We start from the raw sequence: 57671 nt of genomic DNA, 5'->3' as shown, positions 1-57671 counted from the left end.
GGGCAGCAGCGGCAGCACACCGAGCGACGTGCCGTCGATCGTGAGCGTCACCTGGTGCAGTGCGAGCCACGTGCCGGCGATCGCAGCGTAGATGCCGGTGAGGTCGCTGTTGGCGACGACCATCGTCGTCACCACGATGGTGGCCACGACGGCGAGCGTCACCGCCGGAACGCGGGCGGCGGTGCCGAGCAGGATGCGAAACCGCTCCGGGTCCAGGCTGTCGTCGTCGGTTGGAACGTGCCGGGTGGACCGGCCGAGCGTCGAAGTCATCGGTTCGAGAGTGTCACCGACACGGCGATCGTGGTGTCAGGCGCGCCGATCACCGCTGGTCGTCCGGTGCGCGGAAGGCCTGCGTGGCGTCCTGGTCGCCGGTCGCAGTGGTCCCGGTCTCCTCGCGACGTTCCGTGCCCGTCGTGTCGTCATCGGACACTGTGCCGTCCGCCCGGGTGGCTGGGCCGTCCGCCCGGGTGTCGGTGTGGTCCGTCGAGTCCTGAGCGCCGTGCGGTTCCTGGACCGGGTACTGCTGGGTCGGCTGCGCACCCGTGTACTGCTGGCCGGCGCCGTACTGCTGGGCACCGGAATACTGTGCTCCCCCGCCGTACTGCTGAGCGCCCGGGAACTGCTGAGCGCCCGGGAACTGCTGAGCGCCCGGGAACTGCTGGGAACCGGGGAACTGCTGGGCTCCGCTGTACTGCTGCCCGCCGTACTGCTGGGCGTCCGGATACTGCTGGGAACCGCCGTACTGCTGCGACCCCGAATACTGCTGCGCGCCGGAGTACTCCCCCGACGTCTGCTGTCCGGGATACGCCTGGTGTCCGGGATGCGGCGCACCGAACTGGGACTGCCCGACGGCTCCCTGCTGCGAGCCGTAGGGCTGGCCGTATCCCTGCGGACCGTAAATCTGCGGCGAACCGGAGCCCTGGGGCTGACCTGTTCCCGCACCGGTCCCGAATCCCTGGTACTGCCCGGCGCTCTGCGGCGACCCGAAGGAACTCCGCTCACCCGACCGGCCGGACACGAGGATGCCGAGGCCGAACAGCAATGCGACGAGCGCCAGCGCGAACTGCAGGAAACCGAGGACGAGGATCGTCACGCCGCCCCACGCGATCCCGGTGTCCTCGGGCAGATGGAAGAGCTGGAACAGGGATGTCACGAAACCGACGCCCGACGCCGCGACGGCCACCGCACGCAGGTCCTGGCCGGGGAGCAGCGACAGCGCCGCGCTCACACCGCCGAAGAGCAGGAAGGCCAGCGGCACGACGGCGAAGCCGAAATCGAAGGACGTGAGCGCCACCTGCGAGCCGAAGGTGATGTTCACGAAGGGCGTGAGGCCGAGGAGGAAGTTCACGGCACCGAGCACGGCCACCGCGAGTGGCAGCAACAACGGCACCACCTTGCTCTGGGCGGATGCGCCTGCGGGGAATGTCATCGATTCTCCTGCCGTCGATCGGTGTGTGTCGGTCACTCGTCCTGCAGTCAACAGCCTAGGGACTACCCGAGAGAATGGGGTCCATGCCGCACACTCTCGCCCCGGGCCCCGACGTCGTGGTCGAGACGGAGGTGAAGCACTCGCGTTTCCTCGCCGCGGTTCGTCGTGTCGACACGGCCGACGCCGCGCTCGCCTTCGTCGACGAACAACGCCGACTGTATCCCGATGCCCGACATCACTGCTGGGCGTTCGTGGTGGGTGACGACCCGTCGGCGCGTGCCGAGCGGTCGAGCGACGACGGGGAGCCGGGCGGCACGGCCGGCATCCCGATGCTGCAGGTCCTGCACCACCGGGATCTGGTGAACGTCGCGGTGGTGGTAACCCGATGGTTCGGAGGGGTCAAGCTCGGCGCGGGCGGGCTGGTGCGCGCGTACTCGGGTGTGGTCGCGACGGCCTTGGACGAGGCGCCCCTCGTCGAGCGCAGGCAGCAGGAGAAGTTCACCCTCGCGATCGATCACGGCGAAGCGGGTCGCGTGGAGGCGGAACTGCGCGGCCGCGGGGTCGCAGTGCTCGACGTGGCCTATGCGGACCGGGTGGTCCTCACCGTCGCGGGGCGCGAGCGGAGCGAACTGGAGGGCTGGGTGGCGTCACTGACGTCCGGGGCGGGCGAACTCGAACCCGCGGGAGTCGACTGGATCGACTCCTGAAACGGCGCGTGCGCGCCTCCCGATGGCGGAACGCCACCGGAAGGCGCGCACGGAAGGCGACGCTGCTGTCAGAGCGACTGCAGGATCTCGCGAGCGAGCGCAGCGGTCTCGGACGGCGTCTTGCCAACCTTCACGCCGGCCGCCTCGAGAGCGTCCTTCTTGGCCTGAGCGGTGCCCGAGGAGCCCGAGACGATGGCGCCGGCGTGGCCCATGGTCTTGCCCTCGGGAGCGGTGAAGCCTGCGACGTAGCCGACGACGGGCTTGGTCACGTTGGCCTTGATGTAATCGGCCGCGCGCTCCTCGGCGTCGCCGCCGATCTCGCCGATCATGACGATGACCTTGGTCTCCGGGTCCTTCTCGAACGCCTCGATGGCATCGATGTGGGTGGTGCCGATGACCGGGTCGCCGCCGATGCCGATGGCGGTCGAGAAGCCGTACTCGCGCAGCTCGAACATCATCTGGTAGGTCAGGGTGCCCGACTTCGAGACGAGGCCGACCGGACCCTTGCCGGCGATGTTCGCCGGGGTGATGCCGACGAGCGCCTCACCCGGGGTGATGATGCCGGGGCAGTTGGGGCCGATGATGCGGGTCTTGTTGCCCTTCTGGACGTTGTACGCCCAAGCGTAGGCGGAGTCCTGCACCGGGATGCCCTCGGTGATGACCACGAGCAGCGGGATCTCCGCGTCGATGGCCTCGACGATGGCGTCCTTCGAGAAGGCCGGGGGAACGAATGCGATCGAGACATCGGCGCCGGTCTCCTTCATGGCCTCGGCGACGGAGCCGAAGACGGGGAGCTCGACCGGGTTGCCGTCCTTGTCGGTGTGCGAGACCGTCGTGCCGGCCTTGCGGGCGTTCACGCCGCCGACGACCTGGGTGCCGGCCTTGAGCATGAGCGCGGTGTGCTTGGTGCCCTCGCCGCCGGTGATGCCCTGGACGATGACCTTGGAATCCTTGGTAAGGAAGATTGCCATTGTTCTGTGTGTCCCTTTACTTCGCTGCGAAGGCGAGTTCGGCCGCCTTGTCGGCAGCCTCGTCCATGGTGGCGACGACCGTGACCAGCGGGTGGTTGGCCTCGGCGAGGATGCGGCGACCTTCGTCGACGTTGTTGCCGTCGAGGCGGACGACCAGCGGCTTGTTGGCCTCGTCGCCGAGGATCTCGAGGGCCTTGACGATGCCGTTCGCGACCGCGTCGCACGCGGTGATGCCACCGAAGACGTTGACGAACACGCTCTTGACCTGAGCGTCGTTCAGGATGACGTCGAGACCGGCAGCCATGACGGCCGCAGAGGCGCCGCCACCGATGTCGAGGAAGTTGGCGGGCTTGACGCCGCCGTGCTTCTCGCCTGCGTAGGCGACGACGTCGAGGGTCGACATGACCAGGCCGGCGCCGTTACCGATGATTCCGACCTCGCCGTCGAGCTTGACGTAGTTGAGGTCGTTCTCCTTGGCCTTGAGCTCGAGGGGATCCGTGGCGTCCTTGTCCTCGAACTCGGCGTGGCCGGGCTGACGGAAGTCGGCGTTGGCATCCAGGGTGACCTTGCCGTCGAGGGCGAGGATCTGGTCGTCCGGGGTACGGACGAGGGGGTTGACCTCCACGAGAAGAGCGTCTTCCTTGACGAAGACCTCCCACAGCTTCTGGATGGTCACGGCTGCGGCGTCGAGGACCTCGGCGGGCAGGTGGCCCTTCTCGGCGATCTCGCGCGCGAACGCGAGGTCGACACCCTTGACGGCGTCGACGGGGACCTTGGCGAGGCGCTCCGGCTTGGTGGCGGCGACCTCTTCGATCTCCATGCCGCCCTCGACCGAGCACATCGCCAGGTAGGTGCGGTTGGTGCGGTCGAGCAGGAAGGAGATGTAGTACTCCTCCGCGATGTCACTGGCCTCGGCGACCAGGAGCTTCTTGACGATGTGACCCTTGATGTCGAGCCCGAGGATGTTCTCGGCGTGGGTCTGCGCGTCGTCTGCGGTGGCGGCGTACTTCACGCCACCGGCCTTGCCGCGGCCGCCGACCTTGACCTGGGCCTTGACCATGACCGGCTTCCCGATTTCCTCCGCGATCTCGCGGGCACCGGCGACAGTGTCGGTAACACGGCCGGCCGACGTCGGCACGTCATGCTTGGCGAAGAGTTCCTTCGCCTGATATTCGAAGAGATCCATCTGCTCACCGTCTCGTCTGCGTTCACGCCCGCTCCGGGGTATCGAGCGGGTCGTTTCGGACTCTAGTTTCTCGGCCGGGCCGCGGATCACGCGCGGCAGTCCCATGTGGCACAGGTCACGCGCGCGTAGGTCCGGGAACGACTTCACAGTTCCCCTCCCGGGACGTGGCGGGCGCCACGTTCGAGCGGAGCACTCGGTTCAGAATGACAGGTACCCACTCGCTCCCCGACACCGGATCCCACGCTGCCGCGATGCAACAGACTCGTGACGTGTCGGAAAACAGTGTTTGGAACTCCGGCCGCTGGGGCATGTCCCAATTTGCCCCGGTTTGCACTGTGATGCCACTCACATAACGTCCGCCGGACGAACTACGGCTTGCCACCCCCGCGATCACTTCGTTACCGTCGCCTGGTCGAAGTAACGATGAGGTCACGAACGGAGGATGGCGATGCGCTCTGGTAACCCGAGTGCCGAGAGCCGAACCCGCCGTCCCGAATCGGCACCCGAAGACTGGAATGCCTGGGAAGCCGCCACGATGGACTTCCGTAACACCGGCCCCGGTTCCGAGCCCACCTACTACTCCGACTCCTTCGGCCACGCCGTCCGCGACGACCGCTTCGCGCAGGATCGTCGCGACGAGAGCACCGACGTCACCGCTCCCGCATCCCGCGGTGGAGCCCATCGACTTCCCACTCCCCCCACTGCCCTCAAGGGCCGCGCCGCAGTCTTCGCGGTCGCCGCAGGCGCCGTGGTCGCCGCGGGCCAGGCCGCAGCCAATGGTGGTCCGGGACAGAACACCGAGCACTCCGAGGTCGCTCTCGCCGCCGGCGAAGCCGATTCCTCGATCATCACGGCCACCGCAGTGCCGCAGGCCGCACAGTTCGCGCCGAGCGCCGACGCCGAGCCGTCGCAGGCCCCGCAGGTGCTCAACATCGCCGACCCGAACGACCTGTCGCAGTTCTCGAATCTCCTGGCCAAGGGCCAGCGATTCAGCGAGGAACGCGCTGCGCGCGAGGCCGCGGCCCGTCGCCCGCTGTTCGTCCTCCCCGCCGCGGGGTCGTTCACCTCGAACTTCGGCGCACGCTGGGGCACCCTCCACGCCGGCGTCGACATCGCAGGCCCCATCGGCACCCCGATCCTCGCGGTCGCCGACGGTGAGGTCATCGATTCCGGCCCGGCTTCCGGCTTCGGCATGTGGGTCCGCCTCCTCCACGCCGACGGCACCATCACCGTGTACGGGCACATCGACCAGTCCCTGGTGACCGTGGGTCAACACGTCATGGCCGGCGACCAGATCGCCACCATGGGCAACCGCGGCTTCTCCACCGGCCCGCACCTGCACTTCGAGGTGCACCTCAACGGCGTCGACAAGATCGATCCCGTCCCGTGGCTCGCCACCCGGGGTATCGCCCTCGGCATCCAGCGCGACTGACCGACCTCGCCGCCGTACGTTCGGCGTGCGTCCCGTTCCGCCCTCTTTCCCGCTTCGGTGCGGACCCGCTCTTTCGTGCGAATCCGCGCCTGACACAGGCTTTCAGGGCATCACAGTTTGATCATCGGCACACCGCCGACGAGCATCAACCGCACCTTGCCGGCACTGCCGAAGTCGATCACGACGGTGGCCGTGGGGCCCGAGCCCCGAGTTTCGAGAACCGTTCCGAGACCGTACTTGTCATGGCTGACGCGGTCGCCGACGTCGAGCACCAAGTGGTTGTTGCGTCCGCGCGCCGCACCGAAACTCGGTGTTCCCGAGGATCCGCGCCGCTCGCCCGCACCGAACCGTGAACCAGTGCCCGAGCCGATCGCCTGACCACGGGCGGGCGTGGGCTCGAGGCGTCGCCAGTCGATGAGGTGCTGCGGAATCTCTTGCAGGAAACGAGATTCCGGATTGGTGAGCGGCTGCCCCCAGGACGAACGCAACACGGCCCGCGTGAGATAGAGACGACGCCGGGCGCGCGTGATGCCGACATACGCGAGTCGCCGTTCCTCGGACAGCTCGGCCGGATCGCCGAGGGCACGCATGTGCGGGAACTGGCCGTCCTCCCAACCGGTGACGAACACAACCGGGAACTCGAGGCCCTTCGCGGTGTGCAACGTCATCAGCGTGACCACACCGGCCTCGTTCTCCGGGATCTGGTCGGCGTCGGCGACGAGCGAGACCTTCTCGAGGAACGCCGCGAGCGATCCTGGTTCGGGATCCCCCTCTTCACGTTCGTCGTCGACGATCCCGGCCGCGTTACGGACGTCGGCACTGAATTCCCTTGCCACGCTGACGAGTTCGTGGAGGTTGTCGAGACGGGCGCCGTCCTGCGGGTCGTCGCTCGCCGACAACTCGGCGCTGTATCCGGTGCGATCGAGGATCGCCTCGACGACGTCGCCGATGTCCACCATGTCGTTGCCGTCGGCGTCGCTCGCGACGAGCATCGCCCGCAGGCCGTCCATCATCTCGACGAAACCGGCGATCGCCTTCTGCGCCCGCGTGTTCAGCAGCGCGACCTTGCCGGCCGCGGCGTCGGCGAGGGCCTGCCCGAAGCTCACACCGAGCCGCTCGGCGTGCACCGCCACGCACGCCTCGGCACGATCGCCGATACCGCGGCGAGGGGTGTTGAGGATGCGGCGCAGGCTCACCGTGTCGTCGGGGTTGTCGAGCACCTTCAGGTACGCAACGACGTCGCGCACCTCCTTGCGCTCGTAGAACCGCACACCGCCGACGACCTTGTAGGGCACACCGTGCCGGATGAAGACGTCCTCGAACGCGCGGGAGGCATTGTTGGTGCGGTAGAACACCGCGATGTCGGAGTAGGTGGTGTCGCCGCCGTCGACGAGCCGGTCGATCTCGGCGGCGACGAACCGCGCCTCGTCGTGCTCGTTGTCGGCGACGTAGCCGGTGATGAGTTCGCCCTCACCCGAATCGGTCCACAGCCGCTTCTCGCGGCGACCCATGTTCTTGGAGATGACGGAATTGGCCGCCGACAAGATGTTCTGGGTGGAGCGGTAATTCTGTTCGAGCAGGATCGTGCGCGCCTGCGGATAGTCGCGCTCGAACTCCTCGATGTTGCGGATCGTGGCGCCGCGGAAGGCGTAGATCGACTGGTCGGCGTCGCCCACCACGCACAGTTCGCTCGGGGGCACGGCGGATTCCTCCTCCGGATCGCCCACGAGGGTGCGCACCAGCACGTACTGCGCGTGGTTGGTGTCCTGGTACTCGTCGACCAGGACGTGACGGAACCGGCGCCGGTAGTACTCGGCGACCTGCGGATGAGCCTGCAGCAGCGCCACCGTCTCGCCGATGAGGTCGTCGAAGTCGAAGGCGTTCGCCGTGCGCAGGCGCTGCTGGTAGTGCGCGTAGACCCGAGCGACGACGCGGGTGAGTTCGGTGGCCGCCGAATCGGTCTCCGCCTCGTGGGCGGCTTCTTCCGGCCCGATCAATTCGTTCTTCAGGTTCGAGATCTGTGTGGACAGCAGCCGGGCGGAGTACTTCTTGCTGTCGAGTTCGAGATCCTTCGCGATCATCGTGAGCAGACGACGGGAATCGTCGGCGTCGTAGATCGTGAAATTCGAATTCATGCCCTGCAGCAGACCCGCCTGCGCGCGCAGGATCCGGACGCAGCTCGAGTGGAAGGTCGAGACCCACATCGCATTCGCGCGCGGCCCCACCAGAGCCGCCACCCGCTCGCGCATCTCGGCGGCGGCCTTGTTGGTGAACGTGATGGCGAGCACCTGACCAGGGACGACGCCGCGCTCGGCCAGCAGATAGGCGATGCGACGCGTGAGCACCGCAGTCTTGCCGGAGCCCGCGCCCGCGACGATCAGCAGCGGGGCTCCTTCGTGCGTGACCGCTTCCCGCTGCTGCGGATTGAGCCCTTCGAGAAGAGCATCGGATCCGGGGCGGGAGTTTGCGAGCGCGACGGGAGTGTTCATCGTTTCACCAAACTACCGGACCGTTCGGACAACGGATCCGGACCACACAGTCGATCAAGCCGAGTGGCAGGGCCTACATGGTGAGTGGCAAACTGGAGACCATGTCTTCTGTCCTTTGCAGGCTCGGATCGAGTTCCGGTTGTCGCTGTCGATTCCCGACTGCCGGCCCGACCCGATACCGGTAACAGCCGCTCCCATACGGGCGATCCTTCAGAGCAGATGCGAGGAGACGACATGAGCACGCACATCGATTCTTCCCTTTCCGGCGAGCCGGACCAGGCGAACGCCGGAACACCGGCCGCGACCGACGACACCGCAGTGCCCACCGAGGCCGAGATCGAGGAGCTCCGCAAGGAGATCGATCGTCTCGACGCCGAGATCCTGGCCGCGGTCAAGCGCCGCACCGAGGTCTCCCGCATGATCGGGCGTACCCGCATGGCGTCCGGCGGTACCCGTCTCGTGCACAGCCGCGAGATGAAGGTCCTCGAGCGGTTCAGCGAGTTGGGCCAGGAAGGCCACACCCTGGCGATGCTGCTGCTCCGCCTCGGGCGTGGCCGCCTGGGCCACTAACGGCGAGGCCGTCCGCGTCACTGACGGCGAGGCCGTCCGCGTCACTGACGGCGTGGCCGTCCGCGTCACTGACGGCGAGGCCGTCCCGACCATCGCCGAGTTCCCTACTGCAGGGCGATGTACTTGGTTTCGAGGAATTCCTCGATGCCTTCGGTACCGCCCTCGCGTCCCAGCCCGGAATCCTTGATTCCGCCGAAGGGGGCCGCGACATCCGAGACGACACCGCGGTTCACACCGACGATGCCCGTTTCGAGCGCATGCGACACGCGCAGGGCCCGGTCGAGGTCGCGCGTGAAGATGTAGGCAGCGAGCCCGTAGCGGGTATCGTTCGCCGCTGCGAGGGCTTCCTCCTCGGTGTCGAAGCCGGTGACGGCCGCGACCGGCCCGAAGACCTCTTCCTGCAGGATGCGGGCCTGCTTCGGCACGTCGTCGAGCACGGTGGCCGGGTAGAACCATCCCGGTCCGTCCGCGGGTTCACCGCCCAGGCGCACCGAGGCACCCGCCGACACCGCGTCCTGCACGAGTTCGATCACGGTCTTCTTCTGGTTCTCGTTGACCAGGGGGCCCAGCGTCGCGTCGGGGTCCGTTCCCGGCCCGAGCTTGTACGACGCCATGCGTTCGGTGAGCTTGGCGACGAAGGCGTCGCGCACCGAGTTGTGGACGTGGAAGCGGTTCGCGGCCGTGCAGGCCTCTCCCCCGTTGCGCAGCTTGGCTGCCACCGCGCCCTCGACCGCGGCGTCGAGGTCGGCGTCCTCGAAGACGACGAACGGCGCGTTGCCTCCGAGCTCGAGCGAGGTGCGCAGCAGCGAACGACCGGCCTTCTCGGCGAGCATGCGCCCGACCTCGGTGGAGCCGGTGAAGGTGAGCTTGCGCAGCCGGGGATCCTCGAGGAGCGGCCCGGTGACCTCACCGGCATGTGAAGACGGGAGCACCGACAGGACACCCTTGGGTAGTCCTGCCTCGTCGAAGAGCTGCGCGAGCAGCTGGATCGTGAGGGGCGTCTCGGACGCGGGCTTGACGATGATCGTGCATCCCGCCGCGAGGGCGGGACCGATCTTGCGGGTTCCCATCGCGAGCGGGAAGTTCCACGGTGTGATGGCCAGGCAGGGACCGACGGGTTGTTTCGTCACGAGAACGCGACCGGTGCCGGCAGGGGCGGGCGTGTAGCGACCGGCGATGCGGACCGCCTCCTCGGAGAACCATCGCAGAAATTCGGCGCCGTAGGTCACCTCCGATCGGCTCTCCGGTAGTGCCTTACCCATCTCGAGTGTCATGAGCAGCGCGAAGTCGTCGGCGCGTTCGGTGATCTTCCGCCACACCGTCCGCAACAGTTCGGCGCGTTCTCGCGGCGGGGTCGCAGCCCATTCCGGACCGGCCGCGACGGCCGCGTCGAGGGCCCGCAAGGCATCACCGGGCGCGGCATCGGCGACACGGGTGAGTTCGTCACCGGTCGCGGGATCGTGGACTCCGAAGGTGGCTCCGTTCTCGGCCGCCACCCACTCACCGCCGAGGAACAGGTCGGTGGGGACGGACCGAATCAGTTCTGCAGCATCCATATGCCCCATCATGCGCGTCGCGGTCGCTCGCTGTGGGAAACCGAGGGATCCCTTCGTCACACACCGGGGCCCAGTTGCACACCGGGCGCACCGTGTCGGGGCGCACTACTGTCGACGACATGAGCGACGTAACCGCAACGGCACCGTGGAAAGCTCTTGAAGACCATCGCGACCGGCTCGAATCGGTGTCGCTGCGGCAGTTGTTCACCACCGAACCCGACAGGGTCTCGGCGTTGACGGTCCCTGCCGGGGATCTGGTGATCGATTTCAGCAAGCAACGCCTCGACACCCCGGTCGTGCAGGCCCTGCTCGAGCTCGCCGACACCGCGGGGATCGCCGCGGCTCGGGAGGCGATGCTCTCGGGTGCGCACATCAACGTCACCGAGGATCGGGCGGTGCTGCACACCGCCCTGCGCCTGCCCCGCGAGGCGGAACTGGTCGTCGACGGGGTCGATGTCGTCGCCGATGTCCATGCCGTGCTCGACCGGATGGGCGAGTTCACCGACCGCCTCCGCAGCGGCGACTGGCGCGGCGCCACCGGGCAGCCGATCGCCACGGTGGTCAACATCGGCATCGGCGGCTCCGATCTGGGTCCGGCGATGGTCACCCGCGCGTTGCGGCGTTTTCATGACGGGCCGGCGGCGCGGTTCGTCTCCAACGTCGACCCGGCGGATCTGACCGCGGCGCTGGCCGACCTGGACCCGGCGACGACCGTGTTCGTCGTCGCGTCGAAGACGTTTTCCACCCTCGAAACCCTCTCCAACGCCACCGCCGCCCGCCGCTGGCTCGTCGACGCCCTCGGGGAGGACGCCGTGGCGAAGCATTTCGTCGCGGTGTCGACGCACACCGAGCGGGTGGTCGAGTTCGGTATCGACCCGGCGAACATGTTCGAGTTCTGGGACTGGGTCGGCGGGCGTTATTCGGTGGGTTCGGCCATCGGCCTGGCGGTCATGTGCGCGATCGGCCGCGAGCGGTTCGGCGAGTTCCTCGCCGGCATGCACGCCCTCGACACCCACTTCGCCACCGCGCAGCCGGCACAGAATGCACCGTTGCTGGCCGGGTTGATCGGGGTGTGGAATGCGAGCGTCCTCGGCCACCGCTCGCGGGCGGTGGTGCCGTATGCGCAGGATCTGGCGCGGCTGCCGGCCTATCTGCAGCAGCTGACCATGGAATCGAACGGTAAATCCGTGCGCGCCGACGGCACACCGGTGGTGTGTCCGACCGGGGAGGTGTTCTGGGGTGAGCCCGGTACCAACGGTCAGCACGCCTTCTTCCAGCTGTTGCACCAGGGCACCGAGATCGTCCCCGTCGACTTCCTCGGCCTGGCCCGTAGCGGCGACGACCTACCCGCCCGCGACGGGCAGACCAGCATGCAGGTGTTGTTGCTGGCGAACATGTTCGCCCAGGCCAAAGTGTTGGCCTTCGGGCGTGATGCCGACGAGGTCCGTGCCGACGGCGTCGACGAGGCGTTGGTCGCGCACAAGGTGATGCCCGGGGATCGGCCGTCGACGACGATCCTCGCCCCCGAACTCACCCCCTCGGTGGTCGGGCAGATCATCGCCTTCTACGAACACCAGACCTTCGTCCAAGGCATCGTGTGGGGGATCGATTCGTTCGACCAGTGGGGCGTCGAACTCGGCAAGACCCAGGCCACCGCCCTGCAGACCGTCCTCGCCGGCGACGACACACCCGACACCGGCGACGCGTCCACCGACCACCTGATCGAGATCTACCGCAACCTGCGCGACGGAGCGTCTACGTAAACCTGATACTTCCTGCCACCTACATGCCAGGCGGCCCAGATCCACGTTCCTCACGGCTACCCGAGACATCATCCGATGCCGCGGGCTCGACCGTGTCCCACACCGACGCTTCAGGTGCAGGACGAGGCTTCAACGTGTTCACCCCCTCAGCGGGAGTCGGGGCCGGAACACTATGGCGGACCCGGCGATGCCGCGGCCTGCCCGGGGTAGGGCCGGTCTTGTCCCGGCACCGGCGCACCGGCGCATGCTCGGTGGTGCGGATCTCCAGGCGCCCAGCGCGGGTGCGGACCGCCGCACCTCGGCCGAGGAGAGCGCGTTTGGCGAGGTTCACCCCCGCCACACGATCACGATTCCCTCCAAGTCGACAGGATTCGCACCAGGCATCGTGATATCCCTTCGGCCGGGCAAGTTCCTCGTTGCAACCCGGACACCACGCCGACGACCCCTTCGCCGGCACCGTCACCGCCACCACACCCACCCGTGCGGCAGTATGCGCCAGCGCGTCGGCGGCCTTGCGGCGCGCGGACTGCGCCGCCCGATTGTTGTTCACCCGGCCACGCCCACGCGGTTCGAGGGTCGCGAGATCTTCGACGGCGATCATCGTCGCGTCGGCGGCGACCGCGTAGTCGGTGACCTGACGCGCGAAATGAAACGCCAGCTCCCGGTTGATCTTTCTCCGCTTGGCACCGACCGCGGTGCGATTCTCGTCGAGCACGGCGATCTTCGCTTCCAACTCCGACCGCACCTGGGGTGGCGCATTCTCGGCCAGCTGGCGCAGGCGGGCGGCCTTGCGGTGCAGGAATTGGCCTTCGGTCTGCAGGCGGGCGAGTTTGATACCGAGACCGCGGTCATCGTAGGTGTAACCCCGAAAATCGGAGACCAACCCGTCACCGGTATCGGTGGCGATCGCGGCGGCCCCGAGGGCCGACGGTGACCAGTCCACCCCCACCGCGACCGTGGCACTGCTCAGGTCACCGGTGGGGACGGCTTCGGTGGCCGCGCAGCGCAGCAGCAGACCCCGGCCGTCGAGGGTCAGGGTCGGCAGATGCCACGCAGTAATCGGGCGACCGTGCAGGTGCGGCGGGAGCGCGGCGGTCAACCGCACCGCCCGCCATTGCGCTCGCGTGGTGGGTGTCGCGGTGGTCGGGAGTTTCACCGTCAGCACCATCGTGCGGTCGGTGACGGTGAGCTCGGTGAGTTGTTTGTCGGCGGCGGACAGGCGGGCCATCGCGGTGACCTTCGGTGGGGTTTGGATGTCGGTGATCCGCAGCCGTTCGGGCTGCGCAGCATCCGACGTTGCAGCATCCGAGGTTGCCGCATCCGAGGCGGCATCGTCTGTGGTCGCCGCGCCCGAGGTCGATGCACCCGCAGCATCGGCCCGGCGGGTACGGGCGAGCAACTGCCGCCGTACACCTCGGGCGAAGCCCGACGGCACGGGCACCTCCCCACCGGCAGGCGGGGCGATACGCCCGGTAGCGGGATCGAACCGGGCCGAGAGCGACGCGATAGCAGTGTCGCGGTAGGCCGAGGTCCGTAGCGTCGCGGTGGCCTGTGCGGTGACCACCCGTGACACCCGTGACGGCACATACACTCCGTCCGGGTAGGTCGGGGCCCAGCCGAGACGAGCGGCGACGACGTGCCCGTGTTTCGGCAGAGCCCGGCCGTCGCGGTCGCGGCCGGCGGAGAGGGTGTCGAAGGTGGCGGGATGCCACAGACGTGTGAGTAGTTCGGTTTCGGCGCCGGTGATCAGGTCGAGCAGCCATCGGATACGGGTGTCGAGATCGTCGAGTCCGATCGGATCTCCGGTGGTGTCGTCGACTGCGAGATACGGTCGGGTGGTAAAAGCGAACCGACAGTGGTCGGTGGTGTCGGTCATTGCTCATCCCTGCCCAACCGTGCCCCCGCATCATCGAGAAGTCGACGTTGGTTCTGCTTCGACCGCAGCCGGTAGAACCGACCCGAAAACGACGCCAGCAGTGCCATGAAGTCGTCCATCAGTTCCTCCGCCAGCGATATCTCGCCCTGCTCACGCAGCACCTCGACGGTAACTCCGACCACCGACAGGTACCGTTCGATCCACACCACCCCGAACCGTGCCAAGCGATCCCGCCACACCACCCGTACCACCGTGAAGTGTCCCCGGGCGGCGTCGTCGAGCAACCGATCCAATCCGGCCAGCTTCTCTCGCAGCCCGGATCCACGGTCCTTGTACACCCGGTACACGGCACCGGTGGCGCTCTCGCGCAACATCGCCTCTTGATTGGCGAGCGATGATTCCTGCCCTGCGGAGCCCGACACACGGCAGTACAACGCTTCGATCCGGGCCGAGGGCGTCCTCCCGGCTGCGGGCCGACCGAGATACAGGTCGAGGTCTGCTTGCTCGAAAATGCGCTGACCGGAACCCGTACGGCGAGAAGGCAACCGGCCTTCCGCCGCTGCCTTACGCACCCCCGACGACTGACATGTTCCGATATTCGGCGGCCTCTCCGATGCGCGCGGTTGAGTGAGTATCAGAAAGTATCATGTAGTGTCAGGTATTTCGCCCACTGTTGTCAGCCTGACCGCACCCTGCTCGAGAGATCAAGCAGCCTTCGGATCGGACCAGGCCGTGGTGGTCCGGACCCGTCCGTGCGTGTCGACGAGACGCGCCGGCAGGTCGTACTGTTCGAGCCACGACAGGGCTCCGATGCCCCGCTGCAACGCCGTCGCCGCGGCCGCATGAGCCCACACCGCGTCGGGAGCGATGACGCTGACGAGACGCCACCGCTCGGGGTCGGCGACGTCGCTGGTGTGCGACGCCATCGCCGATCCGGCCGGCAGTTCGACCGAGCCCCGGTCCGGGAGCGGCACCTGCCATCCCCCGGCAGGCGCGTGCCCCGCGGTGGCCATCACGTCGCCGATGCGCACGAGCGCCCCGCATTCGAGCAGATTCGCGACGAGCGCCGCGGAGTAGTCGACGGTGTCGGCCACGGCCGTCGCGCCGAGTTCGAGACTCACCCCGAAAGGAGCGAGCACGATGTCTCCGTCGATCTGCACGTCGCGGTAGGTGGGGATGGGATGGATCGGCGGGATGGCTCCGGCATCGACGGAGGCGTCGTCGGAGTCGACCGGGGTGATGGTCCCGCCCGTCATGCGGGCCGCCCACAGCGCCGACCGCACCATCGATGCCAGTCGGGGGCTCATCGTGACCGGAGTGCCCTGCGCGAGGTTGACGGAGTGGATCTCGGCGTCGCCCCGGCGGCTGTCGCTCACCGCCTCGGATTCGGCGACGACGCCGCGCACGATCATGCGGGCACGGTGCAGTGCATGCGGCTCGGTCACCGCGAGTGCGATCTGCCGACCCCACTCCCACCATTCGTTGCTGCCGATCATGACGGGCTCCACCCGTAGTCGATTCCTCGCAGGACGTATTCCAGTATGCCCTCGACCTGAGACGGGTGACAGCGCCGCAGGATCGGACCCGCCCTCGTCAGACCCGGTCGAGGATCGCGGCGGTGTCCACGCCGGTCGGCAGTGTGCCCATCGCGATGCCCCAGTCGTCGTCGAGCCGACTGCGGCAGAACGCCTCCGCGACGGCAGGATGTCCGTGCCGGACGAGCTGCGCGCCCTGCAGGGCCAGGGCCATGAGCTCCACGACCCGCCGTGCCCGGTACTCGGCGTCCTCGAGGTCGGCGAGTTCCTTGCCGATCCGGGCGATGGCCGAATCGAGCCGCGGATCGGCACCTTCCGCAAGCCTGACCTCGGTGAAGAACGCCTCGACGGTGTCGGGTTGCCGCGCCATTGCACGCAGCGCGTCGAGTGCCGCGACGTTGCCGGATCCTTCCCAGATCGACATGAGCGGCGACTCGCGATAGAGCCGCGGCATGCCCGATTCCTCGGCGTAGCCGTTGCCGCCGAGGCATTCGAGGGCTTCGGCGGCGACCGCGGGTGCCCGCTTGCACACCCAGTACTTGGTGACGGCCAGCGCGATGCGGCGCAGGGCGGCCTCCTGCTCGTCCCCGGCGGCGCGGTCGGTCGCCCCGGCCAGACGCATCATCATCGTCGTCGCGGCATCGGACTCGACGACGAGATCGGAGAGGACGTTGCGCATGAGCGGCTGGTCGACGAGCAACGCGCCGAACGCCTTCCGGTGACGGGCATGGTGAACCGCGCGCAACGTCGAGATCCGCATGTTCACGGCCGAGCCGATGACACAGTCGAGTCGCGTCATGTTCACCATCTCGATGATGGTGTTGATGCCGCGACCTTCCGGGCCGACGAGCCAGCCGATCGCGTTCTCGTACTCGATCTCGGAGGAGGCGTTCGACTTGTTGCCGAGCTTGTCCTTCAGCCGCTGGATGCGGATGGCGTTGCGGGTGCCGTCGGGCAGGACGCGCGGGAGCAGGAAGCACGACGGTCCGTGCTCGGTCTGCGCGAGCGTGAGGAACAGGTCGGACATCGGCGCGGACGTGAACCACTTGTGCCCGACGATCGTGTACGAACCGTCGGCGTTGGGGGTCGCGGTGGTGGTGTTGGCGCGGACGTCGGAACCGCCCTGCTTCTCGGTCATCGACATCCCGGCGATCAGGCCACGTTTCGTGGAGGGTTCGCGCAGCCCGAAGTCGTAGTGCGGCGCGGCCAGCAGCGGCTCGTAGCGCTCGGCGAGTTCGGCGTTGTGGCGCAGCGCCGGGATCGCGGCGTAGGTCATCGAGATCGGGCACATGTGCCCGGCATCGGTATGCCCCCACACGTAGAACTTCGCGGCACGGGCAACGTGCGCGCCGGGACGCGGGTCGCGCCAGGGTGCCGCGTGCAGGCCGTTCTCGACGGCGACGGTCATCAGGTCGTGCCAGTGCGGATGGAACTCGACCTCGTCGACGCGGTGGCCGTAGCGGTCGTGGGTGTGCAGCACGGGCGGATACTCGTTGGCGAGCCGCCCCCAGTCCTGGGCACGGGCGGTGCCGGCGAGGGCGCCGAGTTCGCGGACCTCGTCCTCGGCCCAACTCGCCCCTTCGCGGCGCAGTCCTTCGAGGAGGGCGGGGTCGTCGGCGGCCCCGTAGGGCTCGAGGTCCGGTACCTGGTTGAACACTTCGTGGGTGGCGGGGAAATTCACGGCTTCACTCCTGAGTCGTTCCGGAAGGCAGATGCCCCGCCGCTCGCAGTACGAGGACGACGAGGTCGGGGACGGTGGATCCGGCCGCGCTGTCTCGAAGGCGACCGTCGGCCGCACTGTCTCGAAGGCGACCGTCGGCCGCGCCGGGGAGGCGACCGGTGAGCACCTCACCGACAGCCCCGACGAGCGCCGCGGCGGTGAGCTCGACGTCCTGTTCGGGGAATTCACCGGTCTCGACGCCGTGGCGCACGGCGTTCGCGAAGGCCGCTGCGAAGGCGCGGCGCAACACGAGTCGTTCGGCGTCGACCGCGGCGTCGACCGGTTCGGCGAGCAGGGCGTAGGCGAGGGTGGGATTGCGCAGCGCACGGCGGGAGAAGGTGTCGACCACCGCGGTCACCCGGTCGGCACCGGATCCGGTTGCGGCCGCGGACGTCACGGCCTCGACCTCCCGCTCGCACAGTTCCCGGAAGATCCGCACCATGAGATCGGACTTGTCGACGTAGTGCCGGTAGACGCTGCCGGTGGCGACGCCGGCCCGTTCGGCGACCGCCGAGACGGACAGTCCGCTGTATCCGCGTTCGCTGAGCAGAGTCACGGCGGCAGCGGCGATCGCCTCGCGCTGCGCGTCGAGTCGCTCCTGCACTGCGGGTGTCCGCCGGTACGCCACACCAAGGATTGAACCTCGGTTCAGTGCTTCGGTCAACGGTCGGCGCTACGGTCGGGATTGTGAATCGCCTGAGCGTCGTGGACGAGATGTTCCTCCACCGCCACAAAGGAACCGGCCTGCCGTCGGTGATGCAGGGTCTGTGGCGCACCGACGAGACCGTGGACGCGACCCTGTTGCTGTCCCTGCACGACGTGCTGTCCGAAGGCCCGCTCGGTCGCCGTGTGGTCCGTCCCCGGGTTCCCGGTGCACGCCCCCGCTTCGAACCCAACACGCACGTCCATCCACTGCGCTATCCCGCGACCCCCATCCCCGACGACGAGCTCCTCGCCTGGGCCGACGAGCACGCGAACGTGGACGTCGATCCCGAGCTCGGTCCCGGCTGGGCGGTCGCCGCGACCCGACTCACGAGCGGCGGCACCGCACTGTCGATCGTGTGCTCGCACGTCCTGACCGACGCGCGGGGATTCGTCCGCGCGGTCGCCGACGCGCTCGCCGACCGGCCGCGACGACCCGACCCCGGTCGCCAATCCGACCTACGCGATGCGATGCAGTTGTTCCGGAAGGTCGGCAGCGGGCTGCGCCGCGTGAAGTACACACCTCGCACGGAGAAACCGCCCGCGCCGCAGACGGTGCACTCGCGACCGCGCACCGCGCTCGTCGACGTCGACGCGGCGCAGTGGAAGGCCGTCGCGGCCGCGGAGGACGGCAGCCCGAACGCCCTGCTGCTCGCCGCGTCCGCCGGTGTCGCCCGGCGCGCCCGCATCCCGTTCCCCGTGCGCATCTCCGTTCCGGTCGACGACCGGAAGGAGGGAACCGTCTCCAACGGCGTGTCGATGGTGGGGATCACCGTCGACGACGGCGACACGCTCGCCTCCATCCGCGCCCGCGCCGCGCACGCCTATTCGCAGCCGCGGGAGGGCGCGCCGCACAACATGCCGGCCGAGATCCTGCAACTCCTCCCCGACCGGATCGCCGCCCGCGTCGCGCGCGGTGCCGGTGAGCGGGACCTGTTGTGTTCCAACATCGGCGTGGTGCCCCGCGAGCTCACCACGCTGGGCCCGTACCGCACCACCGGGATCGCGATGCGCGCTATGCACCCGGGACTCGACACCCGGCCGGCCCGCACCACGACCCGCCTGTCGGTCTACGCCTGCCACACCGACGAGCGGTACACACTCGCGTTCGTCGCCCTCGACGAGGAGCGCTTCCCCGACACCGCGACGCTGCGCACCTACGTACGGGCAGAGCTCGCGGGCCGAGGCCTCGAGCCCCACTTCTGGTGACGTCGACGGTGGACACGGCGGCTACCGTGACGCCCCGTCACGTACAGTGCGGAGCATGACGCCCGAGACCCACGTCACATTCGCCGACGGAACCGTCCGCGGCACCCGGCTCGGCGACCTCCTCGCCTGGCGCGGCATTCCCTACGCCGCTCCCCCGGTGGGCCCGCTGCGGCTGCGGGCGCCGCAACCGGTCGAGCCCTGGACGGGAGTGCGCGATGCGACGCAGTTCGGAAATGCCGCCCCGCAGCGTCCGCGCTACGCCGAGACCGGTCGTCGCGGGGTGCGAGTGCGTCCCGACGAGGACTGCCTGACCCTCAACGTGCTCGCCCCCGCCGGTCGGGTCCATGCACCGCGACCGGTCATGGTGTTCATCCACGGCGGCGCCTTCACCCTCGGCACGAGTGCCCTGTCGGTCTACGGCGGCGAGTCGCTGGTCCGACGCGGCGACGTAGTCTACGTGTCGATCAACTACCGCCTCGGAGCGCTCGGCTATCTCGACTTCGGGTCCTTCTCCACCGATTCGGTCCGATTCGATTCCAATCTCGGTCTGCGCGACCAGGTGGCGGCGCTCGAATGGGTCCAGCGCAACATCGCGGCCTTCGGCGGCGACCCCGACAACGTGACGATCTTCGGCGAGTCCGCCGGCGGCACCTCGGTGACGACCCTGCTCGCGACACCCGCCGCGCGCGGATTGTTCTCCGCCGCGATCGCACAGAGCCCGGCGCCGAATCTCGTCGTCACCTCCGACCGCTCGGCCGAATGGGGCCGGAAGTTCGTCGAACTGCTCGGTGCCGATCCGGATACCGCCGCGCAGGCGCTGCTCGACACCTCCCCCGTCGAACTCGGGCGGGTGGGATCGCGCCTCGGGGCGCAGGTACTGCGCGCGACTCCCGGTCTGCATCCCTTCGGCCCGGTCGTCGACGGCGATTTCGTTCCGCTCCAACCGCTCGAGGCGTACGAGACGGGCGCGGCGCATCCCGTTCCGCTCGTGCTCGGGACGAACGACCGCGAAGGTGCACTGTTCCCGAAGTTCCTCGACGCGCTGCCGACGAACCCTCGGCGGATCGACGCACTGTTCGCCGCGACCGATCCCGAGGCGAAGGATCGCATCACGGGGATCTATCCGGGATATCCGGACGAGCGTGCCGCGATCGATCTCGGCGGCGACCTCACCTTCTGGTATCCGTCCGTGCAGTTCGCGCAGGCACATTCGCGTTTCGCGCCGACCTTCATGTACCGCTTCGATCTCGCGCCGCGAGTGCTGCGGTGGACGGGCTTCGATGCGACGCACGCGGTGGAGTTGCTCGCGGTCTTCGACCAGACCGACGAACCGCTCGGCCGGGCGCTCACGGCACTCGGTGGGCGACGTGGTCTGCGGACGGCCGCCGGGGCGATGCAGCGCCAGTGGCTGAACGTGGCCCGGCACGGTGAACCACTGCCGTCGTGGCCACCCTACGACGAGAAGGACCGCGCGACAGTGATTTTCGACGAGGTCACGCGCATCGAGCACGATCCGCGTCGCGAGCGCCGCCTCGCGTGGGAGGGCTACCGCGGGTACGCCGCTCCGGCACCTGTTCAGTAAGCGCCGCTTCTCGACGCGCGCAATGAGCGTCGCTACTCGGCGCGTGCAGTGAGCGACGCTACTTGGCGACGGTGAGCAGGAAGGCGACGTCCTCGATGGCGCTGACGCTGTGCCGGACCGGCGGGATGATGATCATGTCGCCCGCCGAACCCTTCCACACGTCGTTGCCGGCGACGAGCTGGAGCTGACCCGACAGCACCTGCAGGGTCGCCTCGCCCGGGCTGTCGTGCTCGCCGAGTTCGTGCCCCGCCAGCAACGCGACGACGGTCTGCCGCAGGTGCTTGGTATGCCCACCGAAAACCGTCTGGGAGCTGCGTCCGCTGCTGGACGTCGCTGCGAGTTTGAGCTGCTGCCGTGCCATGGCGGTCAAGGAGAGCTTGTCCATGTACCGCAGTATCGCTCAGATGCCGCCGCGAGAACTCAGCTTCGGGCGTACCGGATCCAGCGGAACCTGATTCCCTTGGTGGACGTCAGCCATTCTCCGGGATCCGCCACCCACTCGGCGCCGATCGGAGGTGCGGTCGCATCTCCTGCGACGTCGAGGTCGACCTCGGTCACGAGCAGCTGCTTCGCGAACGGCATCGCCTGCGCGTAGATCTGGCCCCCACCCATGACGACGACCTCGTCCTCACGGGCGAGTGTCAGTGCGTCCTCGAGGCTCGTCGCGGTCTCGGCGCCCTGGGCCGACCACTCGACGTTGCGGGTGACGACGATGTTCCGGCGTCCCGGTAGCGGCCGGAACCTCGGCGGCAGTGAATCCCAGGTGAGCCGGCCCATGATCACCGGCTTTCCCATCGTCGCGTCCTTGAAGAACGCCATGTCCTCGGGGATGTGCCACGGGATGGTGTTCTCCCGGCCGATCACACCACCACGTGCCTGAGCCCAGACGAGGGTGACATCCCCCATCAGACGGCCACCGGCGCCTTGATCGCCGGGTGGTGCCGGTAGCCGACCACCTCGACGTCCTCGTAGCGGTAGTCGAAGATCGAGTCGCGCGGGTGCAGCTTCAACGTCGGGTAGGGATACGGATCACGGGTGAGCTGCTCCGTGACCTGCTCGATGTGGTTCGAGTAGATGTGGCAGTCGCCGCCGGTCCAGATGAACTCTCCCGGCTCGAGTCCGGTCTGCTGCGCGACCATGTGGGTGAGCAGCGCGTAGCTGGCGATGTTGAACGGCACGCCGAGGAACATGTCGGCGCTGCGCTGGTAGAGCTGGCAGCTGAGCTTGCCGTCGGCCACGTAGAACTGGAAGAAGGCGTGGCACGGCATGAGCGCCATCTTGTCGAGCTCGGCCACGTTCCACGCCGAGACGAGGATGCGCCGCGAATCGGGGTCGGTGCGCAGGGTCTCGATCACCTGGCCGATCTGGTCGATGTGCTGCCCGTCGGGGGTCGGCCACGAGCGCCACTGCACGCCGTAGACCGGGCCCAGATCGCCGTCGGGTGCGGCCCACTCGTCCCAGATCGTCACGCCGTGCTCCTGCAGCCACTTGACGTTGGAGTCGCCGCGCAGGAACCACAGCAACTCGTAGACGATGGACTTCAGGTGCACCTTCTTCGTGGTGATCAGCGGGAAGCCCTCGGACAGATCGAAGCGCATCTGATGGCCGAACAGGCTCCGCGTGCCGGTTCCGGTACGGTCCGCCTTCTCCGCGCCGGTCTCGAGGATCAGGCGCATCAGGTCTTCGTAGGGCGTCGACACAGTCACGAGCGCAGTCTATCGGTGGGTCGAAGGTGTCCGTCGCCACCCGCGAACGGCCCGGCGACCGTAGCCTGTTCCCATGCCCGAGCTCCCCGAGGTGGAAGCACTTGCGGTGTTCCTGCGCGAGCACGCGGTCGGCAGCGTCATCGGACGCATCGACGTCGCGGCGCTGAACGTACTGCAGACGGCCGACCCGCCGATCACGGCGCTGCAGGGACGCGACATCACCGGAGCGGTGCGCTTCGGCAAGTTCCTCGCGATCGACTGCTCGGGGCTGCACCTGATCACGCACCTGTCGCGCGGCGGCTGGTTGCGCTGGCTCGACGAACCGTCGCAGACTCCCCCGAAACTCGGTCGCGGTCCGCTCGCCCTCCGCGTGCACCTGTTCGCCCCCGACGCGACGACACCGGCCTTCGATCTCACCGAGGCCGGCACGAAGAAGCGCCTCGCGGTCTGGATTGTCGACGATCCGCAGCAGGTGCCCGGCATCGCCCGCCTCGGCCCCGACGCGCTCGCCCTCACCCGCGACGAGTTCGCCGAGCTCCTGACCGACAGCACCTCGCGCCTCAAGACGTTGCTGATCGACCAGAAGATTCTCGCGGGCATCGGCAACGCCTACTCCGACGAGATCCTGCACGTCGCGCAGCAGTCACCGTTCGCGACCGCCGGACGGCTGACCGACGACGAGGTGACCGCGCTGTACGGGGCGATGCGGTCGGTGCTGACCGATGCCGTCACGCGCTCGGTCGGGCAGGACGCGGCGCGCCTCAAGGGCGAGAAACGGTCGGGGCTGCGCGTGCACGGCCGCACCGGTGAGCCGTGCCCGGTGTGCGGCGACACCGTCCGCGAGGTCTCCTACACCGACCGTTCGTTCCAGTACTGCCCGACCTGCCAGACCGGAGGGAAGGTCCTCGCCGACCGGCGGATGTCCCGCCTGCTGAAGTAGCGGGCACGCAGTGCAGGCCCCTTCCCGTCTCCGCGAAGAAGTCCGCATCCTCGCGCCGCGTTACTTCGCCTTCGTCATGGCCGGCGGAATCGTGTCCACCGGACTCCACCTCCGCGGTTTCCACCTCGCATCGGCCGTGCTGCTGATCGTGTCCGCGATCGGATACGCGACGCTGGTGGCCCTGTCGGTGTGGCGGTTCTTCGCGTTCCGCGACGAGGTCCGCGCCGATCTCGCCGATTCCGGACGGGCGTTCGGCTTCTTCACCTTCGTCGCGGGCAGCAACGTGCTCGGCGTACGCCTGATGATGGACGGCTGGCATTCCACCGCGGCCGTACTACTCGTGGGCGCGGCGGCGACGTGGCTGGTGCTCGGATATGTCGTCCCGTGGACCGCCGTGCTCGGCACGGCGGAGCGTCCCGTCCTCGCGAAGGCGAACGGAACGTGGTTCATCTGGGTCGTCGCCAGCGAGTCGGTGGCCATCGCCGCGGCCACGCTCCAACCGGTCTACCGCGAACTGGACCGGCTCCTCGCCGCCCTCGCGGTGTTCACCTGGGGCGTCGGGCTGTTCCTGTACGCGGCGGCCGGCGTCTTCGCCGCGGTTCGGATGTTGGAGTACCCGTTGCGACCCACCGACCTGACCGCCCCTTACTGGGCTCTTCGCGCTTGAGCGGGGTGCCCGGTAGTTGATGGGGCTCGTGGCCCCGACATGCTGTTGGTCTCTCACAACGCGACAACAGCGAGACCACGAGCATGAACGAGGGTACGTCAGTGCTGCTCGGGCTGGAGGACGAGTTCACCGTCCCGCAGCTCGAACGAATCGATGCCGACACGGTGCGTGTCGTCATCGAGGTCATCGACCCGGAGGGCGCCTGCCCCGAGTGCGGGGTGCTCACCTCAAGGATCAAGGAGCGGCCACTGGTTCGAGTCAAGGACTTGCCTGCCTCCGGCCAAAGAACCGATCTGTGGTGGCTCAAACGGCGCTTGGTGTGCCGCGAACCGGCCTGTGGGACAGCGACATTCACGCAGCAGTCCCGCGCTGCGCCGGCACGGTCGCGGCTCACGACCCGGCTACGAGAGAAGATCGGTTCGGCGATCGCGTCGGGCAACCGCGCCGTCAGCGAGGTCGCTAGCGAGTACCAGGTGGCGTGGTCGACCGCGCACCGGGCGCTCATCGCACTGGCCAACCAGTGGCTGCCCGAGCCGGAACCCACCCGCGTGCTCAACATCGACGAGACCCGCGCCCGGTCGGTGCGCTGGGTGCTCGAAGAGGCCGGCTGGACACGGTCGAACCCGTGGATGACCTCGTTCGTCAACGCCGACCCCACCCTGCCCGGGCACCTTCTCGGGCTGACCCCGGGACGCTCCGGGGCGTGCGTGATCGACTGGCCCGCGCTGCAGACACCCGCGTTCCGGGCCGGCATCGACCTGGTCGTGATCGACCCGTCCGCGCCGTACGCGGGCGGGATCCGCACCGCCCTGCCGGACGCGCGGATCGCAGTCGACAAGTGGCATCTCGTCGCCCTCGCCAACCTCATGGTCACCCAGGTCCGTCAACGGATCACCCGGCAACTGCACGGCCGCCGCGGCACCGCCACCGACAAAGTCTGGGCCAGCCGGCAACTGCTGCTCACCGGCTACGAGCACCTCACCGTGAAGCAAAAGGCCCGGTTCAACGCCGCCCTCGCCGCCGAGGATCCGACCAACGAGATCGCCGCCGCGCATGCCGTCAAGGAACGCCTGCGCCTGCTGCTGGCCGAACACCAGCCGCACCAGATCCGGCGCAGGCTGTACGACTTCTACGACGCCGCCGCCCGCGCCGACATGGAGGAAACCAGCCGCCTGGCGACCACGATCGACACCTGGTGGCCAGCGGTGCTCGTCGCGCTCACCGAAGACGTGACCAACGCCCGCACCGAGGGCTTCAACCGGATCATCAAGCAAACCAAGCGTGTCGGATGCGGCTTCACCAACATGGACAACTACCGAAGGCGCATCATGGTCCACATCGCCCTCACCCGAGGGCAGAGACCAGCAGCATGAAATCAGCACACGCCCCGCTCAAATGCGGAGAGCCATTTATCTCTGCAGTAAACGCCCGGCCCGTCTTCGGCGCCTCGTGCCACACATGCCTTCCCGCTCGGGTTGCGGCGGGCCATAATTCGCCTTTCACGTGCCCGGCTTGCCGTCTTCGGAGCTGGGCCTTGACACCCCTGCACCGGGTACCCCCGCATCAGTACCGCACCTGCCGCTGGGCAGTCGATGCATCACCTGTCCGAACGGAATCGACCGGCCCCACGCTGATCACTGCTCCCACACCGCCGAAGCACTTCAACCGATCCGTCACTGCAGCATCATCGAGAAGCCGTCCTCGACACCGGCAGGTCCCGGGCCCGCTGGCTGTGATGTCTTCGCGCTGGCGGCGTCGGCGGGGAGAGGATTTCGCAGTGAGCAGCACCGCTCTCTCCGGGATCGAGGCGACCACCGAATCCGGCCCGCGGTGCTGCACGAAACCTTGGGGCTCCATCGAGCCAGTGGCAATCGGCCCGTGGTTGCCTCACCATGGAGCGGTGACTGCTAAGCGTCGCCGATCCACCGCCGATCCTGCCGAACCCCTTTCCGATGCCGAGCTGCTCATCGGCCTGGTGGTCTCACCATCCCTGAGTGCGATGCTCGGCCCCGAGGTCACCACCTCGGTGCGCAAGATTTTGGTGCAGCGGTATCCGGGAGTGCGCTGGCAACTGAAGATGGCCGAAGACCGGCTGGTCGATCCACCCACCGAGACCTTGGACCTGCTGGAGGCGGCCCGAAACCGCGTGCTGGAGGAGAACTGGGATTTGGCCGTGGTGCTCACCGAGATCCCCCTGAAGACCGGCCGACGTCCGGTGCTCACCCAGCTCAGCCCCGTGCACGGGGTAGGACTGGTCTCCGTCCCAACCCTGGGAGCCGTGCACGTGCGGCAGAAGGTGCAAGAGACCACCGTGCACGTGGTCGGGCAGCTCCTGGGCTACGACGCCGAAGACCTCAACGCCCAGCGGGATCTTGCTCGAAGAGCCCACCAGCTGTCCACCGATCTCGACGAACGCCCGGACGACAACGTCGTGCAGTTCACGGCCCGAGTGCTGAGCGGCAACGTGCGGTTGCTGCTGGGCATGATCCGCGCCAACCAGCCTTGGGCCTTCGTGGCCCGGCTCTCCCGGGCGATGGTCGTGGCAGCGGCCACCGGCATGCTGACATTGGTGGCCTCGGACCTATGGGTACTGGCCATGGCCTACGGGCCGGTGCGCCTGGTCCTGCTGGCGGTGATGGCGATCGGGGCGGTGAGTGCCACCCTGATCCTGGGAGCCGACTTGTGGGAGCGCCCACGGCGGCGAGCCCAACGTGAGCAGGTGATCCTGTTCAATTTGGCCACCACCGCGACCGTGGCCATCGGGGTTGTGGTGTTCTACCTCGGCTTATTCATCCTGTCCTGGGTCGGCGCGCTGCTGCTCATCGACGAGCAGGTACTGGCCGGTGTCGCCGGTCACCCAGTGAACGCTTTGGACTACGCGAAGATCAGCTGGCTCACCGCCAGCCTGGCCACCGTGGGCGGAGCACTAGGAGCTGGACTGGAGGACGACGATGTGGTGCGCGCCGCTGCCTACACCCGGTCCAGCACCTGACACAGCCCCAGCACAGAAGAAACTGAAACATCTACGCGTTGATGCCACGTCTATGCAGGTGTCATTGCCGGTCGCGATGACTTGGTGGGCTCAGCGCAGTGCGCTGCCTCGTACTCGGCGGGTGGGGCGTTGCCGAGGCGGGTGTGCGGGCGGGCGCTGTTGTACCTGTCGATCCGGGATCCGCACCGCCCTGCCGGACGCGCGGATCGCAGTCGACAAGTGGCATCTCGTCGCCCTCGCCAACCTCATGGTCACCCAGGTCCGTCAACGGATCACCCGGCAACTGCACGGCCGCCGCGCATGCCGTCAAGGAACGCCTGCGCCTGCTGCTGGCCGAACACCAGCCGCACCAGATCCGGCGCAGGCTGTACGACTTCTACGACGCCGCCGCCCGCGCCGACATGGAGGAAACCAGCCGCCTGGCGACCACGATCGACACCTGGTGGCCAGCGGTGCTCGTCGCGCTCACCGAAGACGTGACCAACGCCCGCACCGAGGGCTTCAACCGGATCATCAAGCAAACCAAGCGTGTCGGATGCGGCTTCACCAACATGGACAACTACCGAAGGCGCATCATGGTCCACATCGCCCTCACCCGAGGGCAGAGACCAGCAGCATGAAATCAGCACACGCCCCGCTCAAATGCGGAGAGCCCCTTACTGGGTGTCGATGGGAGCGTGCTCGATCACCGTCGTGGCGGGTTCACGGATCGTCGAGATGGACGACGCACCGATGGTCGACGCGACCCGCGGACTGATCGCGGGCCTCGCCGTCGTCATCTGGGTCTTCGCGACGTGGCTGCTCCCCCCGCTCGTCGCGGCCGGTTGGTGGCGACACCGCGTCCACCGGGTGCGGCTGGACTACGACTCGTCCCTGTGGTCGATCGTCTTCCCGCTCGGCATGTACGCGATCGCGGGGATGTATCTGGGTCGCGCCGACGATCTGCCACTGGTCGGCGCGATCGGCGCCGCCGAATTGTGGGTCGCGGTGGCGGCCTGGGTCGCGGTGTTCGCCGCGATGCTGCACCGCATGTGGGTACGGCTCATACGGCCGGTCGAGCGCGACCGACGGTGACCGCCCGTGCTCGGGCCCGCCCCATCCCGCCGTACCAGCGGACGGCGAGCACGACAGCCAGGGCCACAGGCCTGGTCGCCGGTGCGGCCGGCGTGGCCGCCATGACCATCGGGGAGAAGATCGAGCAGGCCGTCACCGGGCGACCGAACTCCCACGTGCCGGGCCGCGTACTCGCACGGTTGACGGGCGCCTCGGAATCGGCCGGACAGCACTCGACCGCCCTGAACTGGGCGATGCACTTCGGGCAGGATATCGCCCTCGGCGTCCTGCGTTCGGTCATGGCCGAGGTGGGCCTGCGGGGGCCGCTCGCATCGTCGAAGTTCACCGTCGTCCGTCTGACCAACGACCAGATCCTCGAGAACGCGACCGGCGTGGGAGCACCCCCGCAAACGTGGCCCCGTTCCGAACTGGCGATCGACGTCCTCCACAAGAGCGTCTACGGCTTCGTCACCGGTGCCGTCGCCGACGCGGCGGTTACCGTATCGGTGTGAATGTCGAACCGCTGGACACCGGCACCGTGGCCGGTCACCTGCATCTTCCCGAGGGCAGTCCGCGGGGTGCCGTCGCGTTGACGCACGGCGCCGGCGGCAACTGCGACGCCCGGATCCTGCAGCTGATGTGCTCCCGGTTCGCCGATGCCGGCTTCCTCGCCCTGCGCTACGACCTGCCGTTTCGCCGTCGCAAGCCCAAGGGACCCCCGCAGCCGTCCCGCGCCGCGGAGGACCGCGAGGGTGTGTCCGCCGCGGCCGCGGAGCTGCGCGACCGCGTGTCCGGGCCCCTGCTGCTCGGCGGCGTCTCCTACGGCGGCCGGCAGACGTCGATGCTCGCGGCCGACGAACCCGGCATCGCCGACGCCCTCGTCCTGCTGTCCTATCCCCTCCATCCCCCGGGCAAGCCGGAGAAGCTGCGCACCGAGCACCTGCCGAAGATCTCGGTGCCCACGGTGTTCGTCCACGGCGACCGCGACCCCTTCGGTACCTTCGACGAACTGCGGGAGGCACTCGATCTCCTGCCCGCGGCCACGACCCTCGTCGAGGTCACCGGGGCCGCACACGACCTGAGCCGCGCGAAGACGGATCCCTCGGAATCCGCCGTGTCCGCCGCGCTGCACCTGCTGGAAGAGAAGAAGTCATGATCGAACCCACCGACGTCGCCATCGACACGCTGCTCGCCGAGCTCCGCGACCGGCTCGACGATTCCGTCGACGCCCCGACGACCCTGCGCGGACTGCTCGAAGCGGTGCTCGTCGTGGGATCGGGTCTCGAACTCGACTCCATGCTCCAGCGCATCGTCACCGCGGCGACCGCTCTCCTCGACGCCCGCTACGGCGCGCTCGGCGTGCGCGCCGCCGACGGTGGTCTGTCGGAGTTCGTGTACGTCGGGATCAATCCGACGCAGCGCGAGGTGATGGGCCATCTGCCCGAGGGCCGGGGCATCCTCGGTCTGCTCATCAACGATCCCCGGCCGGTCCGTCTCGGCGACCTGTCGAAGCATTCCGCCTCCATCGGTTTCCCGCCCAACCATCCGCCCATGAAGAGCTTCCTCGGAACTCCGATCATGGTGCGCGGCAAGGTTTTCGGCAGCATCTATCTCACCGAGAAGCTGGGGGCACCCGAGTTCACCGAAGAGGACGAGGTGATCCTCAAGGTGCTCGCGATGTCCGCCGGTGTGGCCGTCGAGAACGCGCGCCTGTTCGAGGGCTCCCTCGACCGCGAGAGATGGCTCACCGCAATGGCATCCATCAACTCCCGGCTGCTGATGGGCGGGTCGGTGGACGAGACGCTGTCGATGCTCACCGGCCAGGTCCGCGAACTCGCCCGGTGTGCGGGCGCCTATGTGATGCTCGTCGACGGCCACCACGGCCGCCTGCAGGCCGCGTCCCCCGCAGCGCCGTGCGGGAAGGACAAGCGTTTCGATCTCACCGGATCGCCTGTGCTGAAAGCGCTCAAGAGCAGGCAGCCGATGCACCTCGATACCCTCGAGGGACTGCCACCGATGAAGCAGGGCGACGAAGGACACGCGGTGGTGCTGCCGCTGTCGGCGACGTCGACGGTCACGGGTGTGCTCGTCGCGACCCGCGAGGCCGGTACCGAACCGTGGGACGACGAGGACGTGGCCCGCTTCGAATCCATGGCGAACCTCGCGGCCGTGGCCCTCGAATTCGCCGAACAGCAACGCAAGAAGCGGTTGCTCGACGTGCTGGCCGATCGCGATCGCATCGCACAGGACCTGCACGACAACGTCATCCAGCGCCTGTTCGCCACGGGTATGAGCTTGCAGAGCGCGACCGCGGACGGTGCGGGTACCGAACGCGTCGTGGAGGTGATCCGCCACGCGATCGAACAGCTCGACCGGACGGTGCGCGAGATCCGCACGACCATCTTCGATCTGCACACCACCGGCGCGGCGGCGTCGAACAGTCTGCGCCGGAGACTGCTGGACGTGGTGGGCGACCTGAGCATCCACTCCTCGGTGGCGCCCAACGTGCAGTTCGTCGGACCCATCGACACGCTGGTGCCGATGCGCATCCACCCGCATGCCGAGGCTGTGCTCCGCGAGGGGCTGAGCAACGCGCTGCGCCATTCCCAGTCCGACAACATCTCGGTGTCGGTCTCGGTTCAGGACGATTTCCGGATCGAGATCCTCGACGACGGCACGGGTCTGCCCGACATGCCTCGCCGCAGCGGGCTGGCGAACCTCGAGCGGCGCGCCGTGCAGTGCGGCGGGTCGTGCGAGATCGGTCCGGCCCACCCGCGCGGCACCCGGGTGCTGTGGGCGGTCCCGCTCTGACGGAACGGGTCCCGCCCGCATCGGACTAGGACGTCGGCTTGCCGCGCTCGTTGCGCAGCTCGGTGGCGAGCACCGCGGCCTGCGTGCGGCGCTGCATGCCGAGCTTCGCCAGCAGCCGCGAGACGTAGTTCTTCACGGTCTTCTCCGCGAGGAACAGCCGTTCGGCGATCTCGCGGTTGGTCAGGCCCTCACCGATGAGTTCGAAGACGGCGCGTTCCTGCTCCGACAGCTCGGCCAGCGGATCGGCCGTGCGCGACGCCCGGATCCGCTCCATGAGGGCGGCGGTGGCGCGGCTGTCCAGCAACGAGCCGCCCTCGCCGACGGTGCGGATCGCCGAGACGAGGTCGGTGCCGAGGATCTGCTTGAGCACGAACCCCGAGGCACCCGCCATGATCGCGTCGAAGAGTGCCTCGTCGTCGGCGTAGGAGGTGAGCATCAGGGCGCGCAGACCCGGCATGCGGGTACGCAGCTCGCGGCACAGTTCGACACCGTTGCCGTCGGGAAGCCGCACGTCGAGCACCGCGACGTCGGCACCGCTCTCGGGCACACGGGCCAGGGCCTCCCCCACCGAGGCGGCCTCACCGACGACGGTGAAGTCGGGCACGCTGCTCAGCAGATCCACCAGGCCGCGCCGCACGATCTCGTGATCGTCGACGAGGAACACGCGGGTCATCTCGGGCACCTTTCGTTGACATGCTGTCCCGTCATTGTCCCAGGTGTACCGCGATACCCACGTCCTCGGGGCCGTTCGACACCCATCTGGGGACCTTCTCCCCCTGCCCCGCGGGCACCGCCCGGGAGACGCTGGAAGGGCAGAGGTGGACATGTAGGGCGAACGAGCCGACGCGGAGGATGTCGTGACTGTCGATGCCGGAACCTGGTCGCTCGGTGACACCGAGATCATTGCGCGTGCGGTGGTGGAGGCACCCTCGGTACACGACACGCAACCGTGGAATCTGCGACTGCCCGATCACAGCGCCGAACTGGAGGAACGCCTCGAGTTCGCCGAGCCGGGACCGGACCCGCTGCGCGTCGACCGGTTGATCTCGTGTGGCACGGCCCTCGCGAATCTCGAGCTCGCGATCCGGGTCCTCGGCAACCGATCGCGCACCTCCGTGCTGCCCGATCCGCAACGTCCGGAGCTCATCGCCCGGATCGAGACGCTCGGCTCGGGTACCCCGAGCAGCCGCGACCTGCGGTTGTACGCCGCCATCTCGCATCGGCGCAGCCATCGCGAATCGTTCACCGACATCCCGGTGCCGACGGCGACGCTCGCCGACGTCGTCGCCGCGGCCGGGGAGATACCCGACGTCGACGTGCGTCTGCTCGCCGCCGACGAGGCCGTCGCCCTGGCGCAGGTGCTCGCCTATGCGGCGGAGGCCCGCCGGCGTCACCCGCACTACCAGCGGGAGATGTTCTCGTGGACCTCCCACTGGCAGCCGCGCGGCAACGCCGAGGTGGTCACCACCTGGAGCGCGACCCTCGACGAACACGGCGCGGCCGGCGAGGCCATGGTCACGTCGGGGATCCCCGACGTCGATGCGCTGGCGGCGGCGATCGCGCGCGAATCGGTGCTGCTGTTCTCCGCCCCGTCCACCTCGCCGGCGGATCTGGTCCGGGTGGGCGCGGCGGTGGAGCGGTGCTGGCTCGCGGCCATCGATGCGCGATTGTCGGCGTCGGTCGTGACGCATCCGCTGCGGGTCGAGGACGCCGGTTCGCGCCTGGCAGAGATGCTCGACCTGCCGGTCGTGCCGCTGGTGATCCTGCGCGTGGGTTTCTGACGAGAAGAGAGATCGAGGTGACGATGAGCGCACCGACCGAGGATCCGATCGACGATCCGACCCGCGAGTTGTTCCGCACGGCCCTGGACATGGCACAGGCCGCCAAGGCCGGCAACGTCTCCGGGTGGCTGTCCGCCCGTTACGAGTGCGGGCGCGTCGAGGACGTCGCGTTCGTACTCTCGCAGATGCTCGGGGTGCTCATCGAGAACGGCGCGATCAGCCGCGGCGTGCATCCGGCCGACGCGTGGAGGGAACTGCGCGAGCGGGGCGTCGACGACTTCGGGTGACGCCCCGCATCGCTCCCTCGTCCGGGATCAGTCCTCGGTCTGCTTCGACCGGACGACGAGGACCGGGCAGTCCGCGGTCTGGATCAGCGCATTGCTCGTGGAGCCGAGCAGCAACCCCTTGAAGCCGCCGCGTCCGCGGGTTCCGACCACGAGAAGCTGTGCGGCCTCGGCGTATTCGCTGAGCACTCGCACCGGCCGGTCGCGGGCGACGACACGTTCGACGGTGACGTCCGGGTACCGCTCCTGGTATCCGGCGAGACGTTCGGCGAGCACGATCTCCTCACCGGTCTGGATCCGGCTCCAGTGCGGGTCCTCCGGGACGGCGCCGAGCGAGGGCTGGACGCTCACGTCGCTCCACACGTTCACCGCGACGAGCGTCGCGCCGCGTGCGGATGCCTCCTCGAACGCGACCTCCACCGCGTCGCGGCACGAGACCGAGCCGTCGACACCGACGACGACGGGCCCCTTTGTCGGCGGCGCACCGTCAAAGGTGCGGCCCCGCACCACGACGACGGGCGCCATCGCGTGCGAGACGACCGCCGTGGAGACCGAACCGGCGAGCAGGCCCTTCACCTCGCCGAGGCCGCGCGAGCCGACGACGAGCCGGTCGGCGTGCTCGGCCTGTGCGATGAGCGTGGGAACGACCTTGCCTTCGAGCTGTTCGGTGGTGATCTCGACGTTCCCGTGACGGTTCTCGTCGATGATCTGCCGGGCGAGCACGGCCGCGTTGTCGAGCCGGTCGCGGGCCGTCGCCTTCATCTCCTCGTGGAAGCTCTGCGCGAGGTAGGGCTCGGAGTAATAGAAGGCGGGGATGTGCACGACGGTGACGATGCGCAACGGCAGGCCGCGGATCGCAGCCGTCCGTGCCGCCCAGTGCACCGCGGTCGTGGACGCGTCGGATCCGTCGACGGCCACGACGATCGGCTTGTTCTCGGTCATCGCACGAGGAACCTTTCTCGGTGGGTCAGCCGCAGATCTGCCGCAGCTGTTCGATCAGTCGCACACGACCTGCGGTGTCGGCCGCGAAGGGGGTGACGTTGAGGGTGGTGACCCCGGCCTCCGCGAAGGCAGCGACTCGCTCCCGCACGAAGCCCTCCGAACCGATCAGGGAGATCGAGCGGAGCAGTTCGACGGGCACCGCCGCGGCCGCCTCCTCCTTCTTGCCGGCCAGGTAGAGCTCCTGGATGGTCTCGGCTTCCTTCGCGTAGCCGTAGCGGATCGCGAGGTCGTTGTAGAAGTTCTTGCCCTTGGCGCCCATGCCGCCGACGTACAGCGCGACCATGGGCCGGACCCAGTCGAGCATGTGGTCGACGTCGTCGCCGATGGCGAGCGGGGTCTGCGCGTAGATCTGCAGGTCGCCGAGTGCGGGATCGCGCTTGGCCTTGCCCTTCGCGATCGATTCGCCCCACACGTCGGCGGCCTTCTCCGGGTAATAGAACAGCGGCTGCCAGCCCTCGGCGATCTCGGCGGTCATCTCGACGTTCTTCGGGCCGAGCGACGCGATGATGATCGGGATACGTTCGCGCACAGGCTTGTTGATGATCTTCAGCGGCTTGCCGAGTCCGGTGCCGCGGTCTTCGGGCAGCGGGATCTGGTAGTACTTGCCCTGGTGGTCCACCTTCTCGCGGCGCCACACCTGCCGGCAGATGTCGACGATCTCGCGGGTGCGACCCAGCGGCGCGTTGTAGGGAACGCCGTGGAAACCTTCGATGACCTGAGGGCCCGACGCGCCGACACCGAGCACGAATCGGCCGTCGGAGACGAAGTCCAGACCGGCCGCCGTCATGGCGGTGAGCGTCGGTGTCCGGGTGAACAACTGGAGGATGCCGGAGGCGAGTTCGACCCGGGAGGTCTTCGCCGCCAGATAGCCGAGCTGACTCACCGCATCGAACGAATAGGCCTCGGGTACGAACACGATGTCGAGGCCGGCCTTCTCCAGGTCGGCCACCTCCGCCGCGGTCTCCGCGAAACCTCCGCTGTAGTTCAGTCCCATCCCGATGCGCATGCGCCACCTTCGTCCCTGCTGCACACCCCCGTTCGGGGGCGCGATCGTCCATGTGCCCCGCACACTACCGCCGTCAGGAGGTGACCGGTCGCACCACCATCACCGGGCAGCGCGCCTCGCGCATGAGCGCGTTTCCGGTAGAACCGAGCACCATCCCCTTGAAGCCTCCCCTGCCGCGAGTCCCTACCACGACGAGCTGGGCTTTCTCGCTCCAGGACTGCAGATGGGCGCGGGGGCCGTCGACGTAGACCTTCCGGTGGACCGTCACGTCCGGATAGCGCTCGCCGTAGCCCGCGAGGCACTCGGACAGCAGGGAGTGCTCGTACTCCTCGAACGCGCGGGGATCGAAGTCGAGGGGCGACTCGTCGATCTCCCCGACTTTCAGGTCGCTCCAGACGTGGACGGCGACGAGGTCGACCCTGCGCCAGGATGCCTCCTCGAACGCCAGATCGACCGCTTGGCGGCTCGCGGGGCTGCCGTCCACGCCGACGACGACGGGTCGCTCGTCGGGGACGGGCCCTTCCGGTCCTCGCACCACGACGACCGGGCATTCGGCATGACCGGCGACGGAGACCGGGGTGGAACCGAGGAAGGCCTCCCCCATCTTGGTGCTGCCGGTGGCCCCGAGGACGATCATGCGCGACGTGCGGGACAGTTCGACGAGCCACTTGGCGCTTCCGGTGAGGGCGAGCTCGGCGGTGATCTCGAGGTCCGGCGCCACCGCCTCGGCGGTCTCTGCAGCCTCCTTCAGGAGTGCCTGAGCCTCGGCCTCGCTCCATTCGAAGACCTGCGAGGGGCGGAAGAAGGGAAGTTTCGTCCAACCCGAGGGTGCGAAGTCCACCGCGTGGACGAGATGCAGTGGGATCTTCCGGCCGGCCGCGGTGGCGGCAGCCCACCTCACCGCCCGCTCGGAGGCCGGGGAACCGTCGGCACCGACGGTTACGTGGTTGTGGTCGCGGGGTGCTTCACCGAGAGGTTTCACGTCCGTGAGGCTAGTCGGATCCGGTACGTCCGGATACGGACTTTGGTCATCACATCGGGATTCCTTCGGTGGCAATGCATTCCATCGACAGCGATGTGCGTCACATAAAATTGTCATCGCGAATGCGAATTTACTAGCGTAGGGCCATGCAACTCACCCGGTTCACCGATCTCGGACTGAGAGTTGTGATGCATCTCGTCGCCGGCCCGGCGGGGAGTATGCCCGGTACCAGAACGATTGCAAACCAGCTCGATCTGTCGTACGCACATACGACGAAGGTCGTCGCCCGACTCGGCGAGCTCGGGGTGGTGGCCACCCGCCGCGGACGCGGCGGAGGCCTGACCATCACCGAACTCGGCCGCACGGCGAGCCTCGGATGGCTCACCCGAGCCCTCGAAGGTGAAGAAGAAGTCGTCGAGTGCGAAGGAGCGAAGCCGTGCCCCCTGCGTCACGGCTGCACCCTGCGCTCGAAGCTGCGTACCGCACAGGACGCCTTCTACGCCGCTCTCGACGACGTCACGATCGCCGACCTGGCGACCCCTGACGCCGGTCCGGTCCTGCTCACCCTCGAACCACCCACCGGCCGCTGACCCACGGCGAGGCTGCCGGTGCAGCCCGTCACGACACACACGAGGAGACACACCATGCCGCTCTCACCCGAATCCAAGGACGTCATCGCCGCGACCCTCCCGGCGGTGGGAGCCGCCATCGGCGACATCACCCCGTTGTTCTATAGCAAGATGTTCGCCGCCCATCCCGAGCTCGAACGCGATCTGTTCAACCGCGGCAACCAGAAGCAGGGTGAGCAGCAGAAGGCACTCGCCGGATCGATCGCGGCCTTCGCGACGCTCCAGCTCGATCCCGATCCCGCCCGTGTCGAGGCGATCCTGTCCCGCATCGCCCACAAGCACGCCTCGCTCGGCATCAAGCCCGACGAGTACTGGATCGTCCACAAGCACCTCTTCGAGGCGATCGTCGAAATCCTCGGAGAGGCAGTGACTCCGGAAGTCGCGAAGGCGTGGGACGAGCTGTACTGGCTGATGGCCAATACCCTCATCTCGATGGAGGCCGATCTGTACCGGGCCGCAGGTGTCGAGGCCGGCGACGTCTGGCGCACCGTCCGCGTCGCCGACCGCGTCCACCAGTCCGCCGACACCGTCTCGTTCGTGCTCACCTCGCTCGACGGTTCCCCGCTGCCCACCTTCCGTCCGGGCCAGTACCTCTCGGTCGGCGTCCGCCTCCCCGACGGCGCCCGCCAGATCCGTCAGTACAGCCTGTCGAGCGCACCCGCGAAGGGCGACTGGCGTATCACCGTCAAGCGGGTCCTGGAGACCACCGCACCCGACGGCACCGTGCTTCCCGCCGGTGAGGTGTCGAACTTCCTGTACAACAACGTCTTCGAGGGCGACGAGCTGGAAGTCACCACTCCCTTCGGCGATCTCGTACTCACCGAGGACGACACCCCGATCCTGTTGGCGTCCGCCGGCATCGGATGCACCCCGATGATCGGCATGCTCGATCACCTCGCCGGCGTCGGCGACGAGCGTCCCGTCGCGGTCCTGCACGCCGACCGGTCGGTCGCGAGCCACGCCCACCGCCGCGAGCTCGAGACCCTTGCCGAGAAGATCCCGTCGGCCCAGCTGTACCGCTGGTACGAGGACCTCGGCAACCGCCGGCCGCTCGAGACGGTCCGCGTCGGACGCGCCGACATCTCCGATCTGCCGCTCGATCCGAAGACCCAGGCCTACCTGTGCGGCCCGCTGCCGTTCATGCTCTCGCTGCGCGAGGCCCTGATCGAGCGCAACGTCCCGGCCGAGAACATCCACTACGAGGTGTTCGGGCCCGACAGCTGGGCGCCTGCCTCCTGATCCGACCCGATCCGATCGCGGTGCCCCGGCCGAGTCTGCCGGGGCACCGCTGCATTCGCGGCTAGGCTGCACCCATGGACTCCGCCGCGGCTGTTCGCCACCCGGCCCCGTCCCCGCGTAGCCGATTCCAGGCACTGGGTAGCAGTGTCCTCGCGCTGATCGGAGTCCTTCTCGTGGCGGGCCTCGTCGCGCTGTTCCCCGCGTCCGACGAACCGCTCGGAACCGATGCATCCGCCGATGTCTTCAGCGCCGCCCGCGCCGGTGAACACATCGACGCGATCGCCACCGGCCCACGACCGCCCGGGTCGACCGCCCACGCCGCCGCCCGCGACCATCTCGTCGCAGCCCTGGAGGATCTCGGGTGGTCCACCCGCGTCGACTCCGGCGTCGGATGGATGGCGCGGTCCGGTGAGGCGACCCAGCGCGGTGCCCGCGTGCAGAACATCGTGGCGACCCGAGCCGGTACCGATCCCACCGGCACCGTCGTGCTCGCCGCGCACTACGACACGGTCCGGGGCTCCCCCGGCGCGAGCGACGACGGGATCGGCGTCGGCACGGTCCTCGAGGTCGCGCGTGCCATCGATTCCGGTCCTCCCCCACGGAACGACGTCGTCGTCCTGCTCACCGACGGTGAGGAGAACGGTCTGCTCGGCGCCCACCGGTTCGTGGGCACGGAGTCCGTCCGGGCAGGTCCGGTCGTCGTGCTCAACCACGAGGCGCGCGGAAACGCCGGTACTCCGACGACCTTCCGGATCACCTCACCGAACGGCGTCCTGATCGACAGCCTTGCGGGGGCACCGGGCGCGAACGCCGACTCCCTCACCGAACTGATCTTCGAGGCACTGCCGAACAACACCGATTACCGCCGCTTCGCCGAGCACGGCCACCACGCCCTCGACACCGCGATCTCCGCGGGCTCGGCGTACTACCACAGCCCTCTCGACACCCCCGACCGTCTCAGCCGGACGTCGCTGCAACACATGGGCGACACCTCCCTCACGACCGCCCGCACGCTCGCCGGATCCGATCTCACGACCGTCGGCGACGGCGGCGACCAGGTCGTGACGACCGCGCCCTGGGGACTTCTCCACGCGCCGCGGTGGGCCGAGATCGTCGGGGCGATCACGCTGGCCGGAATCGTGGGGGCGATCGTCGTACTGCAGGTGCGCCGCGGCGAGACGTCTGCCTGGCAGGCCGGCGCGGCCGTGGCCGTGGCCCTGCTCGCCGCCGTCCTCGCGGCGGGCGCAGCGTGGCTGCCGTGGTGGATCGTGCAGACCGTCGATCCGGGCATGGCCGCGCCGGTCGCCGACGAGCCCTACCGGCCGGGTGTCTTCCAGTTCGCGGCGGTCGTCGCGGCCCTCGGCGTCCTGCTGGTCGCGCGATCGTGGTGGGGTCGCGGCCGTCCGGCCGCCGCGCTCACGTGCGGAGCGTTCACGCTCGTCGCGCTGCTCGCGCTCGCCGGCATCCCCTTCGCCGGTGTGCCTCTGACAATGCTCGTACTCATCCTGCCGACGGCGCTGGGTCTGCTGGTGGCGCTGCTTCTCCCGCAGGACGACACGGTGTGGCCGCTCGTCGCGATCACCCTCGGCGCGCTCGGCTCGCTGATCTTCGGCCTGCCCGCCGTGCTGGTGTCGTTCGACGCCGGACTCCTCTACGGGGCACCGGTGGCCGGTCTGTTCGTCGCATTCACGTTCGCCGCGGTACTCCCGCTGTGCGAGCCGTTCGCGTCGACCACCCGCGGGCTCGTCGTCTCCGCGACCGGCATGATCGCGATCGTCGTGGTGGGCACGCTGCTCGCCGGCTACCTCAACCGGGACGGGGCGACCGATCCCCGGCAGGAATACCTCTGGTACTCGCTCGACGCCGACCGGGGTGCCGCGGTGTGGGGATCGCCGGACGGCCCGAGATCCGACTGGAGCGAAGGGCTGCTCACCACCGGTCCCGAATCGCTCCCCACCGCCTTCCCGTGGCGGGAGCACCGGCCGATGTACCACGGGCCCGCTCCGGTCGCCGACCTCGAGGCGCCCGAGGTCGAGATCCTCGAGGACACGACCGGCGGAAGCGCCCGGAAGATACGACTGCGGTTGAGCTCACCGAGGAACGCCCAGGCTGTCGGGTTGTGGATCGACAACACCACCGCCCACGTCCACGGCGCGACGGTGGACGGCTTCCGCGCCGAACCGTCCGACGACTTCGGTTTCCTGTTCTGGGCTCCCGGCGCCGACGGGATCGAGGTCGAGCTGACGTTGAGCATGCTCGAGAGCCGCCTAGGCGTCCGCGTCGCCGATCTCGGTGACGATCTCGGCGAAGTAGCCGGCTTCGAGCCACCCGCGGATCGCGTCGTCGTCCAGCCGACGGTGGCCGTGACGCGGACCCTACAACTGTAGGGCCGTCACTCCCACTCGTGAGCGGGAGTACCCGAGGCCATGTTCTGCACGTAGTCCTTCATCATCCCGAGCAGGGCGGTGCGACGGCTCTCGCCGGCAGCCTCGCGTCGGGCCACCTGCCGTCGTTGCCACGCCGCCCCGGTCTGCCGAGTCAGTGCACGCCCCTCGACGATGCCGAGATAGCGGTCGCGGACCGCCGCCGACAGTCCGTATGCCTCGAGGCCCTGGTGCGCAAGCGGCAACAGGCACCGCAGCACGAGTTCGTCGGCGCCGACCCATCCGGTGCGCGGCCAGTACAGCTTCGCGTCGAGACCGAACTTCGCACCGAGCACGAGGTTCCGCTCGGCGGCGTCGAAGCTGAGGTCGCGCCAGAGCGGCTCGTCGGCGTCGGTGAGGGCGCGCAGCGTCCCGTAGTAGAAGGCGGCGTTGGCCATGGTGTCGAGGACGGTCGGTCCTGCAGGGAGCACACGGTTCTCGACGCGCAGGTGCGGATGGCCGTCGCTGATGTCGTAGACCGGCCGGTTCCACCGGTAGATGGTCCCATTGTGCATCTGCAGTTCGCGCAGTTCGGGAATCCGGCCGGTGTCGAGTTCGGCCATCGGATCGACGTCCGAGACCTCCGGAAGGAGAGCCGTGAAGTAGTGGGAGTTCTCCTCGAACAGGTCGAGGACGGAGTCGATCCACCGCTCACCGAACCACACGCGGGGACGGACACCCTGGTTCCGCAGTTCGAGCGGACGCGTGTCGGTGGCCTGCGCGAACAACGGGATCCGGCTCTCGTGCCACAGCGCCTTGCCGGCGAGGAAGGGCGAGTTCGCCGCGAGCGCGACCTGCGCTCCGGCCAGGCACTGGGCGGCGTTCCAGTGCGTCGCGAAATCCTCGGGGGCGATCCGCAGATGCAGCTGCAGAGACGTGCAGGCAGCCTCGGGGACCACCGAATTCATATCTGCACGAAGGGTTTCCACGACATCAGTGCCGGGCAACGGCACACCGTCGAGATCGAGTTCGATGTCCTCACCACGCGCCGCGAAGATCTGCTCGTTGAGCGCTTCGTAGCGTGGGTTGGCGGTGATCCGGCCCCGTTCGAGGTCGTCGAGTTCGAGTGTGGGCAGCATGCCGATCATGACCAGCTGCGCGTCGTGCAGGTGCATCCGCTCGTCGGCGCGACGCAGCGACGACCGCAGCGACTCTTCGAGTTCGAAGGGTTCGTCGCCGGTGAGACGTCGCGGCTCGACGTTCATCTCGACGTTGAACTGGCCGAGTTCGGTCTGGAAGACCGCGTGATCGTCGATCGCCTGGAGCACCTCGAGGTTCGACATCGCGGGCGACATGTCGTCGCGGACGAGGTTGAACTCGATCTCCATGCCGAGATGCGGTTCGGGTGACGAGTGTACGTCGACGAAGACGTCCTCTCGAAGCATCCGTTCGAGCGCCTTCATGCAGTCGCGAACCTTGCTCCGGAACATCCGCCGGTCTTCCCCGGTGAACGAACGAGCGGATATCTCAGCTCCCAATGGAACCCCCGGATCGGCGCGCGGTCTGTCGAGCCAAGCCTAGCGCGCGCTCACGCTGGGGGTGGGATCGACGGCGTGCCGTCGGGTGGGATCGAACACTGCGGTGGGATCAGACGGCCACTGCGGTGGGATCAGACGGCGCGGTAGCCGCCCCAGTCGGTGACGACGCCGCGATCGCTCAGCCACGCGTTGGGGTTGATCTTGGTTCCTTCGGTGTCCCAGACCTCGAAGTGCAGGTGCGGTCCGGTGGACCAGCCCTCGTTGCCGACGGTGGCGATCTGCTGGCCGGCGTTGACACGCTGACCCGCCGAGACCTGGTAGGTGCTCACGTGACCGTAGACGGCGGTGGTGCCGTCGTCGTTGAGGACGCGGACCCACTGGCCGAAGCCGGAAGCCGGTCCGGCGTCGAGGACCGTGCCGTTGGCCGCGGACTTGATGGGCGTTCCGATCGGAGCGGCGATGTCGATGCCGCCGTGGTGGGCGCCCCAGCGCGGACCCCAGTCGGAGGTGAGGGTGCCGGAGACGGGCTGGACGGCGGAGGGAGAAGCCGGGTTGAGCTGGTCGAGCCAGCTGGGACCCGAGAACTGATCGAGGAAGCCGGTGACCTCGGCCGGAAGCTCGGGTGCGCCCTGCTCGGCCGGGGTGGTGATGCCGGGGATGGCCGGGATCTCGACACCCTCGGGCAGCAGGCCCGCGGGGAGCTCGAAGGGCAGGCTGGGCGCGGGGGCCTCGGCCTGGACGTGGTCGTGGCCGGGATGCGCGGCAGCGGTGCCGGCGCCGATCTGCGAGCCGACAGCGAAGAATGCACCCGTGGCAGCGGCGACGGTGGCGGCCTTGACCGGAGCGGACGCACCGGTGGGCTCGACGCGGTGACGGCCCTTGCCGGAGGAGGGCGCGCCAATCGTCTCGAGGTCGAATGCTGCGTCTTCGCGCGTGCGCTGATGGCGTCCCACAGTATGTCCCTTGTTTCGTCCCGACTTCGACCGGGTATCCCCGGCCGCTCCTGGCGACCCAAGGTAACAAAACGGTATAGGGAAAGGCCAGTGTTACCTTTCCTTGATCTCAATCGGCGGGAACCTGCAGGTCATACGCGCCACCTCGAGAGCCTCGGGAGCGGGCGCTTGGTTACGGCGCATGCCCGGCGGCTACACTCACAACGCGCCAAGGTCGGCTCCGCCCGGCCGGACGCCTCCGTAGCTCAGGGGATAGAGCACCGCTCTCCTAAAGCGGGTGTCGCAGGTTCGAATCCTGCCGGGGGCACACATCGGGTTCCGCTCGCATCCGCAAGCACTGGCGGACCCACTTCCTCGAACAGCACGGACACCGTCCCGCCCACGCATCACGGTTCGATCTAGTCGGTCATCCGCCGTCCGCGCGACAGTTAGCATCCACAACGATGCCGCTCGACGACGACGGAAATCGAGGACCCCACATGGACATTCGGACTCGTGCCCGACATCTCGCCGTGATCGTCTCGGCGGCGGTCCTCGGATTGTTCGTCACTCCTGCACCCGCAGGAGCCGGGGGCGTCTCGGGCCTCGTCGAAGGACCCGCTCATCCCGTCGGGGCGGGCAACGCCCGCACGTACGTCACCGTCGACGAGGAGGGCACGCCGGCCACCATCGGGGTGCGACTCGATGCGGCCGCACTCGACGACCTGCCCAGTGCCCTGCTGCCGGTCACCGAGGCGTACGTGCTCGAGTTGCCCGAGGAGGCGTCCGCCACCGCGTTCGACCACGTCACCGTCGACTGGAACTCGCACGGCCACGACCCCCAGCACGGCTTCGACGTCCCGCACTTCGACGTCCACTTCTATCTCCTGGACCGGCCCACGGTGGAGTCGATCCATCCCTTCGCCCCCGGCTACATCCCCGCCGCGGCCCGCGTGCCCGACCCGCGTTACATACCGGAGGGGTACGCACCGTCCGGGGATCCGCTGACGTCGACCGTCGCGGGCATGGGACTGCACTGGGTGGACACCACCGAGGCGGAGCACGATCCGGCGGCGGGACACCACCTCACCGAGACCGTGCTCTACGGCACGTGGGACGGACGGCAGGCGTTCATCGAACCCATGCTGAGCCGCGAGTGGCTCGCGACGCGGCCCGCGCACCACGAGGAACTCCGTCTGCCCGAGGCGTACCAGCGCGAGGGCCTCTACCCCACCACCTACTCCGTGTGGTGGGACGAGGCGTCGCAGACGTACACGGTCGAACTCGGTGGGCTCACGATGCGCGAGGCGTCGTAGGCCGGTCGGTCGAGCGGGGACTCAGTCCAGCGGGGAGACGCGGATGAGGTTCCCGTCCGGGTCCGAGACCACGAATGTCCGCCCGAACACCTCGTCGTGCGGACCGGCCGAATCGCTCCTCCGACGTCACACCGTGCATCGCCGCGAGTGAACTCCCGCTGATCCGAACCCTGTTCCGCTCGGACCGGGCTTCCTATCGTGGGGAGATGTTCGACGCCCACCTGCACATCATCGATCCGCGTTTCCCCCTCGTCGAGAACGACGGCTATCTGCCCGAACCGTTCACCGTCGACGACTATCTCGCGCGGGTCGCGCATCTGGGTGTCACCGGAGGCACGGTGGTGTCGGGGTCGTTCCAGGCTTTCGACCACGGCTATCTCCTCGACGCGCTCGACCGGCTCGGGCCCACTTTCGTCGGCGTCGTGCAACTTCCGGCCACCGCCTCGGACGACGAGATCACCCGGCTCGACGCGGCGGGAGTGCGGGCCGTGCGATTCAACGTCCGCCGTGGCGGATCGGCCACGCTGTCCGACCTCGACCGGCTCGCCCGGCGGGTCCACGATCTCGTCGGCTGGCACGCCGAGTTGTACATCGATTCGCGCGATCTGGCCGAGCTGCACACCACGATCGCGGCACTGCCCGCCGTCTCCGTCGACCACCTGGGACTGTCGCAGGAGGGTCTGCCGTCGTTGTTGCGGCTGGTGGAGAGCGGTATCCACGTGAAGGCAACAGGGTTCGGGCGCGTCGATCTCCCGGTGGCCGACGCGCTTCGCGCCGTTGCCGATGTGAATCCCGGGGCACTCGTGTTCGGCACCGACCTGCCGTCGACGCGGGCACCGCGACCGTTCCGGGACAGCGACATCACCCTCGTCGAGGACGTGTTCGGCGACGAGCTCTCCGACGCGGTACTGCGCCGCAATGCTTCCGAGCTGTATCGGATCGAGACCGAAACCGCTCCTGGGTCTTCGGTGTCTCGATAGACTCACGCTCGTCATCGGTGCGCGGGACGCGCCGCGGTGTTCCTCGCTGCGGTCGGCTCCCGGACGTGACCTTCCCTTTCCGAGGAGCAGCACCATGCCTGCACTGCGAATTCCACGTCGAGTTCTCGCCCTGGCGGCACCCGTCGCCGCCGCAATCGCATTCACCGGTGTGGCCACCGCTGCACCCCCTCAGCCTCTGGGCACGGCGATCACCATCGGCTGCATCAACCAGGGCAGCCTGGCGTCGTTCACCTCGGTCACGGCGCAACCCGGACCGGACGAGGGCATCCCCGGCGGCCACGTCCTGTTCTCCACACGGGAGGCCCTGTGGCCGGTCCCGGCAGCGGGGCAGGTCAGCGTCGCATGGCTCAACCGCAACAACGGCCGCACCGGCATCGTCGATCTGGTCGGTGCGTACTCGAACCTGTCGACCCTGGTCGACACCGGTCCGGGCGAGGTCGTGGCGACGGTCTTCGGTTCGGTGAATCTCGGCAGTGGACCGCTGTGCAACTCGACCCCCGCAGTCGGCAGCGTCGTGGTGCCGTGACGCCCGGACGAGGCATCCGGCCGAGTTGTGCCGTATGCCTCGTCACCGAGGTGGTGCCGGATGCGTCGTCACCTGGGTGAATACATGATGATGGCGACGCCGGCAAGGCACACGAGCGCGCCCGCGACATCCCACCGATCCGGCCGGAAGCCGTCCATCACCATGCCCCACACCAGGGAACCCGCCACGAACACACCGCCGTACGCCGCGAGGATGCGACCGAAGTTCGCGTCGGGCTGGAGCGTGGCGACGAAACCGTAAGCGCCGAGAGCGATCACGCCCAACCCCATCCAGATCCAGCCGCGGTGCTCACGCACGCCCTGCCACACCAGCCACGCACCGCCGATCTCGAACAGGGCGGCAACGGCGAACAGCAGCAACGACTTCAGCACGGTCACGAGGTGTGACTCTAACCCTGCGACGCCTTGCCCAGCTCGATGCGGCGCACGGAGTCCCCCCGCACGAGGATCGTCACGAGGGCCCGGCGTCCCGGAGGCAGGACCCGCACCGTGACGGAACCGTGTGAGACCGAGTCGAGTTCGTCGGCGACCGCGCGGCGGAGGCGGGCCTGTTCGTCGGGGTGTACCCCGTCCAGGCCGTGATCGTCGAGCATCACCACGTCCACGCCTCGTCGGCGCGCGGCGTCGGCCGCCTCGACGACCTGGGGGTCCTGCAGGGCCGGCGCTCGAAGCCCGTCCCGCAGACGTGCTTCGAGCAGCACACCGGTGCGCCGCTCCCCCGCGTCGAGCAGCTCCCCGGTCGCGATGCGTTCGAGCAGGGGCCGGGCCAGGGAGTCGAGCCGGTCGAGCTGCGCGTCGCGCTCCTCGAGCGCTGCAGCCGAGGCCGCCTGTTCTGCGCTGCGCTGCAACGACATCGCACGCAGCAGGTAGATGGATCCGGCGAGGGGTCGCAGGGTGAAGGCGAAGAAGGTGGACATGAGGACCGGGGCGGCGTTGACGAGCGACAGCGACAGGCCGGAGCCGATCCCCTGTCCGGTGGCGTAGGTCCAGAAGGTAGCGGTCGCGATCATGCAGGCCAACCCGATCCACGCCGCGAGGGTGCGTCCGCGCACGCACATGAAGGTGAAGACGACCGTGGACATCCCGAGCGGCCAGGTCGCGATGCCTCCCGGAGACGGCACCGGCAGCACCGAGAACACGAGCGCCGACGAGACCGTCCCGGTGGCGGCGAGCAGGATCGTCGCCGGCATCGGCAGCGGGTCGCCCGGAACGGTGATGAGGGTGAATGCCGCGAACGTGCACACGAGCACGGCGAGGGCGGGAGGCCAGCTCGCGGACGTGTGCTCGGCCCCGAACGCCGCCAGCACGAGGCAGACCAGGGCGTAGAGGCTCACGAGCGCACGTGCGGCCGTGGTGCGCATCCCCAGCAGGTCGCGCACGTCGCGGGTCGATTCGGCGGTCGTCACGGTGCGCGACGCTCGGCCGGATCGCACCAGTGCAGCGTCACCGTCGTGCCCGCGGGACCCGAGGTGATCTCCGAGTCGCCCCCGGCCATGCCTCGCATGCGTCCGTGGATGCTCGCGCGGATGCCCATCCGGTAGGGGTCGATCTGGGCGGGGTCGAATCCGTGGCCGTCGTCGCGGACGACCACCCGGACCGATCCGGGCCCGAGGTCGACGTGCACGGCCCGCTGTGTGCCCGGGCCGGCGTGGCGCACGCTGTTCCGCACGGCCTCGGCCAGTGCGGCTGCGACCGCTCTGATCACGTCGGCCGGGTAGTGCGGTCCGGCATCGGTGCTCGTCGTGGTCGTGAACTCGACGTCCTCGTCCACCTCGGAGGCTGCCGAGCGGAACTGGGCTGCCACCCGGTCGGCGTCGAAGCTGCTCTCGGTGTCGTCGCCGCGCCGCAGGGAGTCGAACATCTCCAGCGCACGACGGGCCTGGGCCGCGACGGGACCGTCGGATGCGCCGCGACCCGAGGCGAGCAGAGTGGACATCACCCGGTCGTGGACGAGTGCATCGAACCGCTCGCGTTCGACCGTCCTGGCCGCGGCCGCCGCTGCTGCGACGACAGATTTCTCCGTGGCCGCGACGGTGGAATCGAGGACGTCGCCCGTGCGGAAGGCGACGATCGCCGCGGCGGCGAAGACCCCGCAGAACATGAGCGCGAACGCGAGTTCCGGGACGAAGCGGTATCCCGTCGTGGTGTTCACCAGCAGATAGTTGGTGGTCTGCACGACGAGCACCACCACCGTGAGGTAGGCGAGCGCCGTCCGCGGCCGCCACGCTGCCGCCGCGGACAGTCCTGCCACTCCGGGGAAGAGCGCCTGCCAGGCCGTGCTCGTGGAGGCCTCCCCCGTCCAGGCCGGGAACCACAGGACCGCCGCGACCAGGAAGGCGACGGCGTTGGCGGCTGCGAGTCGTCCGACCCACCGGACATCGCTCAGGAAGGTTGCCACCCCGAGCGCGATCCCGGTGCCGAAGATCGCTAGCAGTGCCGTCGGCAACCACCACCATGCCGTGAGGTGGGCCTGCGACACCGCTGTGGGGACGACGAACAGCAGGTAGAACACATAGCCCGCACTGATGAACCGGCCGAAGACCCGGTGGATCCGGTCGGCCGCGCTCATCGGATCCGTCGTGTGTCCACCCCGTGCGGTGGCAGGCCGACGGGTCACAACTCGTCGATGGAGACCACACCGTCCTGCAGAGCGCGGGCGAGCAGTGCCGTCTTCGTGGTCGCCGTACGCCCGACACGGGCGTACTTCTCACGGATGCGGACGATGTGGGTGCTGACCGTGGCTGCGGTGACGAACAGGCTCGCAGCCGCCTCGGACTTGGACTCGCAGAGCAGCCAGGCCCGCAGGATCTCGATCTCGCGAGCCGAGAGTGCGGGCTTCTGAGGCGCAGGCTTCTGTGCCGGGGAATGTTCGAGCATCGTCGTCATAGCGCGTCCCTACCGAGATGAATACATGGGATCGAACCGAGTCCCCCGACGAACTCCGTTTCGAGTGCCTACAACTTAACGGTTGAAACCGACAACTACCCAGACAGATTTTTCTCTGCCCAAGAAAATATGGGCATCGGTGTTTCGCCTAATTACCGGTGCGCCGGCCGTCGTGTCCGATCTCGATTCGGCGCACATCCTCGCCCTTCACGAGCATCGTCACCATCGCCGCGCGGGCCGGCGGCAACACACGCACGGTCACCGACCCTTCTCTCACCGAATCGAGCGCGTCCACCACCTCCCGGAAGACGGCGCGCCGAACCTCGGGAGATGCCGAGTCCATGGCGTGGTCGTCGAGCATGACGATCTCGACGCCGCGCCGGCGGGCCGTAGCGGCGGCCCGGTCGACCTCGGGTACCTGGAGTACGGGAGCACGCAGACCGTCGCGCAGTCGTGCCTCGACGAGTCCGCACTCGATCCGTTCGTTCTCGTCGAGGGGTTCGCCCGAGACGATCCGCTCGAGCAACGGACGCGCCGACGCGTCGAGGCTTCCGAGGCGGACGTCACGTTCCTCCAGAGCCGCGGCAGCCGCGGACTCCGCCGCGATCCGCTGCATCGACCGGGCGCGCAGCAGGTAGATCGACCGCGCGAGCGGGCGGATCGTGTAGGCGCAGACGGTGCCCATGAGCACCGGTCCCGCACTCGTGATCGTCAGGCCGAGCCCGTAGCCCATCCCAGGGCCCGTGAGATGCGACCACAGCGCGGCGACGACGAGCATGAGGAGCATCCCGCACCAGGCGTACGCCGTGCGTCCCCGCACGCACATGAACACGAGGATCGTCGTGGACATCCCGAACGGCCACAACTCGATGGGGTGCGGCGCCGGATCGGCGGGCACCACCCACAGCACCGACGCCGACGCGATCGCGCCCGAGAACGTCATCGCCAGTGCGGGTCGCACCGGTAGTGGGTCCCCCTCGACTGCGACGAGCGCGTAGGCGGCGGCCACACACACGATCACGGCGATCGCGAGGGGCCAGCGGACCTCCGCATGGGGCGCGGTGTTCAGGGCGAGCACCACGCAGGTCACCGCGTACAGGACGGCGAAGGCCCGCGCGGGCCGGCTGTGCATCCGCAGCAGATCGGAGACGGTCGAGTTCGCCGTGTTCATGCGGCCGGATCCCGCCAGTACAACAACACCCGGGTCCCGGCGCCGGGAGCGGACTGCACGACCGCCCGGCCCCCGGACACCCGGCGCATACGTCCTCGGATGCTCACTTCCAGACCGAGCCGGTGCGGGTCGACGGCCTCGGGTTCGAAGCCTCGGCCGTCGTCCACGACCTGCACGGAGATCCATCTCGGTGCCACGTCGACCTCGACCGTGCGGGACGCGTCCTTTCCGGCATGCCGCACGCTGTTGCGTACCGCCTCGGCGAGGGCAGCGGCGGTCGCGCGCGCGGGTTCGGGTGGGAACGCAACGTCGCCGGATCCCGGGGCGACACGGCCGGTGAAGACGACATCCTCGTCGGCCTCGGTCGCCGCCGATCGGAGCCGCGCCACGACCGCGGCGGCGTCGAGCGCCGACTCCCGATCGGTGCCGCGCCGCAACTCGTCGAGTTCGGCGACCGCTCGTTCGGCCTGCTCGACGAGCGACTCTCGGGGTGCGTTGCGTGACACCGCCAGCAGGGTGGACATCACGCGGTCGTGGACCAGGGCATCGAACCGTGCGCGCTCGGCGTTCCGTGCTTCCGCTGCGGCCGCGGCGGCCGCCGTGGCCTGGGTGGCAGCGATGGTCTCGTCGAGGGTGCGGCCGGTGCCGAGTCCCACCACCGCGGCCGCAAGGAAGACCGTGCAGAAGACGAACGCGAACGCCAGGTCGGGTGCCAGGAAGTATCCGAAGGGGGCGTCGCGGGCGAGGTGATTCGCGCACTGCGCGAGCAGAACCACGAGGATCATGTGGACGAACGCCCGCCGGGGTCTCCACGCGACCGCCGCCGCGAGCGACGCGAGGCCGGGAAAGGCGGTGAACCACAACGACTGGTCCTGCGGGATCTGCGTCCCGTTCCACGCCACGAACCACAATGCGACCATCACGACGTAGGCGAGCGCATTGACGGTCGCGGTCCGCTGCATCCACACCGTGCCGCGGAACGAGGCGAAGCCGAGCGCGACCCCGGATCCGAACATGAGGACGGCCGCGGTGGGAGTCCACCACCACGCGACGAGTGCCGACACTTCGAGGATCTCCGGCACGAGCAACGCGAAGTAGCAGAGATATCCGATCGCGACGAATCGCGCGAACATCCGGAGAAGTCGGTCGGCAGCCGCCGTGCTGCGATCGTGCGACTTCTCCCCGGTGTCCCCGGCCGTCTCGTCAGCGACGGCGGACATCCGACCGTTCGGGCATCGGCAGCCACCCGTCCTCGACGGCACGTTTGTACAGATCCGTCTTCGTGGGTGCGGGACGACCTGCCTCCGCGTACTTCTGGCGGATCCGCTGCAGGTAGTCGTTGACGGTCTGCGGAGCGAGACCCGTCAGCCGGGCGACCCGGTCGAGCTTCTCCCCCGACGCATACAGTTCGAGCACTTCGAGCTGCCGCGGACTCAGGCCGACATCGTCGAGTTCGGGATCACCGTCGATCGCCGCGGCCCACTCGGTGCTGGCGACCTGCCCTCCGGCGGCGGCCACGCGGATCGCCTCGATCACCACGGCCGCGGGCTCGGATTTCCGCACCACCCCGAGCACACCGGCGCGGGCGGCCGAACGCAGCAGATACGGGTTCTCGGCGCCGGTGAAGACCAGGGTCTCGAGGCCCGCCGCGCGCAGCTGCTCGACGTTGCTCTTCGGGGAGGATCCGTCGGACAGGCGCAGGTCGAGAACGGCGAGGTCGAGGTCGGTGACCTGCTCGAGCAGACCCGAGACGGTGGTGGCGGTACCTGCGAGCTCGAGATCGGGTTGATCGGCGAGCATCGCTGCGAACCCGAGCGCGACCGACTCGTGATCCTCGACCAAACCGATCCGACGGACGACGCCACGCGAGCCCTCGGCCATTGATGCCTCCCCTAATGCCCGATCACCCGACTTCGAACGAACGTTAGCAGTCAGCGCCTGTTTCCTCTTCTCGCACCACACTCGACGCGTCCACATCGTCGCGCAGACCACGCCAGCTCGCGTGCCGCACCCGGTCTCCTTCCGTCCATCCTCCGAACCGCACCTCCCCCACGAGTTCGGGCCGCAACCACACCGCATCGCGGCGTTCGGCGGCCGGCACTTCGTTCGCGAACGGGTTCGTGCGGCTCGTGCGCCCTTTCACAGCCTTCGCCACCGACAGGAGCGTCTCGTCGTCGAAACCGGTGCCGACCTTGCCGACGTACACGAACTCACCGTCGTCGTCGTAGACGCCGAGCAGCAGGGAGCCGAAGGTCGAGGCACGGTTGCCGTTGCCACGGCGGTATCCGCCGAGCACGACGGTCTGGGTGAGCCAGTTCTTCGATTTGATCCATCCGGCGCCGCGCTTGCCCGGCAGGTACACGGAGTCCCGGCGTTTGGCGACCACGCCCTCCCAGTTCTTCGCGCGGCTGCGCGCGAGAGCCTTCGAGCCGTCACCCGAGAGCAGATCCGGGACGATCAGTCCGTCCGTGGCAGCGGCGAGCGCCTCGAGGACCCGTCGGCGATCGTCGTAGGTCTTGCGCAGCAGCGACACCCCGTCGAGATACAGCACGTCGAACACGCGGTACTCGTAGTTCACGCCCCGCTGCAGCATCGAGAAGCTCGTCACCCCGGAGCGGTCGACGGCGACGATCTCCCCGTCGAGCACCGCCCGGTGACCGTCGAGGATCGTCGCGAGTTCGACGAGCTTCCGGTAGTCGCCGGTGACATCGCGACCGGATCGGCTGCGGAGCCTGACGGTGCCGTCCTCGATCTCCGCGATGGCGCGGTATCCGTCCCATTTGCCTTCGAACGCCCAGTCTTCGGCGTCGAGACCCGAGACGTCACCGGGGGACGCGAGCATGGGCGCGAGATCGCGCGGGAAGGCCTTGGACCCCGACGATCCGACGAGGGAGGGCGGATCGGCGTCGGACGACTCGGTGCTCGGCGACGACTGGTCCTTCATGCGGTGCGCCAGCCACTGGTTCTTCTCGGTGCGGATCAGCGCGTACCGTCCCTCGATCCGGTCGCCGTGGAACCGCACGATCACCTCGTCGTCCCGCCACTTCTCGGTCTCGTAGGTGCCGGTGTCCCACACGGTCATGCTGCCGGCGCCGTATTCGCCCTTCGGGATCGTCCCGTGGAAGGTCAGGTACTCGATCGGGTGGTCCTCGGTCCGTACCGCGAGATTGTTGCGCCCCGAGGTGTCCGGCAGGTTCTTCGGTACGGCCCACGACGCCAGCACACCGTCGCGTTCGAGCCTCAGGTCGTAGTGCAGGCGACGCGCGTGGTGCTCCTGGATGACGAACCTGTTGCCGGGGCCGTCGTCGGGGACGCGGTCGGGTACCGGTTCCGGGGTGCGCGACGCGTCGCGCTTGCCGCGGTAGGTGTCCAGGGCGTCTCCGCCGGACACGGTCTTGCCGCCGGACCCGGTCTTGCCGCCGGACACAGCCTTGTCTCCGGACACAGCCTTGCCCAGGGGCGGGTCGAGACCGGCGAGCAGGTCCCCGAACTCCCCGATGCGGGCGAGGACCTCCCGGAACTGCAGTTGCGCGAGGTCGGGGTCGTCGAGTTCGTCCCAGCTGCGCGGCGCCGCCACCCACGGCTCGTCGCGACCGCGCAGCGAGTACGGCGCGACCGTCGTCTTGGAACTGTTGTTCTGGCTCCAGTCGACGAAGACCTTGCCCTCGCGCGCCGACTTCGCCATCGTCGCGGTCACCAGGTCGGGAAGGGTGGTCTCGAGATTGTGCGCGACCTGCTTCGCGACCTTCGACGCCCCCGACGACGACAACCTCCGATCGAGCGGGACGTACAGGTGGATACCCTTGCTGCCGCTGGTGACCGGATAGGCCGACCACCCGAGTTCGGCGACCGTGTCGCGCACATGGCGCGCGACCTCCGCGCACTCGGCCAGGCCCACGCCGGGGCCCGGGTCGAGGTCGAAGACGATGCGGGTCGCAGGCCCGGCCTTCTCCCCGTCGAAACGCCACTGGTGCACGTGGAGTTCGAGGGCGGCCTGTTGTCCGAGCCAGACGAGCCCGGCGGCGGAATCGAACAGCGGGTAGATGACCCGGCGGTCCTTGTGGTGCAGGGTGCGACGGTCGATCCAGGCCGGTGCGTGGTCGGGGAGGTTCTTCTCGAAGAAGGACTGTTCGCCGACACCGTTCGGCCACCGGTTGCGGGTCGCGGCCCGGCCGACGATGTGGGGAAGCATCGCCTCAGCGACGGCTTCGTAGTACTCGACGACCTCACCCTTCATCGTCCCGGTGCTCGGATACAACACCTTGTCGAGGTTGGTCAGGGTGATGCGGTGACCGTCGATCGTCCGGGTCGGCATACTCCGGATTCTGCCAATCCGGGCGCGTTCCGGTGCGGTGTCGCACGGAGCAGTCGGGACGGCACGTCCTCACCGATGTTCCGAGCATACGCCGAAATGTCATCACCGGGGCCGGATGTGGGCACTCGGAGTACCGCCGACGGGGCAGGTCGACAGATCCGACCCTCTGCGTCGGAAGTCTCGTGCCTCGCCGGCAGCGTCGACAGCGAACACATCGTTCGCTTCCGGTGCAGTCTATTCGTTCTCTGCAGGATCGGCGGTAGTTCGATCGGACCACAGCGCGTCCGACCGGGTCACGCGAGGGGATCTGCCATAGACGGACCGGTACTCATTCGTCCGCGTGTCCATCGTCCGATCACACCATCCGAACGTCCTGTATGTCAGCACACCTGCACGTTGACCGCATGTCGACCGAAGATCCCGTAACCGATCTCGAAACGGACCCGTTGGCCCCCGGTCAGGAAGCGGTAGCCGCTCCCATCTATCTGTGAGTAGTGCACCAGGATCTCCGTACCGTCGTCGTCACGGATGAACCCGTGACCCAGACCGGCGTCGAACCACAGCACAACACCATGTTCCATTGTCGCTCCCCTGCCACCGTTCGCGTTGTCCCGACGGAGCAGCGACGCGGAAGCGTATCCCCTGCGCTCCCGAGAGCCCCTCTGCACCTGTCATTGAAACGTGCTCGGCGAGTCCGGGGAAGTGCCCGCGCCGAATCGGTGACATTCGTACGATTTCTACCGGTTCCCAAGCGCATCAATGTAGTTCGTGCGATCTACAGACACCGACGAACACGGGGCGTATCCGGGTTGCACGTACCCCCAGGATACATACAGCACGCACGGTTGTGGGCGAATATCCCACGGACACATGACATTCGTAGGGAGCCGGATCAGACGGCCGGAGCTCCGTCGACAGGATCCGCTCCATGCGCCCGTTCGGCGACGGTGATCGCGTAGGCCGCGCCGACGAGAGTAAGGTGACTGAACGCCTGGGGGAAATTACCGACCTGTCGTCCTGCCTGCACGTCGTACTCCTCGGCGAGCAGCCCTAGATCATTGGTGAGTCCGAGCAACCTCTCGAACAATGCGCGGGCCTCGTCGACCCGGCCGTTGACCGCCAGAGCGCTCACCAGCCAGAACGAGCAGGCGAGAAACTGCCCTTCGTCGCCGGGAAGCCCGTCGTCGGTATCCGTCGTGGAATACCGGGACACGAAGCCGTCGCGACCGAGTTCGTTCCGGATCGCGTCGATCGTGGAGGTGACCCGGTCGTCGGTCGGCGGGAGGAAGCCGACGAGCGGTATGAGCAGCACGCTGGCGTCGAGTTCCGTGGAGCCGTAGTACTGCGTGAAGGTGCCGCGGACGGGGTCGTATCCACGTTCGCAGATCTCGTGGTGGATCTCGTCGCGAGCCCGCTTCCACCGCTCGAGCGGAGCGTCGAGGCCGAATCCCTCCGCGATCCGGACGGCGCGATCGAAGACGACCCAGGCCATCACCTTGGACTGCGTGAAATCCCGGCGGGGACCGCGTGTTTCCCAGATCCCGTCGTCAGGGTCCCGCCAGATCTTCTCGACGTGCTCGATCACCGCCTGCCATCGGGGCCACATGTGTGTCTCGATCCTGCCGAGCGCCTCGGCCCCCTTGTACGCCACGCTGAGGACTTCGCCGTACACGTCGAGCTGGAACTGCTCCGCAGCAGCGTTACCGACCCGGACGGGTGCCGACCCTTCGTAACCGGGCAGATGATCCACCTCGAACTCGGTCAACCGGCGTTCTCCCCTGATGCCGTACATGATCTGGATATCGGCCGGATCACCGGTTCCCGCGCGGAGCAGGAAGTCGCGGAACTCCAGGGCCTCGCCGGTGTATCCCCCGGCGAGCAACGCTTCGAGTGCCAGCACCGAGTCGCGCAACCAGCAGTAGCGGTAGTCCCAATTGCGCACTCCGCCGAGCGCTTCGGGCAGGGAGGTGGTCGGGGCCGCCACGATCGCACCGGTCGTCTCGTCCGTCATCCCTTTGAGGACGATCAGAGAGCGGAGCACCTCGTCGCGATACGCCCCCTTGTACGTGCACCGGCCGGTCCACTCGCGCCACCACTCCACGGTGCGCGCGAGCGCGGATTCGGCGTCCTCGACGACGGGGGCCTGTTCGAAGGATGCGTACCGGTCCAGAGCGAATCGGTATCGACCGCTTTCCACGGCGACGAACTCGGAGTCGACGGTCCCCACACGGATCTCCAGCGGTACCGTCGTGCACAGATGGAAGGCATCCGGGCCGGCCGTCGCGACCGCACCGTCGGCCACCGCCTCGACCCATGGAGTGACGGCCGCATAGTCGGGACGCAAGGACAGATGCATCCGCATCGGCACCCGACCGCGCAGACCCTGGACGATGCGGACCAACCGAGGCGGGCCCGACCCCCGGCGAGGCATGAAGTCGATCAGGCGGACGGCACCGTCCGCGGTCTCGAAGTCGGTCTCGAGCACCAGGGTGCCGTCGGCGTAGCGGCGGTTCACCGCCGCGGGTTCCGCCTCGGGCGCGACGAGCCAGCGTCCGTGCTCCGGGCCGCCGAGCAGAGCCGCGAAACACGATCCGGAGTCGAAGGCGGGCATGCACAGCCAGTCGATCGAGCCGTTCCGGCCGACGAGCGCGGAGGTCTGCAGGTCACCGATGAAGCCGTAGTCCTCGAGAAGCATGGCGGTACCTCCGCGAGAAGAGGAGTCGAGTCCTTCGATCCTCCTCTGGTCTCGGATGCGAGGTCAAGGTCACGGTTTCGACTCGTCGACGCCACTGTGCACCACCGCGGTGGATCATGACGTGCAGAGTTTCGGCGACGTCCTTCGCGACGGGAAGTACGAGATGACCGACAATCCGGTGGCGAGACCGTCCGCCCCCATCCGGCGAATGTTGCTTCCACTCGCCCTCGCTCAGTTCATCTGCAGTTTCGCAGGTTCGAACATGAACGTGATGATCAACGACATCAGCGTCGATCTGGACACCACGGTGCAAGGCGTCCAGACCGCGATCACCGTGTTCCTTCTGGTCATGGCGGCGTTCATGATTCCGGGTGGGAAGCTGACGGATCGATGGGGTCGCAAGCGATGTTTCGTCGCCGGGCTCATCCTGTACGGCGTGGGAGCCCTCCTGAGTGCGGCAGCACCGGGTCTGGGAATCCTGATCCTGGGCAACTCGATCTTCGAAGGAATCGGCACCGCACTGCTGATCCCACCCGTCTATATCCTCACGACGATGCTCTTCACCGACATGAAGTCCCGGGCACGGGCCTTCGGCGTGATCACCGGCATGGGTGGGATCGGCGCCGCGGCGGGGCCGTTGATCGGTGGATTGATCACCACCGCGATCGACTGGCGGGCCGCCTTCGTCTTCCAGGCACTGATCGTCGCCGCCATCGTCGTTCTGAGCCGAGGGCTCGAGGATCCCCTGCCCCCGGATCCGACCACACCCTTCGACGGGATCGGTGCCGTCCTGTCCGCCGCGGGTCTCGTCTGTATCGTCATGGGGATTCTCCAGGCGGACAACGCACTCTCGGTGTCCGCTACCCTCATCGGCATCGGAATCCTGCTCGTCGTCGGGTTCTTCCTACACGTACGGCGGTTCGAACGAGCCGGCAGAGTGCCACTACTGTCGACCGACCTGTTCCGCAACCGCACGTCGAATCTCGCGCTCGTCACCCAGAACATCCAGTGGCTGCTATTGATGGGTGTCGCGTTCGTCGTCTCGGCATTCCTGCAAGTGGTCCGCGGCTACAACGCGATCGAGACCGG

52 protein-coding genes, 1 tRNA gene and 2 pseudogenes (2 of these 55 only partly in view) are annotated in these 57671 nt (G+C 68.3%); 25 read left to right on the top strand and 30 right to left on the bottom strand.

Annotation, left to right across the window (positions count from 1 at the left end):
- Both BO226_RS01400 and BO226_RS01395 read right to left on the bottom strand, forming a co-directional pair.
- Positions 1-270: the 5' end (the start) of a cell division protein PerM gene (locus BO226_RS01400; protein ID WP_071934481.1), read on the bottom strand. Its footprint begins 1332 nt before the window's first position; only the first 270 of its 1602 coding nucleotides appear in the window; it begins with the start codon at positions 268-270; its stop codon lies beyond the left edge, outside the window.
- 49 nt (positions 271-319) lie between these two features.
- Complete coding sequence (locus tag BO226_RS01395; protein ID WP_071934480.1) at positions 320-1429, bottom strand: DUF5336 domain-containing protein; 1110 nt, start codon at positions 1427-1429, stop codon at positions 320-322.
- Between the two features lie 83 nt (positions 1430-1512).
- Between BO226_RS01395 and BO226_RS01390 the strand changes: the two genes are divergently transcribed.
- Positions 1513-2136, top strand: a complete 624-nt coding sequence (locus BO226_RS01390; protein WP_071934479.1) for an IMPACT family protein — start codon at positions 1513-1515, stop codon at positions 2134-2136.
- A 68-nt stretch (positions 2137-2204) separates the two neighbouring features.
- On the opposite strand, the gene sucD is transcribed toward BO226_RS01390, so the two are convergent.
- Positions 2205-3107: a succinate--CoA ligase subunit alpha gene (sucD, locus tag BO226_RS01385; RefSeq protein WP_006553762.1), complete on the bottom strand. Its 903-nt coding sequence runs from the start codon at positions 3105-3107 to the stop codon at positions 2205-2207.
- Between the two features lie 16 nt (positions 3108-3123).
- A complete protein-coding gene (gene sucC, locus BO226_RS01380; protein WP_006553761.1) occupies positions 3124-4293 on the bottom strand; it encodes an ADP-forming succinate--CoA ligase subunit beta in 1170 nt (389 codons plus the stop codon).
- A gap of 442 nt (positions 4294-4735) precedes the next feature.
- Here sucC and BO226_RS01375 point away from each other — a divergent pair, with 442 nt between their 5' ends.
- The gene (locus BO226_RS01375) at positions 4736-5725 is read left to right on the top strand and encodes a M23 family metallopeptidase (RefSeq protein ID WP_006553760.1); all 990 of its coding nucleotides are present in this window, start codon (positions 4736-4738) and stop codon (positions 5723-5725) included.
- Between the two features lie 110 nt (positions 5726-5835).
- Here BO226_RS01375 and pcrA read toward each other — a convergent pair whose 3' ends face one another.
- Positions 5836-8214, bottom strand: coding sequence for a DNA helicase PcrA (gene pcrA / locus BO226_RS01370; RefSeq protein WP_071934478.1), 2379 nt, complete (start codon positions 8212-8214; stop codon positions 5836-5838).
- A 234-nt stretch (positions 8215-8448) separates the two neighbouring features.
- Between pcrA and BO226_RS01365 the strand changes: the two genes are divergently transcribed.
- Positions 8449-8784, top strand: coding sequence for a chorismate mutase (locus BO226_RS01365; protein ID WP_006553758.1), 336 nt, complete (start codon positions 8449-8451; stop codon positions 8782-8784).
- A 104-nt stretch (positions 8785-8888) separates the two neighbouring features.
- Here the strand turns inward: BO226_RS01365 and BO226_RS01360 are convergent, their stop codons facing one another.
- Positions 8889-10340, bottom strand: coding sequence for an NAD-dependent succinate-semialdehyde dehydrogenase (locus BO226_RS01360; protein WP_006553757.1), 1452 nt, complete (start codon positions 10338-10340; stop codon positions 8889-8891).
- A 119-nt stretch (positions 10341-10459) separates the two neighbouring features.
- Here BO226_RS01360 and pgi point away from each other — a divergent pair, with 119 nt between their 5' ends.
- Positions 10460-12103: a glucose-6-phosphate isomerase gene (pgi, locus tag BO226_RS01355; RefSeq protein ID WP_071934477.1), complete on the top strand. Its 1644-nt coding sequence runs from the start codon at positions 10460-10462 to the stop codon at positions 12101-12103.
- 19 nt (positions 12104-12122) lie between these two features.
- Here pgi and BO226_RS01350 read toward each other — a convergent pair whose 3' ends face one another.
- The 5 genes from BO226_RS01350 to BO226_RS01330 form a co-directional block, all read right to left on the bottom strand.
- A complete protein-coding gene (locus tag BO226_RS01350) occupies positions 12123-13979 on the bottom strand; it encodes a zinc ribbon domain-containing protein (RefSeq protein WP_071934476.1) in 1857 nt (618 codons plus the stop codon).
- On the bottom strand, positions 13976-14524 hold the full coding sequence (locus BO226_RS01345) for a recombinase family protein (RefSeq protein WP_198040596.1): 549 nt from the start codon (positions 14522-14524) through the stop codon (positions 13976-13978). Before BO226_RS01345 ends, BO226_RS01350 begins: the two co-directional genes overlap by 4 nt.
- Before the next feature lie 159 nt (positions 14525-14683).
- On the bottom strand, positions 14684-15475 hold the full coding sequence (locus BO226_RS01340; protein ID WP_033096735.1) for an FAD:protein FMN transferase: 792 nt from the start codon (positions 15473-15475) through the stop codon (positions 14684-14686).
- A 97-nt stretch (positions 15476-15572) separates the two neighbouring features.
- Positions 15573-17195, bottom strand: coding sequence for an acyl-CoA dehydrogenase family protein (locus BO226_RS01335; RefSeq protein WP_071934474.1), 1623 nt, complete (start codon positions 17193-17195; stop codon positions 15573-15575).
- Positions 17196-17199: 4 nt separating this feature from the next.
- Positions 17200-17862: a TetR/AcrR family transcriptional regulator gene (locus tag BO226_RS01330; RefSeq protein ID WP_024103164.1), complete on the bottom strand. Its 663-nt coding sequence runs from the start codon at positions 17860-17862 to the stop codon at positions 17200-17202.
- Positions 17863-17921: 59 nt separating this feature from the next.
- Here BO226_RS01330 and BO226_RS01325 point away from each other — a divergent pair, with 59 nt between their 5' ends.
- Both BO226_RS01325 and BO226_RS01320 read left to right on the top strand, forming a co-directional pair.
- A complete protein-coding gene (locus BO226_RS01325; RefSeq protein WP_071934473.1) occupies positions 17922-19145 on the top strand; it encodes a hypothetical protein in 1224 nt (407 codons plus the stop codon).
- Between the two features lie 55 nt (positions 19146-19200).
- Positions 19201-20727, top strand: coding sequence for a carboxylesterase/lipase family protein (locus tag BO226_RS01320; RefSeq protein ID WP_071934472.1), 1527 nt, complete (start codon positions 19201-19203; stop codon positions 20725-20727).
- Positions 20728-20785: 58 nt separating this feature from the next.
- Here BO226_RS01320 and BO226_RS01315 read toward each other — a convergent pair whose 3' ends face one another.
- From BO226_RS01315 to BO226_RS01305, 3 genes are read right to left on the bottom strand one after another with little or no spacing between them, the layout of a single operon-like run.
- Complete coding sequence (locus BO226_RS01315) at positions 20786-21112, bottom strand: cupin domain-containing protein (RefSeq protein ID WP_006551553.1); 327 nt, start codon at positions 21110-21112, stop codon at positions 20786-20788.
- Between the two features lie 35 nt (positions 21113-21147).
- The gene (locus BO226_RS01310) at positions 21148-21633 is read right to left on the bottom strand and encodes a dihydrofolate reductase (protein ID WP_033096739.1); all 486 of its coding nucleotides are present in this window, start codon (positions 21631-21633) and stop codon (positions 21148-21150) included.
- On the bottom strand, positions 21633-22433 hold the full coding sequence (locus tag BO226_RS01305) for a thymidylate synthase (RefSeq protein ID WP_039583962.1): 801 nt from the start codon (positions 22431-22433) through the stop codon (positions 21633-21635). The genes BO226_RS01310 and BO226_RS01305 overlap by 1 nt, the downstream gene beginning before the upstream one ends.
- A gap of 73 nt (positions 22434-22506) precedes the next feature.
- Between BO226_RS01305 and BO226_RS01300 the strand changes: the two genes are divergently transcribed.
- The 9 genes and pseudogenes from BO226_RS01300 (at position 22507) to BO226_RS01255 (ending at position 30896) form a co-directional block, all read left to right on the top strand.
- Positions 22507-23373, top strand: a complete 867-nt coding sequence (locus BO226_RS01300; protein WP_006551556.1) for an Fpg/Nei family DNA glycosylase — start codon at positions 22507-22509, stop codon at positions 23371-23373.
- Between the two features lie 10 nt (positions 23374-23383).
- A complete protein-coding gene (locus BO226_RS01295) occupies positions 23384-24040 on the top strand; it encodes a tellurite resistance/C4-dicarboxylate transporter family protein (RefSeq protein ID WP_231913152.1) in 657 nt (218 codons plus the stop codon).
- Between the two features lie 83 nt (positions 24041-24123).
- Positions 24124-25413 (top strand): ISL3 family transposase, encoded by a 1290-nt coding sequence (locus BO226_RS01290; RefSeq protein ID WP_083543562.1) that lies wholly within the window; start codon positions 24124-24126, stop codon positions 25411-25413.
- Positions 25414-25940: 527 nt separating this feature from the next.
- Positions 25941-27032 carry a hypothetical protein gene (locus BO226_RS01280; RefSeq protein WP_006551558.1) on the top strand — a complete coding sequence of 364 codons (1092 nt, stop codon included), beginning with the start codon at positions 25941-25943 and terminating at the stop codon, positions 27030-27032.
- Positions 26992-27652 (top strand): annotated as a pseudogene (locus BO226_RS01275) (ISL3 family transposase). Before BO226_RS01280 ends, BO226_RS01275 begins: the two are co-directional and overlap by 41 nt.
- Positions 27653-27689: 37 nt before the next feature.
- Positions 27690-28106, top strand: a pseudogene (locus BO226_RS01270) (tellurite resistance/C4-dicarboxylate transporter family protein); the annotation flags it as partial.
- Positions 28103-28597, top strand: a complete 495-nt coding sequence (locus BO226_RS01265; protein WP_006551561.1) for a hypothetical protein — start codon at positions 28103-28105, stop codon at positions 28595-28597. The pseudogene BO226_RS01270 and the gene BO226_RS01265, both read left to right, overlap by 4 nt.
- Positions 28594-29241 (top strand): alpha/beta hydrolase family protein, encoded by a 648-nt coding sequence (locus BO226_RS01260; protein WP_071934469.1) that lies wholly within the window; start codon positions 28594-28596, stop codon positions 29239-29241. Before BO226_RS01265 ends, BO226_RS01260 begins: the two co-directional genes overlap by 4 nt.
- Entirely contained in the window at positions 29238-30896 is a 1659-nt protein-coding gene (locus tag BO226_RS01255) for a sensor histidine kinase (RefSeq protein ID WP_071934468.1), read from the top strand. The genes BO226_RS01260 and BO226_RS01255 overlap by 4 nt, the downstream gene beginning before the upstream one ends.
- 25 nt (positions 30897-30921) lie before the next feature.
- Here the strand turns inward: BO226_RS01255 and BO226_RS01250 are convergent, their stop codons facing one another.
- Positions 30922-31569, bottom strand: coding sequence for a response regulator transcription factor (locus tag BO226_RS01250; RefSeq protein WP_033096942.1), 648 nt, complete (start codon positions 31567-31569; stop codon positions 30922-30924).
- A gap of 184 nt (positions 31570-31753) precedes the next feature.
- Between BO226_RS01250 and BO226_RS01245 the strand changes: the two genes are divergently transcribed.
- Together BO226_RS01245 and BO226_RS01240 are read left to right on the top strand one after the other, a co-directional pair.
- The gene (locus tag BO226_RS01245; protein ID WP_039583966.1) at positions 31754-32677 is read left to right on the top strand and encodes a nitroreductase family protein; all 924 of its coding nucleotides are present in this window, start codon (positions 31754-31756) and stop codon (positions 32675-32677) included.
- Positions 32678-32694: 17 nt separating this feature from the next.
- Positions 32695-32964 (top strand): hypothetical protein, encoded by a 270-nt coding sequence (locus BO226_RS01240; protein ID WP_006551566.1) that lies wholly within the window; start codon positions 32695-32697, stop codon positions 32962-32964.
- 27 nt (positions 32965-32991) lie between these two features.
- Here the strand turns inward: BO226_RS01240 and BO226_RS01235 are convergent, their stop codons facing one another.
- The 3 genes from BO226_RS01235 to BO226_RS01225 form a co-directional block, all read right to left on the bottom strand.
- On the bottom strand, positions 32992-33903 hold the full coding sequence (locus BO226_RS01235) for a universal stress protein (RefSeq protein WP_006551567.1): 912 nt from the start codon (positions 33901-33903) through the stop codon (positions 32992-32994).
- A 25-nt stretch (positions 33904-33928) separates the two neighbouring features.
- Entirely contained in the window at positions 33929-34969 is a 1041-nt protein-coding gene (locus tag BO226_RS01230) for an LLM class F420-dependent oxidoreductase (protein ID WP_006551568.1), read from the bottom strand.
- 73 nt (positions 34970-35042) lie between these two features.
- Positions 35043-35951, bottom strand: a complete 909-nt coding sequence (locus tag BO226_RS01225; RefSeq protein ID WP_006551569.1) for a universal stress protein — start codon at positions 35949-35951, stop codon at positions 35043-35045.
- Between the two features lie 146 nt (positions 35952-36097).
- Here BO226_RS01225 and BO226_RS01220 point away from each other — a divergent pair, with 146 nt between their 5' ends.
- From BO226_RS01220 to BO226_RS01210, 3 genes are all read left to right on the top strand, one after another.
- The gene (locus BO226_RS01220) at positions 36098-36541 is read left to right on the top strand and encodes an RrF2 family transcriptional regulator (protein WP_071934467.1); all 444 of its coding nucleotides are present in this window, start codon (positions 36098-36100) and stop codon (positions 36539-36541) included.
- Positions 36542-36595: 54 nt separating this feature from the next.
- On the top strand, positions 36596-37819 hold the full coding sequence (locus BO226_RS01215) for a globin domain-containing protein (RefSeq protein WP_019289865.1): 1224 nt from the start codon (positions 36596-36598) through the stop codon (positions 37817-37819).
- A gap of 74 nt (positions 37820-37893) precedes the next feature.
- Positions 37894-40206 carry a M28 family peptidase gene (locus BO226_RS01210; protein WP_071934466.1) on the top strand — a complete coding sequence of 771 codons (2313 nt, stop codon included), beginning with the start codon at positions 37894-37896 and terminating at the stop codon, positions 40204-40206.
- A gap of 5 nt (positions 40207-40211) precedes the next feature.
- Here BO226_RS01210 and BO226_RS01205 read toward each other — a convergent pair whose 3' ends face one another.
- Positions 40212-41720 (bottom strand): glutamate-cysteine ligase family protein, encoded by a 1509-nt coding sequence (locus tag BO226_RS01205; protein WP_156895083.1) that lies wholly within the window; start codon positions 41718-41720, stop codon positions 40212-40214.
- A gap of 131 nt (positions 41721-41851) precedes the next feature.
- Positions 41852-42673: a M23 family metallopeptidase gene (locus BO226_RS01200; protein WP_071934464.1), complete on the bottom strand. Its 822-nt coding sequence runs from the start codon at positions 42671-42673 to the stop codon at positions 41852-41854.
- Positions 42674-42907: 234 nt separating this feature from the next.
- Here BO226_RS01200 and BO226_RS01195 point away from each other — a divergent pair.
- The 4 genes from BO226_RS01195 (at position 42908) to BO226_RS01175 (ending at position 45495) form a co-directional block, all read left to right on the top strand.
- Positions 42908-42980 (top strand) — tRNA-Arg (locus BO226_RS01195).
- Between the two features lie 172 nt (positions 42981-43152).
- On the top strand, positions 43153-43968 hold the full coding sequence (locus BO226_RS01190; protein WP_071934463.1) for a DUF5602 domain-containing protein: 816 nt from the start codon (positions 43153-43155) through the stop codon (positions 43966-43968).
- A gap of 206 nt (positions 43969-44174) precedes the next feature.
- On the top strand, positions 44175-44948 hold the full coding sequence (locus tag BO226_RS01180; protein ID WP_071936316.1) for an amidohydrolase family protein: 774 nt from the start codon (positions 44175-44177) through the stop codon (positions 44946-44948).
- Between the two features lie 94 nt (positions 44949-45042).
- On the top strand, positions 45043-45495 hold the full coding sequence (locus BO226_RS01175) for a hypothetical protein (protein ID WP_071934462.1): 453 nt from the start codon (positions 45043-45045) through the stop codon (positions 45493-45495).
- A gap of 68 nt (positions 45496-45563) precedes the next feature.
- On the opposite strand, the gene BO226_RS01170 is transcribed toward BO226_RS01175, so the two are convergent.
- The 10 genes from BO226_RS01170 to BO226_RS01125 form a co-directional block, all read right to left on the bottom strand.
- Positions 45564-45893 carry a YnfA family protein gene (locus BO226_RS01170; protein WP_006551592.1) on the bottom strand — a complete coding sequence of 110 codons (330 nt, stop codon included), beginning with the start codon at positions 45891-45893 and terminating at the stop codon, positions 45564-45566.
- 11 nt (positions 45894-45904) lie between these two features.
- A complete protein-coding gene (locus BO226_RS01165) occupies positions 45905-46921 on the bottom strand; it encodes a hypothetical protein (RefSeq protein ID WP_232238030.1) in 1017 nt (338 codons plus the stop codon).
- Positions 46918-48084: an ATP-binding protein gene (locus BO226_RS01160; RefSeq protein WP_071934460.1), complete on the bottom strand. Its 1167-nt coding sequence runs from the start codon at positions 48082-48084 to the stop codon at positions 46918-46920. The genes BO226_RS01165 and BO226_RS01160 overlap by 4 nt, the downstream gene beginning before the upstream one ends.
- Before the next feature lie 44 nt (positions 48085-48128).
- Positions 48129-48401 (bottom strand): LuxR C-terminal-related transcriptional regulator, encoded by a 273-nt coding sequence (locus BO226_RS01155; RefSeq protein ID WP_016692216.1) that lies wholly within the window; start codon positions 48399-48401, stop codon positions 48129-48131.
- 148 nt (positions 48402-48549) lie between these two features.
- Complete coding sequence (locus BO226_RS01150; protein WP_071934459.1) at positions 48550-49572, bottom strand: hypothetical protein; 1023 nt, start codon at positions 49570-49572, stop codon at positions 48550-48552.
- Positions 49569-50792 (bottom strand): sensor histidine kinase, encoded by a 1224-nt coding sequence (locus BO226_RS01145; RefSeq protein ID WP_071934458.1) that lies wholly within the window; start codon positions 50790-50792, stop codon positions 49569-49571. The genes BO226_RS01150 and BO226_RS01145 overlap by 4 nt, the downstream gene beginning before the upstream one ends.
- Positions 50776-51453, bottom strand: coding sequence for a response regulator transcription factor (locus BO226_RS01140; protein ID WP_006551596.1), 678 nt, complete (start codon positions 51451-51453; stop codon positions 50776-50778). Before BO226_RS01140 ends, BO226_RS01145 begins: the two co-directional genes overlap by 17 nt.
- 43 nt (positions 51454-51496) lie before the next feature.
- The gene (locus BO226_RS01135) at positions 51497-53887 is read right to left on the bottom strand and encodes an ATP-dependent DNA ligase (RefSeq protein WP_071934457.1); all 2391 of its coding nucleotides are present in this window, start codon (positions 53885-53887) and stop codon (positions 51497-51499) included.
- A 380-nt stretch (positions 53888-54267) separates the two neighbouring features.
- A complete protein-coding gene (locus BO226_RS01130; RefSeq protein WP_039587481.1) occupies positions 54268-54468 on the bottom strand; it encodes a cold-shock protein in 201 nt (66 codons plus the stop codon).
- A 311-nt stretch (positions 54469-54779) separates the two neighbouring features.
- Entirely contained in the window at positions 54780-56582 is a 1803-nt protein-coding gene (locus BO226_RS01125) for a glycoside hydrolase family 15 protein (protein ID WP_071934456.1), read from the bottom strand.
- A gap of 163 nt (positions 56583-56745) precedes the next feature.
- Between BO226_RS01125 and BO226_RS01120 the strand changes: the two genes are divergently transcribed.
- Positions 56746-57671, top strand: partial view of an MFS transporter gene (locus BO226_RS01120; RefSeq protein ID WP_071936315.1) — the 5' portion only. It continues 484 nt past the right edge of the window; the window shows 926 of its 1410 coding nt (coding positions 1-926); its start codon is at positions 56746-56748; the stop codon falls past the right edge of the window.

The sequence above is a fragment of the Rhodococcus sp. 2G genome (assembly GCF_001886355.1).
Taxonomy (GTDB): domain Bacteria; phylum Actinomycetota; class Actinomycetes; order Mycobacteriales; family Mycobacteriaceae; genus Rhodococcus; species Rhodococcus pyridinivorans.
Note: the sequence above shows the minus strand (reverse complement) of the source record. Positions and strands in the feature narration are given on the sequence as shown.

Coding starts and splice junctions, on each gene's coding strand:
- BO226_RS01320 (WP_071934472.1), top strand. CDS start 19,201: ATGACGCCCGAGACCCACGTCACATTCGCCGACGGAACCGTCCGCGGC.
- BO226_RS01315 (WP_006551553.1), bottom strand. CDS start 21,112: ATGGACAAGCTCTCCTTGACCGCCATGGCACGGCAGCAGCTCAAACTC.
- BO226_RS01360 (WP_006553757.1), bottom strand. CDS start 10,340: ATGGATGCTGCAGAACTGATTCGGTCCGTCCCCACCGACCTGTTCCTC.
- BO226_RS01365 (WP_006553758.1), top strand. CDS start 8,449: ATGAGCACGCACATCGATTCTTCCCTTTCCGGCGAGCCGGACCAGGCG.
- BO226_RS01135 (WP_071934457.1), bottom strand. CDS start 53,887: ATGCCGACCCGGACGATCGACGGTCACCGCATCACCCTGACCAACCTC.
- BO226_RS01180 (WP_071936316.1), top strand. CDS start 44,175: ATGTTCGACGCCCACCTGCACATCATCGATCCGCGTTTCCCCCTCGTC.
- sucD (WP_006553762.1), bottom strand. CDS start 3,107: ATGGCAATCTTCCTTACCAAGGATTCCAAGGTCATCGTCCAGGGCATC.
- BO226_RS01125 (WP_071934456.1), bottom strand. CDS start 56,582: ATGCTTCTCGAGGACTACGGCTTCATCGGTGACCTGCAGACCTCCGCG.
- BO226_RS01300 (WP_006551556.1), top strand. CDS start 22,507: ATGCCCGAGCTCCCCGAGGTGGAAGCACTTGCGGTGTTCCTGCGCGAG.
- BO226_RS01340 (WP_033096735.1), bottom strand. CDS start 15,475: ATGATCGGCAGCAACGAATGGTGGGAGTGGGGTCGGCAGATCGCACTC.
- BO226_RS01160 (WP_071934460.1), bottom strand. CDS start 48,084: ATGAGCGCGGCCGACCGGATCCACCGGGTCTTCGGCCGGTTCATCAGT.
- BO226_RS01130 (WP_039587481.1), bottom strand. CDS start 54,468: ATGGAACATGGTGTTGTGCTGTGGTTCGACGCCGGTCTGGGTCACGGG.
- BO226_RS01230 (WP_006551568.1), bottom strand. CDS start 34,969: ATGCGCATCGGGATGGGACTGAACTACAGCGGAGGTTTCGCGGAGACC.
- pcrA (WP_071934478.1), bottom strand. CDS start 8,214: ATGAACACTCCCGTCGCGCTCGCAAACTCCCGCCCCGGATCCGATGCT.
- BO226_RS01350 (WP_071934476.1), bottom strand. CDS start 13,979: ATGACCGACACCACCGACCACTGTCGGTTCGCTTTTACCACCCGACCG.
- BO226_RS01220 (WP_071934467.1), top strand. CDS start 36,098: ATGCAACTCACCCGGTTCACCGATCTCGGACTGAGAGTTGTGATGCAT.
- BO226_RS01310 (WP_033096739.1), bottom strand. CDS start 21,633: ATGGGGGATGTCACCCTCGTCTGGGCTCAGGCACGTGGTGGTGTGATC.
- BO226_RS01215 (WP_019289865.1), top strand. CDS start 36,596: ATGCCGCTCTCACCCGAATCCAAGGACGTCATCGCCGCGACCCTCCCG.
- BO226_RS01150 (WP_071934459.1), bottom strand. CDS start 49,572: ATGAACACGGCGAACTCGACCGTCTCCGATCTGCTGCGGATGCACAGC.
- BO226_RS01375 (WP_006553760.1), top strand. CDS start 4,736: ATGGCGATGCGCTCTGGTAACCCGAGTGCCGAGAGCCGAACCCGCCGT.
- BO226_RS01145 (WP_071934458.1), bottom strand. CDS start 50,792: ATGTCCGCCGTCGCTGACGAGACGGCCGGGGACACCGGGGAGAAGTCG.
- BO226_RS01190 (WP_071934463.1), top strand. CDS start 43,153: ATGGACATTCGGACTCGTGCCCGACATCTCGCCGTGATCGTCTCGGCG.
- BO226_RS01290 (WP_083543562.1), top strand. CDS start 24,124: ATGAACGAGGGTACGTCAGTGCTGCTCGGGCTGGAGGACGAGTTCACC.
- BO226_RS01250 (WP_033096942.1), bottom strand. CDS start 31,569: ATGACCCGCGTGTTCCTCGTCGACGATCACGAGATCGTGCGGCGCGGC.
- BO226_RS01175 (WP_071934462.1), top strand. CDS start 45,043: ATGCCTGCACTGCGAATTCCACGTCGAGTTCTCGCCCTGGCGGCACCC.
- BO226_RS01235 (WP_006551567.1), bottom strand. CDS start 33,903: ATGACCGAGAACAAGCCGATCGTCGTGGCCGTCGACGGATCCGACGCG.
- pgi (WP_071934477.1), top strand. CDS start 10,460: ATGAGCGACGTAACCGCAACGGCACCGTGGAAAGCTCTTGAAGACCAT.
- BO226_RS01140 (WP_006551596.1), bottom strand. CDS start 51,453: ATGGCCGAGGGCTCGCGTGGCGTCGTCCGTCGGATCGGTTTGGTCGAG.
- sucC (WP_006553761.1), bottom strand. CDS start 4,293: ATGGATCTCTTCGAATATCAGGCGAAGGAACTCTTCGCCAAGCATGAC.
- BO226_RS01155 (WP_016692216.1), bottom strand. CDS start 48,401: ATGACGACGATGCTCGAACATTCCCCGGCACAGAAGCCTGCGCCTCAG.
- BO226_RS01390 (WP_071934479.1), top strand. CDS start 1,513: ATGCCGCACACTCTCGCCCCGGGCCCCGACGTCGTGGTCGAGACGGAG.
- BO226_RS01395 (WP_071934480.1), bottom strand. CDS start 1,429: ATGACATTCCCCGCAGGCGCATCCGCCCAGAGCAAGGTGGTGCCGTTG.
- BO226_RS01210 (WP_071934466.1), top strand. CDS start 37,894: ATGGACTCCGCCGCGGCTGTTCGCCACCCGGCCCCGTCCCCGCGTAGC.
- BO226_RS01255 (WP_071934468.1), top strand. CDS start 29,238: ATGATCGAACCCACCGACGTCGCCATCGACACGCTGCTCGCCGAGCTC.